This is a genomic window from Alcaligenes sp. NLF5-7 (assembly GCF_024266725.1).
Taxonomy (GTDB): domain Bacteria; phylum Pseudomonadota; class Gammaproteobacteria; order Burkholderiales; family Burkholderiaceae_B; genus Alcaligenes; species Alcaligenes phenolicus.
The window spans coordinates 3,152,187-3,207,993 of the sequence record NZ_CP100755.1; the positions used below are offsets into that span (position 1 = coordinate 3,152,187).

Here is a 55,807-nt window from a genome sequence, read left to right on the forward strand (position 1 = left end):
TTAGTAGCAGGCAGGGTTTGGGGGCGGGGATTCAGCTCCTCCTGAGTCTGGGGTGGGTACGGCTGGTTCTGGAGAGGAGGCGCTAGCACCAGGCCCTTGAATAGAGTCACTCCATGAGGGAAGACGAGCACTTCCGTCCGTTGATGGTATTTCCGCCGGCTCTATATCTGCTGACCAGCCTGTTTGGGAAACTGGCAAGGCAAGCTCGTTTTCAGTCTGCTGGGCATAGACGACCCGACCGTCAGCCAAGTCATCCCACTGCACGGCATCGGACTGCATAGGGTGTCTGATTTCCAGGCGTAGCCAGACCGCTGCCGAACCTGAAGGGCCAGGCATGCTGGCGGCAAGCTTGGGTAGCAGGCGAAGCAAGGAAAGAGGGCCCGGCTTATGGGCATAGAGCAGGTACAAGTGCAATGTGTTGGCCTGGTAGATGCTGGGGCCGCCGTGGCTGGCTTGATCCGCTTGTTGTGCCTGCCAGCCCTGGGTAATGCTTGTACGCCCCTCATGAGGCCGGGAAGGCCTGCCATGCAGCATAAAAGCCTGTGGTGAGGGCGACAGAATCTGGATCTGCCATTGATCGTGCAGTGGCACTTTGGCAGCAGCCAGGGTTTGGCTGAATGCCAGGGCAATGGTTTCAGGCCGGGCATGCTGCACACTGGCCTGGCGAGCCGCCTGCAACAGGCCGTGCTGCAGGCGTACGCGCAAGGAGTACAGCGTCAGCACGTCCAGCACCAGCCAGCTCAGCAGGATGATTGCAAGCAGGGCTCCCATGATGTGAGCGCCAGCCAAACCAGATTGAGGATGGGGTGAGGAAAAAGAATCAGCCATGATGTTGTCATCATGGCTGAGTGTCTTTTAGCTTGGTAGAAGGACTTGTGCGGGTGTAGTCCTTCGTAGCGGTTTCTGCTTAGTGCAGGGTATCGTCACCAGGCTGGGTATCGCCCTTGTCGACAAACAGGGACGCGCAGTCAATTGCATCGTACTGATAGGGCTTGCCGCAGAAGTTGCAGGACACATTGATGGTGTCTTGTTCTGCCAGCATTTGCTCGATTTCTGCCCGGCCCAGCATGCGCAGCATATTGCTGACGCGTTGACGGGAACAGGGGCAATGCCAGCGCACGGACTGAGGTTCAAAGACTTGCAGGTCTTCTTCCCAGAACAGGCGATGAATCAAGGTGTCGCTATCGAGTTGCAGCAATTCTTGTGTCTGGACGGTGGAGCCCAGCGCCAGGGCGCGTTCCCAGGTGTCCAGATTTTGCGCCAGGCTGTGGCCGCCTTGGGGCGGGATACGTTGCAGCAACAGCCCTGCACAACGGTTTTCGTCGGCGGCCAGCCACAGGTGGGTATCCAACTGCTCGGAGGTGCGCATATAGGTTTGCAGAACCTCGGCAACGGTCTCGCCTTCCAGAGGCACCACGCCTTGGTAGGGGCGGAAATCCTTGCTGCTTTGACGCGGGGCCAGTACTACGGTGAAGCGGCCTTGGCCTTGGGGGTTGAGCAGGGTTTGCAAGGTGCCGGTTTGGGGCACGGGATGGTTCTCACGCAGCGACACCGTTGCGCGTATGTCCATGTCGGACGTGCATTCCACCACCAGCAAGGCGATCGGGCCGTCGCCCTGGATTTGCAAAATCAGGGAGCCGTCAAACTTGAGGTTGCCCGCCAGCAGTACCGAAGCGGCTACCAGCTCGCCCAGCAAGTCGCGGATGCAGGCAGGATAGTGCTGGTGTTCCAGACCCATTTGCCAGGCTTGCTCAAGATGAACAATCTGGGCTCGTGTGCTTTGGTCGGCGAACAAGTATTTTTTTAAAATGTCAGTCATGACTTTGCTGTACTACTAAAAAATGAAGAGGCAGCCTGCCTGCTCAGGTGGCTGCCGAAGTAACACGGGTAGGGCGCGCATCGATCAGGCGAGTCTTGCTAAGACGGTCGTGCAGGAACTGCTGGTCTTTGTCGAACCAGGTCCAGATGAAGTTCAGAAAAGGCGTAAACACGATAAGCAGGTCCGTGGACGCATAGCCTGTGTAGCCAGACAGAAGCTGAACCAGCAAAGCTCCCAGCAAGGGCAGGGGCCATAGCAGAATATAACGCAGCAGCAGGGTACGCAGGGCAGGAATCTGACCTTGCTCGTCTACCAGTCGCATATGCCAGGTTTTCATGGGCAGGGTCTGGCCCACTTTGCGCCAGCACAGCACGAAATAAATCCCCAGCGCAATAAATAGAACGACCTGACGCACATGACGCAGATCCAGGCCGCTACGGCTTTGGGTCAAGGTGTCAAACAGATAGCCGGTGGTGAAAATAACGCCAAACAGCAGGATGGATTCATACATCATGCAGGCAAAGCGTCGCCAGCGGCCAGGAGTAGTGAAAGTGGGTGTCATGGTGCGTCTTGAGGCAGGGAAGACTGCCATTATCGCGTATATCGCTGCCTAACGGAATGCTGCCAGTTCAAGGCTGGAACAGAAGGCATGGAGTCGGGCGGGCCCCAGAAGGGTAGAAAAGTAATCAAGATATGGGGGGCTTGTCCCAATAAACAAGGGCCAAGCCATTTTCATGGACTTGGCCCTTGTCGCCTTGTGCAAGACGGCTTGACGCTTATTCGGCGCTGGCTGAGTCTTCGCTGGCGTCCGAGGCTGTCTCGTTATTGCGATAACTGGCCGGAACCATGTCAAAGCAGAACAGACGGCAATCCAGAGCACCGTTGTACAGCGGGTAACGACGCTTGGGCTTGAGGCGCATATGACGTGGCAGCTCCAGGTCGCTGCTGATCATGTTCACGCTCCAGTTGGCGAAGTTTTGCTTGAGGTTGCTGGCCCAGTTGGGCCAGAAATCCTCGTCCTGATGTTCCAGGCGCTCGCCGTAAGGAGGATTGGTGACAATCCAGCCGGCTTCCGTTTCGGGACGAATCTTCAGGGCATCGCCTTGCTCGAAGCGAATCGTCTCCAGCGTCAGGTGCGAGCGTTCCAGGTTGGAACGGGCTGCATCCAGAACGGTGGGGTTGATGTCGTAGCCAATCAATGGAGTATCCAGACGAGGAGCGATCATGGAGCGCGCTTCGTCTTTGATATCACGCCACAAGCGCTGGTCGTGGCAGCGCAGACGCTCGAAGTGGAAGGGGCGCCAGATGCCGGGAGGCGCTCCCAAAGCCATCCAGGCGGCTTCGATCAGAATCGTGCCACTACCGCAGAAGGGGTCGATCAAAGGCTTGCTGGGGTCCCAGCCAGACAGGGCCAGCAGGCCCGCTGCCAGGTTTTCACGCAAAGGCGCATCGCCCTTGTCGTGACGCCAGCCGCGCTTGAACAGAGACTCGCCACTGGTATCCAGGTAGAAGGTGGCACTGGTCTCGTCCAGGAACAAATGCACCTTGGCATCCGGGCGTACGGTATCGATGGAAGGACGTGCGCCTTCCAGATCACGCAGGCGGTCACAAATCCCGTCTTTGGCGCGCAGATTGCAGTACTGCAAGCTTTGCATGGGGCTGCGTACGGCCGAGGTGTCGACACGCAGTGTCTGCTCGGGGCCAAACCAGCGTTCCCAGGGAGTCACCCGAGCCAGGGCCAGAATGTCCTCTTCGTTGGTGACAGGAGCGTGCGAGACTTCCAGCAAAATGCGTGTCGCCAGTCGCGAGGACAGGTTGGCACGCATGACACCGATCCAGTCCGCATCAAAATGGCAGCCCGCACGGCCGGTTTGAACGTTCTCGTAGCCTAGTGCTTGCAGTTCCAGCGACAGCGCTTCTTCCAGCCCTTGTGGGCAGGGAGCAAACAGACGGTAGCGTTCCCCTTGCAGAGCCTTGACCTGGACGCGCTCGTTTTGCTCGATATTGCTATCGGGCAGGCGCTGACCGGGCTTGGGGGCCTGGGGGCTGTCTACACGCTGAATAGGCGAGACATATTGAGGAAAGGCATCGGAGTCACCGGCCGGGCTAAACAGCTTGCTGGGCATTTTGCCGGCAGGGGTACGCTCCGAAGATTCCTTGTCACCTTTGAAAGCAGGACGTTCACGGCGTTCACCCGAGAAATTGCGGCGCTCGCCCGTTTGAGGGCGGCTGTCGCGGTCACGATTGAATGCAGGGCGTTCACGACGCTCACCGGAGAACTCACGACGTTCGCCCGATTGCGGACGGCTGTCACGGTCACGGTTGAATGCGGGACGCTCACGGCGTTCGCCGGAGAATTCACGACGTTCGCCCGATTGCGGACGGCTGTCTCGGTCACGGTTGAATGCAGGACGTTCACGACGCTCACCGGAGAATTCACGACGCTCCCCCGATTGTGGGCGGCTGTCGCGATCACGGTTGAATGCAGGACGCTCACGGCGTTCGCCGGAGAATTCACGACGTTCGCCCGATTGCGGACGGCTGTCTCGGTCACGGTTGAATGCGGGGCGTTCACGACGCTCGCCGGAGAATTCACGACGTTCGCCCGATTGCGGACGGCCGTCGCGGTCACGGTTGAATGCGGGACGCTCACGGCGTTCACCGGAGAATTCACGACGTTCGCCCGATTGCGGACGGCCGTCGCGGTCACGGTTGAATGCGGGACGCTCACGGCGTTCACCGGAGAATTCACGACGTTCACCCGATTGCGGACGGCTGTCACGATCGCGGTTGAATGCAGGACGTTCACGACGTTCACCGGAGAATTCACGACGTTCGCCCGATTGGGGACGGCTGTCACGGTCACGGTTGAATGCGGGACGCTCACGGCGTTCACCGGAGAATTCACGACGCTCACCCGATTGTGGGCGGCTGTCGCGGTCACGGTTGAATGCAGGACGTTCACGGCGTTCGCCCGAGAATTCCCGGCGTTCACCTGAGAACTCACGACGCTCACCCGATTGTGGACGGCTGTCGCGGTCACGATTGAATGCGGGTCGTTCACGACGTTCGCCCGAGAATTCCCGACGTTCACCGGAGAACTCACGACGCTCGCCCGATTGTGGGCGGCTGTCGCGGTCACGGTTGAATGCGGGTCGTTCACGACGTTCGCCCGAGAATTCCCGGCGTTCACCGGAGAACTCACGACGCTCACCCGATTGTGGGCGGCTGTCGCGATCACGGTTGAATGCGGGACGCTCACGGCGTTCGCCTGAAAATTCGCGACGCTCGCCCGATTGAGGACGATCTGCGCGGTCGCGGTTGAAAGCAGGGCGCTCGCGGCGGTCCTGGTCACGTTTCTCTACGTAGGGGCGGGCCTCGCGCTTGGGGCCGCCCAGGCGGTCTTGCTGCAGGCTGGCTGCACGTGCGCGCGCACCCGAGCGCACGCGGGGTTCCGCATTGCTGGCTTTCTTTTTAGCGCCTGGGTTCAGGCTTAGTGTCTTGCGTTCAGATTGGTCTGACATGAATAAGGTATTAGAAGGGTTTTATAACCACCAGGATGAGGACCAGCAGCAGAACGATGACCGGAATTTCATTGAACCAGCGGAAGAATACGTGTGAGCGGCTTTGTTGCCCTTGCTGGAACTGCCGCAGATAGCGTCCGCACACACCGTGAAAGGCAAACAGGATCAAGACCAGGGTCAGTTTGGCGTGCATCCAGCCCTGTCCTTTGCCTATGCCGTAATACAAAAACAATCCCAGGCCTGTCAGCAAAGTCAAAATGGCCAGAGGAGCCATAAAGCGATACAGGCGCCGGGCCATGCCCAGAAGCGTTTCATAGGTCTTGGCATCTTGCTCCTGGGCCAGATTGACATAGATGCGGGGCAAGTAGAACAGCCCTGCAAACCAGGAGGTCACAAACAAGATGTGAAATGTTTTTAGCCAAAGCATGATTTAACCACGCATTTGGCCATTGCCGTGCAAGACCCATTTGTAGGTCGTCAGGCCTTCCAGGCCGACCGGGCCACGGGCATGAAGACGGTTGGTGGAAATGCCGATTTCGGCACCCAGGCCGTACTCGAAGCCGTCAGCAAAACAGGTAGGCAGGTTCACCATGACGGAACTGGAGTCCACTTCGCGCTGGAAGCGCTCGGCCAGGCTCAGGTTTTCCGTCACGATGGATTCGGTGTGCTCGGAGCTGTACTGGGCGATATGGTCCATGGCCTGGTCCATGGAGTCCACAATGCGGATTGCCAGAATGGCCGCGGCAAATTCGGTTTCCCAGTCTTCCTGGGTAGCAGGGGCCACATTGGCAACCAGGGCACGGGTCTGCTCACAGCCACGCAGTTCCACCCCTTTTTCCTGCAATTGGCGGGCCATTTCTGGCAGGAAAGCGGGTGCAATGCTGCGGTGAACCAGCAAGGTTTCCATGGTGCCGCAAATACCGTAGCGGTAGGTCTTGGCGTTGAATACGATGCGGTTCGCTTTTTCCAGATCGGCAAATTCGTCCACATAGACGTGGCAGTTGCCGTCCAGGTGCTTGATCAGAGGAACCGTGGCTTCGGCGCTCAGTCGTTGGATCAGGCTCTTGCCACCACGCGGGACAATGACGTCCACGTAGTCGTTCATGGTTACGAGCAGGCCAACAGCATCGCGGTCCGTGGTGGGAACCACTTGCACGGCTTCTTTGGGCAAACCAGCACGTTCCAGGCTGCTGGAGATGATCTGCGCCAGGGCCTGGTTGGAATGAAAGGCTTCGCTACCACCGCGCAGAATCGTGGCGTTGCCCGATTTCAGGCACAGGGCAGCGGCGTCAATAGTCACATTGGGGCGCGACTCGTAAATGATGCCGATGACACCCAAAGGGACACGCATCTGAGCCACGCGCATGCCATTCGGGCGGGTACGCGAGGCGCTGATCTGGCCAACCGGATCATCCATATCGGCAATTTGACGCAGGCCGGTGGTCATGATCTCCAGGGCGCGGTCGGACAGGACCAGGCGTTCGATCATGGCCGGGGCAATCTGACGTTCACGTGCCGCTTGCAAGTCCAGCTCGTTGGCTGCTTGCAACTGGGCTTTTTGCTCAATCAGGGCATCAGCCATATAGCGCAGGGCGTCGGCCTTGGCTTTGCCTGTGGCGGCGCGCATACGACGGGCAGCAAGCTGGGCGCGCTTGCCCAAATCTTGCATCATGGAAGACAGATCGCCGACCTGGGTGGCGGCAGAGGACTGGGTGATATCGTTCATAGCCGTGTAACTCTCCGGTTCAAGAGAGCATTATCGCAACAATTAAGAAGTTAAGGGGTATCGGACGCTTAGCGGCGGGGCGCTTGTGTCGCGACCGCGATACGCATGGTCAGGCGGCGCATTTCTTCCCACGGGTCTTGCTGACGTCCGTTGGGGTGCAGGCCTTTGATCAAACGGTCTATATCGTGTGCATGCAGAACCGAAGCGGGCCAGCTTTGAGGCGGGATACGGTCCAGGGCCTGACGAACGAGTTTTTCACGCGGGCCAAAAATGCGGTATTGGCGAAACAGGTTGGACAGATCCTGCCCTTGCTGACGCGCTTGTGACAAGCGGGCCAAGGTACGCACTTCTTCGCCTACAGCCCACAAGACCAGCGGTAGGGCTTCGCCTTCTGCCTGCAAGCCATCAAGCACCGTCAGGGCGCGTTGACTGTGGCCTGCCAGCATGGAGTCACGCAGATCAAACACGCTGTAGCGAGCTACGTTCAGAACCGCGTTTTCCAGTTCTTCCTGGCTAAGCTGGCCAGGTGGGTAAATCAGGGCCAGTTTCTGTATTTCCTGATGGGCGGCCAGCAGGTTGCCTTCAACCTTGTCAGCCATCCATTCCAGGCTGTTGCGCTCCAGGCTTTGGTCCTGGGCTTTCAGGCGTTGGGCAATCCAGCCTGCCAGAGAGTTGCGGTTGATGGGCTGAATGTCAACCCAACAGGCCACCTGCTCCAGAGCCTGACACCATTTACTGTTGCGCGTGGCCTTGTCCAGCCGGGGAAGTTGAATCAGAAAGCTGGTGCCATCCATTTGCCCCCCGCTGATCAGCTCGCACAGCTTTTGCAGGGCGTCGCCGCCTGGCTTGCCAGGTTTGCCGCTGGGAATATTGACATCCACCAGTTTTTGATCGCCAAACAGGGAAATGTTCTGGGCTACAGCAAACAGCTGCGACCAGTCGGCCCGTGCATCCAGGGTAAAGCTGCTGCGTTCGGTAAAGCCGTCCTGGCGGGCGCGGGCACGCACCGCATCCGCCGCTTCAACCAGCAACAGAGGCTCGTCACCGGACACCACATAAAGCGGTTGGAAAGCGGCGGTTGGCGTGGCCAGTTCGCGCAGCAAGGTGTCGTGGTCGGCCCTGCGTCCCATTCTTACAGCGGAGCCTGTTGTCGAGTGGGCAGCAGTTCCATCTCTTCCATGGAGCTGGCCTCTGGTTGACTGCTTATGTAATGGTAGGCGCTGGTCACGTCGGGCGAACTCAAGCGACGCACAATGCGATTGATCAAAGACTGTTCCATATCGCGGAAAATCATCTCGATTTCGCTGTCTTTGGCTTGCACGGCCTCGGCATCGTACGGCACTTCACGAATGACGTTCAGTGTTGTGGGCGGCAGGATCACGCGGCCTTTGGCGTCCAGCAACTCGAACACAAATGTCAGTTGCAGTTCGTACTCTTCCACCTGGCCTTTGGCGTTGATGGAGATTTCGCGTTGATTACGGCTGTGGGAGAGCTGTTGCAAGATGGCTTCAGCGTCTTGCGGGCGCTCCACAAAGCGGGTTTGCGGTGAACTGGCCGACAAGGTTCGACGCAGATTCGCGCCAAACGCACTGTTGTCCGTAATGTTGGTGTAAATCGTGTCGAACGGCAGCGGGGCCACCCCTTTCAGGTGAAAGCCACACGCTGTCAGAACAACACTGAGCAGGATTATCAAGCCCGCCAGTCCCCAGAACCTGGGTGCAGGAACAGACAAGGAGCTGGAAGGAAGCAGGCGGGCTAGGTGCATGATTAACCTACGACGTTAACGAGTTTGCCAGGCACCACAATGATGCGCTTGGCGGGGCGGCCTTCCAGATACTTGAGCACGGCAGCGTGTTCGGCTGCGGCTTGTTCAATGGCGGCTTTTTCCGCTCCCTGAGGCACGACTAATGAACCGCGCAGCTTGCCATTGACTTGCAGCATCAGCTCCACTTCGTCGGCAATCAGGGCTTGTTCATCCACAGCAGGCCATTGGGCGTCGAGCATATCGCCCAGGCTGTCTGCCCAACCCAGTTCACGCCACAACTGCCAGGTGATGTGAGGGACGACAGGGTACAGCACGCGCAACAGAATGGACGTGGTTTCAGCCAGTGCACGTTGTGCGGCGGGAGTGTCTTCCCATTGAGTCTGCTCCAGGGTGTTGAGCATCTTCATGCAAGCCGAAACCACGGTGTTGTATTGAATACGCTCGTAGTCGTAATTGGCTTGCTTGAGCAATGAGTGAATTTCCAGACGGGTACGCTTGGCGGCCGCATCCAGATCGCTCCAGTCGGTGGCTTGTTGGGCGTTGCCAGCGCGCAGAGCATCGGCGTGGTTATAGCAGAAGGCCCACAGGCGACGCAGGAAGCGGTTGGCGCCATCCACGCCCGAATCCGACCACTCCAGGGTTTGCTCTGGCGGGCTGGCAAACATGATGAACAGGCGGGCGGTATCCGCGCCCAGCGTGTCGATCAGGGATTGGGGGTCCACGCCGTTGTTCTTGGACTTGGACATGGTGCCGATGCCGTTGTACTGCACGGGCTGACCATCGCTCTTCAAACGGGCACCGATAATCGCGCCTTTTTCGTCGTAGACGTTTTCGACGGTTTCAGGCCAGAAGTACTCGATACCACCTTGAGGTGTGCGGCGGGTGTAGCTGTGGTTCAGCACCATGCCCTGGCACAGCAGGCGGGTGAAGGGCTCGTCAATCTTGACCAGGCCCATGTCGCGCATGACTTTGGTCCAGAAGCGGGCATACAGCAAGTGCAGCACAGCGTGTTCGATACCGCCGATGTACTGATCCATGGGCATCCAGTAATCGGTGCGTGGATCGGTCATGGAGTCGTTCAGATTGGGCGTGGTGTAGCGCAGGAAGTACCAGGACGAGTCCACAAAGGTGTCCATGGTGTCCGTTTCGCGACGTGCAGGCTTGCCGCAAGAAGGGCACGTGCACTTCAGGAAGGCTTCGTGCTTGTTCAACGGGTTGCCGCTGCCATCGGGAATCAGCTCTTCGGGCAGAACGACGGGCAGGTCTTTTTCCGGAACAGGAACCGGGCCGCAATCCTCGCAGTGGATGATCGGGATCGGGGTGCCCCAGTAACGCTGACGGGAAATACCCCAGTCGCGCAGACGGTAGGTGGTTTGTTTCTCGCCCAGCTCTTGAGCATTCAGGTCTGCCGCAATTGCGTCCACGGCGGCGGCATGCGCCAGGCCGTCGTACTTGCCGGAATTGATGGTTTGACCTTGCTGCTTGTCGCCGTACCAGTCTTGCCATTGAGTGGCGTCGTACTCTTTGCCTTCAACGCCAATCACTTGTTGAATAGGCAATTGGTATTTCAGGGCAAAGGCGAAGTCGCGCTCGTCGTGAGCAGGCACGCCCATGACGGCACCGTCGCCGTAGCTCATCAAGACGTAGTTACCGACCCAGACAGGAACGTCCGCACCGGTCAGTGGGTGCTTGACGCTCAAGCCGGTAGGCAGACCTTCTTTTTCACGGGTGGCCATGTCGGCTTCCGTGGTGCCGCCTTTCTTGCATTCTTCAATAAAGGCAGTCAGCTCGGGATTGTTGCGGGCAGCCAGGGCGGCCAGCGGGTGTTCAGGAGCAACAGCACAGAAGGTAACGCCCATGATGGTGTCCACGCGGGTGGTGAACACATACAGACGACCGTCCTGAATCAGTTGGCCTTGCTCGTCACGAATATCGTGAGGGAAGGCAAAGCGTACACCCTGGCTCTTGCCGATCCAGTTTTCCTGCATCAGGCGGACGCGCTCGGGCCAGCCGGGCAGGCCGGTTTTCACGGTGTCCAGCAGCTCTTCAGCGTAGTCGGTAATGCGCAGGTAATAGCCGGGGATTTCACGCTTTTCAACCAGCGCGCCCGAGCGCCAGCCACGGCCTTCAATAACCTGCTCGTTGGCCAGAACGGTTTGATCCACCGGGTCCCAGTTCACGGTCTGGGTCTTGCGGTAGGCAATGCCTTTTTCCAGCATCTTCAGGAACAGCCACTGGTTCCATTTGTAGTATTCGGGATCGCAGGCACACATTTCACGCGACCAGTCGATGGCCAGACCCATCGCCTGCATCTGCTTTTTCATGTAGGCGATGTTGTCGTAAGTCCACTTGGCGGGCGGAACCTGCGATTTGATGGCGGCGTTTTCAGCGGGCATGCCAAAGGCATCCCAGCCCATGGGCATGAGAACGTTAAAACCGCGCATGCGTAGCTGGCGCGCCATCATGTCGTTGATGGTGTAGTTGCGCACGTGGCCCATATGTAGCTTGCCACTGGGGTAGGGCAGCATGGAGCATGCGTAAAACTTGGGTTTGAGCGAGCCATCGGGAGCGGTGGCGTTTTCGACGGCGCGATAGGCGTCCCGATCGGTCCAGTTTTGCTGAGCGAGTTGTTCAACCTCGCTGGGGTTGTAACGTTCCTGCATGAGTGGCAATACCGTTTTAGACAAAAGTAAAGGAGTATCCGCCATTATACGGGGCAAATCTCGCTGTGGACGGCTGCAAGGTGGGCAGTGTGCATGAGCGTAATGGCAGACAGGAGGCAGGCCTGTCACAGCAGCCTGTGAAGGGCAAAAAAAACCCCTGCAGGGCAGGGGCTTTTTTTGAAAACCAATCCGCTGCAGGAGCGGGGCGCGAATTAACGCAACTTGGTTTCTTTGTACTCGACGTGCTTGCGAACGACGGGGTCAAATTTCTTGATCACCATCTTTTCAGGCATATTGCGCTTGTTTTTGGTGGTGGTGTAGAAGTGACCGGTGCCGGCGGACGATTCGAGTTTGATTTTTTCGCGTATACCTTTAGCCATGATGAGCTCCTGGTTAAATGTTTAAGAAGCGCAGCTTAGTATTTTTCGCCGCGGGAGCGCATTTCGGCCAGAACGGAGTCGATACCGTTCTTGTCGATGGTGCGGATAGCGTTAGCGGAAACGCGCAGGCGAACCCAGCGGTTTTCACTTTCAACCCAGAAACGACGGGACTGCAGGTTTGGCAGGAAGCGACGCTTGGTTTTATTGTTGGCGTGCGAAACATTGTTGCCCGACATTGGGCCTTTTCCGGTCACTTGGCATACGCGTGCCATGGTCATACCCCTTGAGATCTAAATCAGCCTCCGCTAAACGAAAAAAGCCGCGGGCGATTGTAAAATTAGGATCGTGTTAACCCCAGTGCTGGGGTACAAAGAAGATTATTCTAATATGGAAAAATCACTTAGATCAAGTTTTACCGTGCTTTCCTTGCTGCGTTGCGGCCAAACAGCCACGATAAGACGGCACAACTGGCCAATACGGCGGTCAATGGCAAAGCATTGGAAGAGGACCAGCTGCTGACCGCAAAACCGGCCAGCGCACCACAAAGCATTTGCAAAGCGCCCATCAGGGCCGAGGCCGTTCCCAGGCGATGGCCTTGTTCAGACAGGGCAAGGGCCGCGGAATTGGGGTTCACAAAGCCTTGGCACGCCATAAAGCCCATCAGCGTCACCATCAGCCAGGTCAGGTCCAGTACGCCCAGCAGGGTCAGAACGGCACCCAGCAGGGTAAAGATCACTTGCAGTCCCTGTGCCACGCGCAGCAAAGTGGGCGGGCTGTACGTATTGAGCAAACGGGCGCTGACTTGAGAGAAAACAATCAGACAGGCGGCATTCGCGCCAAAATAAAAACCGAAATGGCGCGGCTCGACTGCAAATAAATCAATAAAGACGCGTGGCGATCCGGCGATATAGGCAAACATGCCTGCAGAACTGAAACCGGCGGCCAGCGAATAAAACATGAAAGGCCGGTCGCGTAACAAGGCACTGTAATTATGGGCAATCAGTTTGGGTTGCAGTGGCAGGACTCGTTCGGGGGTCAGGGACTCTTTCATGGTGAAAAAAGTCAGCAGCCACAAGAGCACGCCACAGCCGGCCATGAAGTAGAAAATACCGCGCCAGTCGCTAAACAGCAGGATCTGACCACCGATCAGCGGGGCCAGAATAGGCATGACGCCCATAATCAGCATCAGCATGGACAGGGCGCGGGCGGCTTCACGGGTCTCGAAACGATCCCGGATCACGGCACGGGGAATAGCCATGCCAGCGGCACCACCAAAGGCCTGCACAATGCGCCACACGGTCAATTCATCAATATCGCTGGCGCGTGCACAGAAAAAGGAAGCGGTGGTGAAAATCAGCACGCCCAGCAGCAAGGGCAGCTTGCGCCCGAAGCGGTCGGCCATGGGGCCGTACACTAATTGAGCCACGCCCACACCCAGCAAGAAACCCGCCAGCGTGCGCTCTACCATGCCCGCCGAGGTGTTCAGGCTCTGGGCCATTGCCGGGAAGGCGGGCAGGTACATATCAATGGCCAGTGGCCCCAGGGCAGTGAGCAGCCCCATCAAGATGAGCCAAGGGGGAAATGCAGGGGAGTGGTTGCGTGTCATCGGGCCAAGTATTAAGGTGGGGCAGATCCTGGCCGAGAGCCTGAACCCACTACCCTGTGCCGAGCATCAATGCAAACCGATGCAATGGGCCAAAGGCAGGCAGTTTAGCATGGGGCAAGCTCAACTCCGGTCTAAGTGCTTTAGGTGTAAAGCATATGATTCGTGACTTTGACGCAACGGATTCAGGGGCTGATTGTATTAGGCTACAGGATTGACAGCTTACGGGCGGTGTGTCGAAAGAGGCGACACATTGTCATCTTTGTTTGTTTACATACAAGGAGGCGAAGTTGAGTTCAATTTCATCAATGGTCCAGGCCAAATTAGATCAACTCAGCATTCCGGTTCGGCTGACCTTGCCCAACGGCGAGCAAGTTGGCCCGGCTGATGCAGCGGTTCATCTGATCATTAAAGATAATGCCACCTTGGCGCAGCTGGCCGCCGGGCAATCCGGGCAGTTGGGAGAGGCCTACGTGGAAGGGCGTATGGACTTTGAGGGCTCCATGCGGGATCTGATGCAGCTGGCAGCGGATATTTTGCCGGGCTCCCCGGTTGACGCTGCCCAGGCAGGCTGGCTGACTTCCATCGTCAAGCATCTGACTTCCGTCTGGCGCCATTCCCAGGAAAGGGACGCCAAACAGATCCAGTTTCACTACGATTTATCGGATGATTTCTACGCCTTGTGGCTGGACCCGCGTCGGGTCTACTCCTGCGCCTATTACCGCGAACCGGACATGACGCTGGCGCAGGCTCAGGAAGCCAAGCTGGACCACATTTGCCGCAAGCTGCGTCTGCAATCGGGCGAGCGCTTTCTGGATGTGGGAGCCGGGTGGGGCGGGCTGCTGATATGGGCGGCTGAAAACTACGATGTGGACGTGACGGGCATCACCTTGTCCCGTAACCAGCATGCCTATGTGAACGGGCTGATCGAGCAGAAAGGTTTGTCGGGCCGGGCCCGCATGATGTTGCTGGATTATCGCGAGCTGGATGAACTCAAGCCTTATGACAAGCTGGCCTCGGTCGGGATGTTCGAGCACGTGGGCCGCGCCCAGCTTAGTGCCTATTTCGACAAGTTGCGCCGTTTGGTCAAGCCCGGTGGTTTGATTCTGAATCACGGCATTACAGCCGGTGGCGTGGACAATAGCCAGCTGGGTGCCGGGATGGGCGACTTTATCGAGAAATACATTTTCCCCGGTGGAGAGCTGACCCATATCAGCCATGTGTTGCGTCATCTGGCTGAAGGTGGTCTGGAAGGCCTGGACATTGAGAATCTGCGTCCGCACTATGCACGCACGTTGTGGGCCTGGAGCGATGCCTTGGAAAGTCAGTTGGACAAGGCCAAGGCCACGCTGGATTCCGAGCAGGGTCAAAAATCCTTGCGTGCTTACCGGGTTTATCTGGCTGGTTGCGCCATGGGCTTTGAGCATGGCTGGATTGCCTTGCACCAGGTTCTGGCTCAGGCGCAAAGTGCTGGGCGGGCACAGGAGCTGGATTACGCGCCAGACCTGGTGTATCCATGGCGTCGGGACTATATGTACCAGCGTTAGAGGGCGCGGTCTGGAGGGGCAAATGACAAGGCTTTATGCCTTGTCATTTGTCTTTTTTGGGGCTGCTTTTACGCCACTCCATCAATTCTGAATTAATAGGTAACAAAAAAAAATTTAGAAAAACGCTAAAACCACGCCAAACAAGGGTTTTGTTGCGTTTTTGCCATTGACATATTCCAGGATTTTGATGGTTTTTCGAGGTAAGAATTTGTTTTTGATTGCAAAGGCCCGTAGAATGGCCTCCTTACCAGATTCATCAATTCGATCTAGAACCGCCTGAAACTGCGTGTTCTATTCGCACCAAATCATCGCGCCGCGCGGTGTAACCCTGGCCCAGCCGTTTTGTTTCGGTCAAGGCAGCGAACAGTACAAAAAGGGCTCAGCCCTGAATATTGTTCCGGGTTTTTCGTGAGTGCCTGGCACTCGCTCTATACGTAGGTATGTATTGGCGATAAGAGCATCGTCTTCCGCACACCCCTTTAGCCTTGGCGCCGACTGATCATGCAGGACGCGTCCACAGTAACTCAAGGAGGAGCATCATGTCTTCATACTTCCCTCACGCCGGTGCCAAGTCGCGCTTGCACCGCTTTCCCCTGATTCAAGCCTCTGTGCTGACCAGCGTGTTGCTGGGTTTGTCGTCCGCCGCACAAGCCGCTACCCCGGTTGCCTGCGAACTGGACCGCACGGTTCGCTTTGGCGGCATGAATTGGGAATCCAATCTGGTCCTGACTGAAGTCGAGCGTTTTATCGCTGACAAGGGTTATGGCTGCAAGACTGAGGTCATCTCGGTCGAGACGCTTCCGGCCTTGGCCGCATTGGAGCGAGGCGACCTGGATGTCAACACTGAAATCTGGCTCAACAGTGTGGCTGATCCCTGGAAACAGGCTGAAGCCAAGGGAAACGTAAAACGTATTGGTGATATTTATATGGGTGGCGAAGCCTGGTTTATTCCACGCTACACCGCCGAGCGCCTGCCTGAACTGAAGTCCGCAGCGGACCTGCCCAAGTTCAAGGATGAATTCAAGGACCCTGAAGAACCCGGTAAAGGCCGCTTCTATGGCTGCCCGGCAGGTTGGGGTTGTGAAGTGGTCAGCGGCAATCTGTTCAATGCCTTGAAGCTGGGTGATACCTTCACCTTGTTCTCGCCCGGTACTGGTGCCACGCAGAAAGCGGCTCTGACCTCTGCTTATCAGCGCAAGGAAAACGTGGTGTTCTACTACTGGTACCCTACGCCGCTGGTGGGTTCCATGGATCTGGTCAAGCTGGAACTGCCCGCTTATGACGAGAAAAAGCACGGGTGTCTGACGGACCCGGATTGTGCCAATCCAGAGCCTAGCGATTACCCCGAAAATCCGGTGTTCACGGCTGTGAATACGGAGTTCTCCAAGCAGGCTCCCGAACTGACGGCCTTCCTGGCCAATGTCAGCATGCCCCTGGAGCTGATGAACGACACCATGGCCCACATGGAAAAAACCGAAGGCGAGCCTGAGGATGTGGCGCACTGGTTCCTGAAAGAGCACGAGGACACCTGGTCCAAGTGGGTGCCCATGGAAGTGGCTCAGCGCGTAAAAGCCGCTCTTTAGTATTCGTGTCGTTGTAGGGCGAGGCCGGCCTCGGTGACTGCACCCCATGCGGGTGCGGGTACTGAGTCGTACCTCGCTTTTCTGCCTGGTCCCATTGTGGCCGGCAGGCTCATGGCCGGGCGATATGCCCGCGCCGCATGCACGAGTTTTACGGAGTGTTTTTTATGTTTCCTGAGTTGATTGATCCGCGCGCCTTACGTTTGCCCATCGATCAGTTCGTGGGTGATCTGGTTGCCAATTATTCCAGTACCTTGCGCGCCATGACCCAGCCTTTGCTGGACATGCTGGTCTTTATGGAGTCCATCTTGCGCAGCAGTCCCTGGTGGGCCGTTGTGCTGGTGGTGGTCGTTCTGGGCTGGGCTGCCAGCCGTCGCGTCCTGTTTTCCGTGGCCATGGGTGCCATGCTGTTCGTCATTGGTTTGATCGGCCTGTGGGATGCTGCCATGCAGACCCTGGCGCTGATGATCGTGGCCGTTTTCCTGTCTGTCCTGATAGGCATACCGCTAGGTCTGTTGATGGCCAGCTTCAACTGGCTGCGCCGCATCATGATGCCGGTGCTGGACGTGATGCAAACCATGCCCAGCTTTGTGTATCTGATTCCGGTAGTGATGCTGTTCAACCTGGGCAAGATCGCTGCCCTGATTGCCACCATTATTTACGCCATTGCGCCGGTAATTCGTCTGACCGATCTGGGTATACGCCTGGTCGACAGCGAAGTGCTGGAAGCCTCGCGCTCGTTTGGTTCCAACCGCTGGCAGCAGCTCTATGGGGTGCAATTGCCCCTGGCCATGCCCAACATCATGGCCGGTATCAACCAGACAACCATGATGGCGCTGGCCATGGTAGTGATCGCCTCCATGATTGGTGTGCGAGGTTTGGGCTACGAAGTGCTGCAAGGTATCAACCGACTGCAAGTAGGCCGTGGCCTGATGGCCGGTTTGGGTATTGTGCTGCTGGCTATTCTGTTTGACCGTATCACACAAGAATTTGGCCGCCGCTTTCAGACACGGGAGGCCTCATGAGCAAGATTGAAGTTCGCAATATCTACAAGATCTTTGGCTCCCAACCCGAGCGCTGGCTGGAAGAGGCCCGTAACGGTGTCCGCAAGGACGAGCTACTGGCCAAAAGCGGCCACACCTTGGGGCTACGTGACATCAGCCTGTCCATTGAGCATGGCAGCATTTACGTCATCATGGGTTTGTCCGGTTCGGGCAAGTCCACCCTGATCCGCCATTTCAACCGCCTGATCGAACCGACAGCCGGGCAGATTCTGGTCGATGACGTGGATGTGATGAGCCTGGATGGCAAGGCGCTGATGCAGTTCCGCCAGCAAAAGATCAGCATGGTCTTTCAGCGTTTTGGCCTGTTCCCGCATCGCACGGTGCTGGAGAACGCGGCTTACGGTCTGCAAGTGCAGGGCATAGGACGTGCCGCCCGAGAAGAGAAAGCCACTTACTGGCTGGAGCAGGTAGGGCTTCAAGGCTTCGAGAATCAGTATCCGCATCAGTTGTCTGGCGGTATGCAGCAACGTGTGGGTCTGGCGCGTGCCTTGGCCACCGATGCCGACATTCTTCTGATGGACGAAGCCTTCTCTGCGCTGGATCCGCTGATTCGACGTGAAATGCAGGACCAGTTGCTGGAACTGCAGGCCCGTCTGAACAAGACCATTGTGTTTATTACGCATGATCTGGACGAAGCGCTGCGTCTGGGCAACCGGATTGCCATTCTTAAAGATGGTGAACTGATCCAGGAAGGCTCGCCCGAGGATATTCTGCTCTCGCCCGCCAGCGATTATGTGCAGGCCTTCTTGCAGGATGTGAACCGCAGCAAAGTGCTGAACGCTGCTCATGCGGTGCGCGATTCCAGCAAGACGCTGACCTTCACCATGCGTACCCGCGCTGTTCATGCGCTGGAGCGCTTGAGCGAACGGGGCGTGCGTTATGCCCCTGTGCTCGATGGCAAGCGTCTGGCCGGTGTCTTGATGCGTTCCAGTGCTCAAGAGGCGGTGCAGCAAGGTGCACGGGATATTTCCGGCTTTGTGGACGAGATGAGTTCCGTGCCCGCCACCATGGGTCTGGATGAAATCCTGGGGCAATTGCTGCGTAGCAGCGAACCTTTGGCCGTCACGGGCGAGAACGACGAGTTCCTGGGCCTGCTCTCGCGCAGCAAGGTTGTGGACCTGGTCAGCCCGCTGATTGATGCGGTGGAGGAATCGCCAGATGCGGCTGCAGAGTCGACTCCGGATGATACGGCCAAGATCGTGGAAGCCATTGAAGGCAGTAAACCTGCTGCCTGAGTTGGCCTTGTCTTGCTAAAGCGATAAAGAAAACGGGTCCTGTTGAATAACTGGCCCCGTTTTTTTTTGTTTGTGCTTTGACGGTTTGGCTTATTTTGGCCTTAGGCTTTTAGTGCTGAGCAACTAGCAACTAGCAACTAGCAACTAGCAACGAGCAAAGGGCAAAGGGCAAAGAGTAAAGCGCCGCTGGATGTCTGAGTCTGCCATGGAGCTGAATGCCGGCAGCTCATGCTTTGCTTGTTAGGACGCCCGCGCCTTGCGTCTTGCCGGATTGTAGATACGCAGAATATGGCTGTACCAGAACAGCAGCAGCAAGGCCGAGGCCCCCAGGCCCAGGCTGGACATGGTCCACAAGCTGGCCGCACCCACAGGCGCACCCGGCGCCAGCCACTGAATGACCCCTTCCAGCGATCCGGCCGCCGGTCCAAACCCTAACCACCAGCCACCGCCCAGACCCAACACGCTTAAGGCAAAGAACTGCAGCAACATGGGAACAAAAGCCACTTTATAGGCGCGCAGCAAATAGGAAATCAGGCACTGGAACGCGTCGAAAAAGTGGAAGAAGGGCAGCAGTTGCAGCAAGAGCAGGGCGCGCAGGGCTACGTCGGCATCGTCGGTATAGGCATGGGCCAAGGTAGGGCGCAGCAGAACCAGCAGGCTGATCGTCAGCGTGACCCCGGCCAACACAATCCCCAGACTTAACATTCCCACATGGCGGGCACGATGATATTGCCCGGCTCCAATGGCTTGAGCGCTGACCGAGGCCGCAGCAACACCCACGGCCATGGGCACCATAAAGCAGACAGCGGCCAGATTGGCCATGATCTGGTGAGCACCCGAAGCAAAGACCCCTTCGCGGGCTACCAGCAAAGCCATGAAGCTGAAGGCACAGATCTCGATCAGGTAAGAGCCGCCCATGGGCAGGCCCAGGCGCAGCAGTTCTTTCTGCGCCGTCCAGCTAGGCAGGCCCAGTCGCAAGCTAAAGGGCTTGTAGAAGCGGTCGGCGCGCAGCAGCCACAGGCCAGCAGCCAGCATTAGCCAGGAAACCACGGTAGTCGCCAGGCCTGAACCGACGGCTCCCATGGTTGGCAAACCAAACTTCCCGAAAATCAGCATCCAGTTGAACAGGGCTTTGAAGGCCACGCTGAACAGATTGATCAGCATGACGGCTTTGGGGCGAGAGGTTGCCGTGCCCAGGCAGTAAATCGTTCGGAAAACCAGGGAGGCGGGCAGGGCCAGAATCAGGCTGCGCAAATACCAGGTCACCCGGTCGTGAACCTCAGGGCTCAAATCGCCGGACCAGCTTAGCCAGATATTGGGAAAGGCCAGCGCCAGGGTGCCGATCAAGGTCAGCAACAGGGCCAGCCACACGCCTTGCCCCCACCAGCGGCCTACTTCAGTCAGGCAGCGCGCGCCAAATTGCTGCGCAATGATAGGAATCAGGGCGTGGATGACACCCATCAAGCCAATAAAGACGGTGATGTAAATGGATACACCCAGGCCCATGGCCTGCAAGTCGACCGGACTGCTGTGGCCGACCATAACGGTATCCAGCACCCCAAAGGCGATACCCGCCCAGGAGCCGACCAGCACAGGCCAGGCCTGACGCAGGATTTGGCCTGCCTGGCCTTTCCAGTTGTGATGAAACACGGAGGACATGATTGAAACTTACTGAGCTTGTACTCGCAGCAGACGGAAAGCCTCGTGACGATCTGGCCCGCGTTTACCTTGCCAGAGCTGGACCGCATTGTCAGGAATGGGGGCCTTGCCATCTTGCAGGTCGCGCAGGGAGAACTGTTCCAGCACCAAAGAGCAGCGGTTGTCGAAATTGATCTTGATGTTGTTAAACACCAGGAAGGAGGCTCGTTGTCCCGAACCCAGGCCCCAGGAGCGCAGGCATTCGCCGGGCTGTCTGTGTTCGCGCAGGGCGGCGGACAGTTCACCGGAGACGTCTCGGTAACTACGTACGTAGTCCAGCGAGGGCATCCACAGGGTAACCAGCAGGAGCCAGGTCGTAATCAGGCCACCTGCAGACAAGACCGTGCCGCGCAGCAGCCCTGGCGGGTTGGTGGACAGGCGCCAGCGTACCAGGGCGATCCAGGCGAGCGTACCTAGCGCGGCAATAATCATGACCGGCCAGGAGATAAAGGTGTCATAACCTTGAGTCTGGCGGGCGATATTGTGCGAAATCTGACGTGGCCAGCCGGTTTGTTGCGCAATCCAGCCCAGCCAGACCGTGGTTGCCGTCAGTGAGAAGCACATGATGGCAAACCAATCCAGCGTATTGACCACGCCACGCCGCAAGGTGGGCAGCGAGAACGCGGCCAGGACGGCGCAAGGTACGACCAGCAGGGCGTATTCAGGCTCGAAGGCATCGCGGATAAACAGCAGGCTCAGCAGCGGGACCAGCAGGCTGATGGCAGGCACATAAATATGCGGGGCCTTGAACCAGCTGCGCCACTGCCACATTGCCAGCAGTGCCAAAGGCCAGGTCGGCCAGAGGAACCACAGCAAGTCACGCAGATTATTCAGTTGTTCCTTGAAACCCGCCCAGCCCCAGGCGGCCAGATGCCACAGACGCCACTGTTCAGTCCAGTACACACTGACGCGTTTGGCGGGAATCCACCAGGCCATGATGATGGCCAGGGTCAGGACGGCACTGAGGGCCAGCCATTGGCTGTGCTGACGCAAGGGGCCGCGTGGAATGAAGCACAGAGCGGTAGCCAGCATGATGGGGCCAGCGCCCAGCCAGCCACGGGTCAGGAAGCAGGCGCCCAAAGACAGGCCCAGCATGATCGCACCGGAAGCGGGACGGTCAAACATGCGCACCAGGCTGTACAAAGCCAGAGCCTGGAAGGCAATGATGGCTGGCACTTCCGAGGTTTCGTGCATACGCCAGAGGATGCCGACCGTGGCTACCGTCAGCAGCAAGGTGGCGTCGGCAATCATGCGCCCATAGGCCGTGGGCGAGGGCTCGCCCCCAAAGGGCAGGCGCAGCGGTTGGGCCTCAGGGCGTCGAGCCAGCCAGTAGGCGCTGTGCCAGACCGAAGCCGCCAACATGCCGAACCACAGCAGGTTAGGCAGTCGGGACGCCACAATATTGGCGTTCAGCTCGGAGGTAAAGAGCTTGAGCAGTGGCGCAAACAGCGTAATGAACAGGGCACCCAGCCAGGTGGTCAGCGGCCCGTCCTGGGCATGTGCCAGATCGCCCACCTGCGGCAACAACAGGGCCTGACCGCTGGGATCTGACAAAGCGGTAAGCATGGTTGCCAGCCCGATGACATCGTCTGCCTTCCAGGGATCGCGGAAAAACAGACCCGCAAGAATGTAAATAGTCCCAACGACCAGCAGGACCAATCGGGGAAGTTTGACGGCAGCGGTAGCAGTCAGGCGAGCAGGGGTGGAGGTGGGTATGAGGCTGGATGACACGTCTAGGGTAAAACAGTCTGTTGATTCGCCCTATCTTAATGCAAAGGGGGCGCCTTGGCCGGGAAATGTGCGGTAAAAAAAAGGCAGCCGAAGCTGCCTTTTTTGCGCTGAACGCGGTATGCCGAGAAAGAGAGCTTATTCGCCTTTCTTGACGGTACCAGCCGTACGGGCAAAACGGGCGCGGAATTTTTCAACGCGGCCAGTTTCCACGATACGGGTTTGAGCGCCCGTGTAGAAGGGGTGCGACTCGGACGTCACGTCACACTTGAACAGCGGGTAAGTCTGACCGTCTTTTTCGGTGGTTTCGCGAGTCTGGACAGTGGAACGGGTGATAAAGGAGTTGCCCGTTTGCAGGTCCAGAAACACCACGTCACGGTATTCTGGGTGAATGCCTTCTTTCATGATGATTCCTGTTTTAACAAATAAGGACCGCCAGCAAGGCACGTATTTACAAAAATAAAGCTGCGCAGGGCAGATTTCCAATCTTTTGTAAGTACCGGCACTAAAAAGCTAGAGGGCTGTTTTTTTAACCGGGTTTGGGTTTTGACATCCTGCCCGATTGAATAATGCCTAAAGACTTTTTGCCACGTATCCGATGAAGCCTGAAATTTTAGCATTGAGCCGCCGCTTTTCAAAGAAAACTCCATCAAAGCGCGGCACAAGTGCAACAAGAAGCCGCCTAATGATAGGCGTCAGGTCCCGAAACCCGGAGATTGTCAGGGTTCGGGGCGTCTTGCTTGATGGTCGATAAGGTCGTCAGTCGATCTGTTTGCGCTTGCGGAAAGACAGAATCCAGATGCCGACCGCCAGCTCAAGTGCCGCAATAATCCACAAACCGCTTTGAAAATTACCGCTGGCGTCTTTCAGGGCACCCAACATGAAGGGCGCGCCAAAGCCGGCCAGGTTGGCGACCGAGTTGATGAAGGCCACGCCAATAGCTGCTGCCGAGCCTGCCAGAACGGCGTTAGGCAGTTGCCAGTACACCGGAATGCAACCCATGGTGCCGGACACGGCAATAATCAGGCTGATGAAGGCCATGCGCAAGGGTGCTGCTTGTCATGGGGTGTCTCCTTGTGTGGTACAGCGTGTTATGGCTGATCTGGGGGCAGGCGCTCGGCCATAAGCTCGCAGGCAGCAATGATGGGATTGATCACCGGCACAGCCAGCCTGCTTTGCAGGGCCTGGGCGCTTTGGGCCAGTGGGCCGCCGCCGATGATGGCGGCGCGTGCACCGTCCTGTTCGATACACGCCGCGACGCTATCGGCCAGTTCCTGATCCTGACGATCAGGGGCCTGGGCCAGATCCAGCGGGGCGGTAGGGGTCAGGCGCAGGCCGGAGAATTGTTCGCTCCAGCCATAGCGCTGTACCTGATCCAGAATGGATTGCTTCAGACCGGGGGTGGTGGTGGCAATGCCAAAAGGCGTGCCTGCTCGGGCAGCCAGCATCATGGAGGCCTGACCGATGCCGATAACCGGAACCGTGAGGCGTTCAGTCAGGGCTTGCAGGCCGGGATCTCCAAAAGCGCCGACGATGATGCCGTCAACGTCTTGCGCCTGGGCTAGCACCTGCGGGTGCCTGGATATGGCGGCGGCCTGCTCCAGCTCTTCCATTTCGGTCAACATGCCCGGTCCCTCAGGGGCGGTCAGTCCCCGGACCTGGATGTCGCGGCGCTGCAGGCTCTGGAAACAAGCCTGGGCAAGCGCCACCATCATGTCCGTGGTGGGACGGGAAGTATTGGGGTTGATGAGCAGTACGGTATGAGACATAAATACAAGGGCCGCAGCAAGGCGGCTTTTTAAGTGAATCAGGTATCCAGGGGGCGACCAAAGGTTTCGGGCGCCAACTGCAGGACAGCGGCAAAGGTGATGTACATGCCCGCCATCAAGGTGAACATGCCGGCTACACCATAGCCTTCCAGCACCCAGCCGCTAAGCGTAGGGATAAATGCGCCCGCCAGGGTGCCCAGCGCCAGAATGAAGGCGGTGCCAAAGGCGCGGACGCGGGTGGGATACAGTTCGGGGGAGAAAATCCAGATCGTGGTGTTGAGCAGCAGCACGCAGAACTGGAAAGCAGCACCGAACAGCAGCACCAGGTAGATATTGAAACTCAGGAAGCCAAAGGCCAGACCGCTGGCGCAAGCCAGTAACGCTCCGTAGGTGAAGACGCGCTTGCGAGGCACGCGGGAGCCCAGGTAAGAGGCGGTCAAGGCACCCAGCAGGCTGCCCGACTGCATCAGGATTGTGAAGGTATAGCTTTTCACCAAAGAATAGCCTTGCTCCACCAGCAGGGTAGGCATCAGGGTCAGAACCGTCAGCTGTGCGCCATAAGTCATGCACACGGCAATGCCGGTCACCAGGGTGCGCATGGCCAGCGGGCCTTGAAAAATCTCGTTCAAACGCACCCGCTCTGCTTTTTGTGCCTGCGGGCCGCTGTGCAAATAAGGATAGGGATTGGCAACGTGACGGCCCAGCTTGCCCGAGGCCAGAATATTCAAAACCTGATTGGCCTCCTCGATACGCCCTTGCGACACCAGGAAACGGGGCGTTTCAGGAATGTAGCGACGATAGAACAGCACCATGAAGGCAGGCATGACCAGCAGGCCAAACACCCAGCGCCAGCTTTCTGGGCCGGGAAAGAGGGTGAAGACCAGCAAGCCGAAGGCCGGGGCCAGCATATTGCCCAGACCGCCACCTGCGACGTTGATCGTGCCGACAGCCGTGCCGCGAAAGCGTGAGGAGCAGAACTCGGCCAGCATGGTGACGGCAATCGAGATTTCGCCACCCAGCCCAAAACCCACAATCATGCGACCCAGGCCCAGTACCCAGTAGCTGGGAGCCAGGGCGCAGATCAGGGCGCCCAGCGTGAACAGGGCCAGATTGATGGTCAGCATGACACGGCGACCGTAGTGGTCGGCGATATAGCCGGACAGCAAACGCCCCAGGGCGGCGGCAGCGAAGGTCAAGGTGTTCAGAAACCCGACATCACGAGGCGTCAGCCCCCAGTGTTCCTGCAGCAGCGGACCGACCAGGCCCACGGCATTTTGCTCGAGCACGTCAAACAGGACGCCCAGCAAAATCAGGGCCAGCACTTTGCGGTGCGAGTTGGTGACGCCTATGGTTTCCAGCGAGTTTTCCAGTTGCTGCTGAACCGTGTGATTGTTGGCCGTAGAACTGGCCTGTGCCTGCCCGGTATCGGCTGGCAAGGGTTGCTGCTTGCTAGACATGGTTTCTCCTCGTTTCAGGGCGTGTATGAGCCCAGCATTATTTTTTCAATCATTATTGTCGTGAAAAAATATTTTCAAAACCAGGGTAAACGAGAAAGATTTTGCAGTGTCTACTGATTGACTGAGCAGGGCGTTGATATACAAGGATTTTTAATAAAAAAAAAGGATCATCGCCGTTTGCGTAGGATCCTTATCTGATTCCAGCCATGAAACTTCTGGGCTGGCTTGACTACGGAGTGCCTGATATGGGCCTGCAATACGAGAGTAGCGGTCTACAGCTCCAGAAAGCTGTCGTGGAAAGCCTCCACCAAGCCTAGATGACGACGCCCGGCAGGACCGGCCTGATCCATCACCTGGCTCAGGATCAGATGGCACAGCCCGATCACCGCCACGTGGTTATCCAGCACACCGGGTGACTGGACATCACAGCGCAGAGTCCAGCGACAAGTACTTTTCTCCGGGCTGAGCTGGTCAGTGATGTGCAACACATTCGGGTTCAGCTGCGCCATCTGCCCGATCAACTGATCCATATTGCGCACCCGGCGACGCAGGGCAAAAATCACTACGACATCGTCAGCGTGTATGCCTGCCAGATGTTCCCCCATGGTCTCGCCAGGGCCGGGAATCAGTTGAGCCTCAGGGACGATTTGCAGCAACTGCCAGCGAAAGTAATTGGCCAGGGCATGGCTGGATCGAAACCCGAGAACCCATACTTTGCGCGCACCCAGAATGGCCTGGGCGATTTCTTTCAGCAACGAGTCGGGGATGCGTCTATAGGTAGCGGCCAGGTTGTTCTGACTTTGCTGCAAGTGTGTGGCCAGCGAGCGCTCGGCTTCCGTTTCAGTGGCTGCCAGCAACAGGGGTGAACCTGCCTTCTTTTCGGAGCGCACTTGTTTGCGGGCGGCCTCGTAATTGCTGTAACCCAGGCGTCGAATAAAGCGGGTGACCGTCGCATTGGACACATTGGCCAGGGAGGCCAGCTCCGAGGCGGTGTAGCCGGCCAGGTCGCCCGGAAAGTCCAGGGCAAATTCCGCCAGACGTCGCTCTGATGGGGATAGATCGTGAAGAATGTCACGTACGCGTCCAACAAAGGACTTGACGGCGGGATCAGACATGGCGCTCCGTACTCTTGTAGTGTGTTCTGGATTTTACGGGGAAGCTCATGGAACTGTATCAAAAATAAGGTGGCATTCATCGCCCTGAATCGTCTATAGATCTCCGCGCTCGGCCATGGAGACAGTCTGGCTGGGCGTGACAATAATGTGGTCCAGCAAGCGTATATCAACCAAAGCCAGTGCCTGGCGAATGTGCCGGGTCAGCCGGATATCGGAGGCGCTGGGATAGGCGGCACCGGAAGGGTGATTGTGCGCCAGAATAATGGCGCAGCTGTGGTGACGCAGGGCGGCGCGCAAAATCTCCCGTGGGTAGACTGAAGCCTGGTTGACTGTGCCCCGGCTGATCTCCTCGGCGCAGATCAGTCGCAGCTGATTGTCCAGAAACAGGGCCAGGCAATGCTCCACGGGTAAATGTCCAATATGGGCCAGACAATATTCGCGCACCTTGTCCGCCTGGTTCAGCACCGGCAAGTCCGTGAGTGATTCCAGGGCGCAGCGGCGTTGCAGTTCCCGGATAACCAACAGTTCCGCACATTTGGCCGGCCCGATGCCGTCCAGTTGGCGCAGGGCAGATGCATCAGCCGATAATAATCCTTTGAGTCCGTTAAAATGGTCTAGCAACATCTGGCCCAGCTCGACAGCATTGCGCCCGCGTGTACCGGTGCGCAGGACAATGCCCAGCAGTTCCGGGGTGCTCAGACAGGCAGGGCCGTGCGCCAACATGCGCTCACGGGGCCCTTGGCGGCGTAAAGTGGATGTGGCCATAAGAAACGCTAAAATGCGGTAATTGAATGATTTTCTATAGTGAGCGATCGTGAGTAACTCTGCTAGTTCCGAGCTTGGAATTGTCCGTCAGGATTCCTACCTGACTTTGCACTATCGTATAGAGCTGGCCAGTGGCCCGGCGGCAGGCTCTGTATTTGCGGATACCTTTACCGGCCGCCCGGCGACCTTGCAACTGGGCAATGGTCAGTGGGCCCCCGGTATGGAAGAGAAACTGCTGGGTCACCGTGAAGACGAGCGCTTTCAGCTCGACATTACTCCCGAGGATGCATACGGCGCCCGTAATCCGGACCTCTTGCAGCGCATCACTCGCGAAATGCTGGCCAGCAACGCCGCCGAGGGCGCGGAATTCGTGCCCGGTGATATGGTGGAGTTTGCCGCCCCTAATGGCAGTCGCTATTCGGGCGTGCTCAAGGAAATCGACGACAAGACTGCCTTGTTCGATTTCAATCATCCTTTGGCCGGTGTGGCTTTGCGCCTGGATGTTCATATTTTGGGGATTCTGTAATGAGTCAAGCTACTCCCGTTCAGAACGCTGAGGTTGTTCTGGCCCAGCCCCGTGGATTCTGTGCAGGGGTCGATCGCGCGATTGATATTGTCGAACGCGCTTTGGAATTGCACGGCGCACCCATTTACGTGCGCCATGAAATCGTCCATAACCGTTACGTGGTGGAAGACCTGCGCAATAAAGGGGCGATCTTTATTAAAGAGCTGGACGAGGCTCCCTCGGGTGCAATCGTTATTTTTTCGGCTCACGGCGTATCGCGTCAGGTGCGTGACGATGCCGAAAAGCGTGGTCTGAAAGTCTTTGACGCCACGTGCCCGCTGGTGACCAAAGTGCATATCGAGGTCTCTCGCATGCGCGCCGAAGGCCGGGAAATCATCATGATTGGTCACGTCGGACACCCTGAAGTCGAGGGTACGCTGGGGCAGGCTGACGGCGGCATGTACCTGGTGGAAACGCCCGAGGACGTCGCTAACCTGAAAGTGGCCGATCCCGACAAGCTGGCCTTTGTGACGCAAACCACCTTGTCCGTGGACGATGCGGCAGTTGTGGCCCAGGCCTTGCGTGAACGCTTCCCCAATATTGTGGAACCCAAGAAAAGCGATATCTGTTATGCCACACAGAACCGTCAGGATGCGGTCAAGATCATGGCTCCACAGTGTGATCTGGTCCTGGTGGTGGGCAGTACCAATAGCTCCAACTCCAATCGTTTGCGCGAAGTCGCCGAACGCAAGGGGGCTGAAGCCTATCTGCTGGATAAACCGGAAATGATTGATCCGGCCTGGCTGGTCGGTAAAAAGCGCGTGGGTGTGACGGCCGGCGCTTCTGCTCCGGAAGTTCTGGTAAATCAGGTGATTCAGCGCTTGCAGGAACTGGGCGTAGGCAAAGTGCGGGCCTTGGATGGTGTGGAAGAAAACATTGCCTTCCCGCTGCCCCGAGAACTGTCGCGCAAGATTGAAAGCCTGAACAAATAAAAAACGATTTTTGCAGGGTGGACAGGAGACAAGATGATTCTGTATAGCTACTTTCGCAGTTCCGCCGCTTACCGGGTGCGGATTGGTCTGAACCTCAAGGGGCTGGACTACCAGATCAAGCCTGTACACCTGCTCAAGGATGGTGGTCAGCAACATCAGCCTGATTATGTGCAGGTCAATCCCGTGCAACTGCTGCCTGCTTTGGATGATGATGGTCTGATCATCACGCAATCCCTGGCCATCCTGGAATATCTGGATGAACGCTATCCTGAACTGCCTTTGTTGCCCAAAGCGTCGGCAGAGCGGGCTTGGGCACGTTCCATGGCCCAAACCGTAGCTTGTGATATTCATCCGCTGAATAATCTGCGCGTGTTGCAGTATTTGAAAAACGAACTGCACGCCCAGGAGGATGCTCGCAATCAATGGTATCGCCATTGGGTCAGCGTAGGGTTGGAAGGCCTGGAAGCCTTGGTGCAGCGCCATGGCAAAAAGGATCATGACTTTATTTTTGGTGATACTCCTGGTCTTGCCGAAATCTGCCTGATTCCTCAAATGTTCAATGCCCGTCGTTTTGACATTGATCTCAGCACATTTCCACGCCTCTTGGCTGTGGAGGAAAAATGTCTGGAGCTGTCCGCCTTTCAGGAAGCGGCCCCCGACCGCCAGCCCGACGCGGCTTGAGTATCAGCATAAGGGCGGTCCCTTGTTGGGCCGACCAGACTTCACCCGCCTGACAGGCGGGTTTTTCTTGCCCCGCTTCAATTGGCTGGATGATGTTGGGGGCGTAAAGGACGAGACATGAATATTGGTTTTTGTGGTTTGGGCCGTATGGGTCAGCCTATGGTGCACCGCTTGTTGAAGGCCGGTCATCAGGTTCGTATCTGGAATCGTTCCAAAGACAAGGGGCAAGCCCTGATCGAAGCCGGTGCCCACTGGTGCGATACCCCGGCGCAAATGGCCGAGCAGTGCGAAGCCGTTTTCCTGTGTGTCTTCGATGCACAGGCGGTGCACGACACGGTCCTGGGCGAGCAGGGCCTGGCGTCGATACAGGGAGCCTTGCGGATTGTGGTGGACCATTCCTCGATTCCTCCACAGGCCACACGCGAGATGGCTGCCCAATTGCAGCAACGTTGCGGGGCTCATTGGCTGGATGCTCCGGTATCCGGTGGTGTGGGCGGAGCAGAACAAGGCACGCTGGCCATCATGGTGGGCGGGCAGGCGGCGCAGCTGGATCGTGTTCGTCCGGTGCTGGCCGCGTATTCGCAGCGCGTCACCTTGATGGGGGCGGTAGGGGCCGGCCAAGTAACAAAGTTATGCAATCAGACCATTGTGGCCACCACCTTGACCGCTATCGCCGAGGCCTTGAGCCTGGCCAATGACAATGGCGTGGACGCCTCCAAAATCAGTGAGGCCCTGGGGGGCGGTTGGGCAGATTCGGTTTTGCTGCAATTGTTCGTGCCGCGCATGACTACGCCCGACAATCAAGTAAAAGCGTCGGTCGATACCATGTTGAAGGATTTGAATACCGTGGCGGAGCTGGCCAGTGTCAGTCACACCAGCATGCCGGTGGCTCATGCGGCCCAGCAAACCTATCGTGCGGCCCATCGTTTGGGTTTGGGCGCAGACGATGTCGCTCGCATTACGCATGTGAATAGTTACAATTACGGGGAATAAACTACCATCAGTCAAACTTAGTTTCGGTATTATGTCGGCTATTTGAAGTTGGGACTGTAGGTCTACAAAAGGGAAGTCATGAAGAAAAGTACAGGGCTGGTCACACTGGTTGTCGTGTTAGCGGCCGCATACGGCGGTTCGACCTGGTACACCGGTAAGAAAACTGAAGCGCTGGTGGGTGAGAAAGTGGCCCAGTTCAACACCCTGGCTGCCGAGCAGATGCAGCAAATGGGCATGAGCGAGTCGGTCGTCATGAACGTGGTGGACTACCAACGTGGCGTATTTTCCTCTACTGCTCGTTACACCATCACCATCAAGCCTTCCGACGCTGAAGAGAAGCCTCTGGAGCTGACTTTTGATGACAAGATCAGCCATGGCCCGCTGCCTATGTCGGCAATGGCTCTGGGTAACTTCACCCCTGTTGCCGCCTTGTCGCACAGCACTCTGGTCAAGACCAAAGACACCGAAGGCTGGTACAAGCTGACGGGCGACAAGACCCCTTTGTGGGCGGACAGCCTGGTCGGTTTTGACGGTGCCGTGGACTCCAATGTGCATTTTGAAGCCATCAAGCACCAAGGCGACGAAGTCAAAGTGGACTTCAGCGGCGGTCAATTGCGCACCAAAGCCGGTGGCAAGAGCAAAGATATTGTTGTGACCGGCAGCTTCCCCAAGCTGTTTGTTGACGACATCAGCGCAGATCCCTTGAAGCTTGAGGCCTCCAACTTCGTGGTGGACTTCAAGCAAGACGGTGACATCAATGTCAGCGGCACCCAGGTCGGCAAGCTGAGCGTTGATGACGTCAAGATGCAATCTGCCGAGACCGATGGCATTACCTTCAAGCAGATCGCCATCAATTCCGATGCGGTCACCAAAGACTCCGTCAGTGATACCAAGGTTGTTTACGCGCTGACTGATCTGGTGTTTGAAGACAAGGTCAAGCTGGGTTCGGTTGAGCTGTCGATGAACTTTGACCGCGTTTACGCACCTGCAATCTCCGCTCTGTCCAAGCTGATTTCCGATTCCAATCTGCAAAACGATATGGATTCGGTAGATGGCCCAACGGCTCAGAAGATGATGGAACTGGTGCTGCAGGCGCTGGAGCACAAGCCTGTGCTGCGTGTTGAGCCTCTGCGTTGGTACACCGCCGCTGGCGAGTCCAAAGCCACGCTGCGCATGGACTTCCAAAAACCCAATGCGACCTTGCAAGAGCTGCAAACCAGCCCTGAAATGTGGATCGAAGCCATTCCTGCTGCTCAGCTGGATGTTTTGATTTCCAAGCCCATGCTGCGTGGCCTGGCTGCCGAGATGGACAAGGCTGAAGGCCTGTCGCCTGAAGAAGGCAATGCTGCCATGCTGGACATGATTCTGGATGCGGCTGTCGCTCCCTACGCCGAATCCAATATGGTCAAGAATGACGAGAACGGCATTTCCACGACCATCAAGTACGAGGGCAAGGATCGCGTGTTCGACATCAACGGTCAGCGTTTCACTTCCGAGCAATTGCTTGGTCTGGTCCTGATGGGCATGATGTAATTCGTCTGGGCCTGGTCCAGCGTAAAGCCCACCGAAGTTCGGTGGGCTTTTTTTTACTGCCGGGCCGTCCCAGGGTGGAGCGCAAGCCGAAGGCGCAGCGTGGGGGCCTTTTTTATTTAATCAGCGAAGGGAGCCAGATTTTATGGCCAGCTTATCGGATCAGCTGTCTCGGCTGGTGTACAGCACAGAACAAGGACGTATGTGTCCTGATTGCGGGCAGCCACAAAAGCAATGTCGTTGCGAGGAAAATCGGCGCGAGCAAAGCCTGTCTCAGGCTCAGGGGCCGGTGCGCTTGAGTCTGGAAACCAAGGGGCGAAAAGGGAAGGGAGTGACCGTGGTCACGGGCCTGGTGATGCCCGAGGAGCAGCTCAAGGCGCTGGTCAAGGAACTGAAGAACGCCTGTGGAGCGGGCGGGACGCTGAAAGAGGGAACGCTGGAGATTCAGGGCGATCATCGAGCCGTTGTGCAGGCACGCCTGGAGCACAACGGCTTGACGGTCAAGCGGGTCGGCAGACCCTGACAGGAATTTAGAAGCTGTAGCCCAAGCCTACGCCACCAAAGACGCTGCTTTTCTTCTCGACCAGCGGGCTGTCTTTGGCCTCTTCACCCAAGGTGTTCACGCCTAGCAGACCTTGCAGGGACCAGCTTTCGCTGATCTTGTGGGTGTACTGGCCGTACAAGGCATAAGAGCGCAAACCCGCGTCAGGGCGGTAGGTGCGCAGTTGTCCATTGCTGCCAGCGGCTTCATGCGACTTCACGCCAAAGTAGGTGCGCATGGCTTTTTCGTTGGACCATTTCAATTCGGCACCCAGCGAGAAGCTGCTGTCCTGATCGTTCCAGAGGCGGTAGCTCAAATCCAGAACGGCCGTGGCGCCATAACCGCTTTTCAGTGCCTGGTAGTAGCTGCCTTCAATCTTGGCATTGCCCAGTTGGTAAGCAGTAAATACACCCAGATTGCCGTGACGATCAATATCATCAGTTCCGTACAGGCGGTCGGCATCACCGGATTTACGGGCACGGGCCAGAGCGGCGTAAGTACCGATAGTCCAGTTGTCTGTCAGATTGGTTTGCAGACCGATGGCAGGCATGCCTGCTTTGGGGGCCAGGAAAAAATGGCCGTTACGGTGCGAGAGCAGAGGGTAGAAACGGCCGTCGTAGCTGTCAGCCCCTTCGTACTTGGGGGCAAAACCAACACCGACACCCACGGTAGTTTGCTGTGCAAGTGCCTGGCTGGTTCCTAAAGCACATAAAGCCAGTAAAAGGCAGGGACGCAGCGCAGAACGGACGAGGGTGGGCATGACAGATTCCTTGTGATACGGGTAAAAACAGGCCCGCTTGTCGCGAGCTTAGCTATCGTATCAAGGTTTGGGTGGGGGCAGGCAGAATCATGACCGGCCAGTATGGTCTGTTGTTCTGGCCCTACACCCCATCAGGCTCGAATGTAAATCCAGTTTTCCGCCTGCAGTTTCACCAGGGCAGTGATGGCACCTTGCTCCAAGGTTTGGAAGCGTTCTGGCGCACTGAGGGACTGATTGCGCAGCGTGTTGGGGCACAGGTAGGTGTAGGCGTCGCAATCGTGTTCCGCGCCTTCTACGCAAGCTTTAACGGCCTGCGCATTGGCGATGATGCGAATCTGGGCATCCGGTATGTCCTTGAGCAAGTTGCGCGCATTGCTGCGGGCGCGCTCCAGGGCATGAACGGTGGGGGCATGCAAGAGAACACGAGTGCTCATGAATAAACGTCCTGCTTGAAATTAGCGTGGGCCAAAAACGCGTTCGGTAATGTCGGGTGAAGCGCCGGTCTGCATTTGAATGCGACCTTGCTCATCCTGCCAGACCATGGCGGGGGTGGCACGCAAATCCCAGCCCATCATCAGATCTTCATTGCGGGTCAGATCGGCCTCAATATCACTGGGTACACTGTCCAGGCCTTTCACTCCGGCGCTGCGATCTTTCAGCATGGCCAAAGAGTGCTCGTTCAAGGCCTTTGTGGGATCCTTGGCAGCCAGGATGGCAGCCGATTTCAGGCTGCTGCTGGGGGCCAGAATGCCCACCATGACGTGGCGCAGCTGTACTTTGCCGGACTCAACCCAGGGGCGAGCCATTTTCCAGAACTGCATGCAGTAAGGGCAATTCGGGTCGGTAAACACGTAGACCACGCGTGGGGCCTTGTCGTCGCCATCCTTGATCCAGCGGGATTTTTCCAGTTTGCCCAGCATGTCCTTGGCAATGGCGGGTTGCACCAGTTCGTCCAGACCGGCCGGGCGTACCTCTTCACCCTTGGCATCGATCATGGTGCCCACCATCATGTGCTGCCCGTCGGGCAGGTTATAGATGGCCAATGCGCGATTCCCGCTATACGCACCCCAGGCTTTCAGGCCACCGGGAGCATCAAATTCGCCCACAATGGATAGCCCTTGCTCTTCCAGGGCCTTCAGGGCAGCGGGGCGGTCGGCGGCTTGGACGACGGTGCTGGCGCACAGTAAACCGGCCAAGGCAAGACGGATCGAAAAAGAGGAAAGCGGCATGGTGGTTAATCCTGCAAAACAGTCGGTGAATGTATATATCCAGAAAATATATACTAAGATCAAAATTGAATAAAAGAATGGGACTAGGCCTTGCCTGGATAGTTCCCCATTCCTGTTCTGATCAGGTTGTTTCTCTGCATTAGCCGGTCTTTAAGCGCGGATCTTCAGATTGGCCAGTTCCAGCAAGCGGTAGGTTTCGTGAACAGGCAAGCCCATTACGCCGGTATAGCTGCCACTCAAGTGGCTGATAAAGGCACCGCCCAGGCCTTGAATGCCATAGGCTCCCGCTTTACCCATAGGCTCGCCGCTGGCGCAGTATTCCGCAATTTCTTGTTCGTTCAGAGTTTTGAAGCTGACTTCGCTGATGCTGATACTTTCAAACTCCACACCACCTACGCCCAGGGATAAGGCGGTCATCACTTTGTGACGGCGGCCCGAGAGCTCGCGCAAGATACGTGCGGCATCGGCCAGATCAGCAGGTTTGCCAAATATGGTCTCGTCCATGCAGACCGTGGTGTCGGCACTCAAAATAGCGCGCTCCTGATCCAGACTGCTGTCCTGTGCCCGCCATTCCAGGGCGCGCAGCAGCTTGTCGCGAGCCGTGCGACGGACATAATCCAGCACCGCTTCCTGTTCCAGACGCGGTTCATCCTCGCCCGGAGGGCTGGGCACATGCAGGACTTCATGAGTGATCTGGATGCTGTTGAGCAGATCGTGGCGACGTGGACTGGCTGAGGCCAGATAGATGGGCTGAAAAGGCATAAGAAACCAGGACTAAAAGAAGGTTCAGGCGCGGTGGTAAGGGTGCCCGGTCATGACGGACCAGGCGCGATACAGTTGCTCGGCCAGAAAGATACGTACCAAGGGGTGAGGCAGGGTCAGGGAGGACAGACGCAACATGCCGTGGCAGCTTTGCTTGAGTGCCGCATCCAGTCCGTCCGGGCCACCGACCAGAATGGCAATATCCTGACCGCTGCTGCGCCAGCGCTCCAGCTCCTGAGCCAGCTTGACGGTGGTCAGGTCCTTGCCGCGTTCGTCCAGGGCGATGCGCATCGCCTGGGCGGGAATGGCCGCTTCAATGCGTTTGGCCTCGGCCTGCATCATCTGGGCAGGCGTCTTGCCGCTGGTACGGGGTTCGGCCTTGATTTCGCGCAGTTCTATGGCGCAGTCCTGGGGCATGCGGCGAGCATATTCCTGCCAGCCTTGTTCCACCCAGTCGGGCATGCGCTGACCTACCGCGATGACAATGAGTTTCATGGAATGTCGTAAAAGAAAAAAGGCCGCATCGTAAGCTGCGGCCCGGGTATTGCCGACAGGACAGTGGAAGGGCTTAGTCTTCGTCTTCGTCGGCGCTGGCGAAAAAGCCAGCCGGTGGAACCTGGCGCGATTGCGGCAGCAGTTCCACTTCGACAGGGCGTTCGCCCCAAAGTTCTTCCAGGTTGTAGTACTGGCGGATGGCCGGCTGCATGCAATGCACCACGATGTCACCCAAATCCAGCAACACCCATTCGCCGGTGTCCTCGCCTTCATGGGCCAGGACTTCGACCTTGTTTTGGCGTGCCTTGTCAAACACGCTCTGGGCCAGAGCGCGGGTTTGCCGGTTGGAAGTACCACTGGCAATGACCACACGATCGAACAGGCCGGTCATGTGGGTAGTGCTAAAGACCTTGATGTCTTGAGCTTTGACGTCCTCGAGGGCATCGATGACGAGTCGTTGAAGTGTTTCTATATTCATAAAAAGAACTATACAGGGCGCGCCTGTGGGTGGGAAAGATAGAGCCGTTTTTTGTCAATGTATTGAGCGACTTCTTCCGGTACCAGGGCGGTGATGTTGTCACCGCGCTGCACTCGCTCCCGAATCTGGGTGGCCGAGATGTCCATGGGCAGAAAGTCAATCTGATGCAAACGGCGCTGAAGTCGACTCAGTTCCTGCTGCAAGGCGACGGGCGTCTCCAAAGGACTGCCGGGGCGCTGGGCAACAGCCAGTTCGACGTATTCAAGAATTTCTTGCCAGTCGTTCCAGCTGCAAAAATTATGCAGCTGGTCGCTGCCTAAAATCCAGTAGTAGCGCGACCCGGCGGGCAAGCTGCGCACCGTGTCGATGGTGTAGGTTGGGCCACCGCGCTCGATCTCTACGGGGTTGACCTGCAAGCCCGGATGGCTTTGGGCGGCCAGCTCGGCCATGACCAAACGATCCTGGGTGCTGGCACCCAAGGCGTCGCGTTGCCAGGGCTGGGCAGCGGGCAGCAACTGAACCTGGTCCAGCTGCAGCTGGTCGAACGCGGCAAGCGCCAGCGCCACATGAGCTTTATGGATGGGGTCGAAACTGCCACCCAGGAGCCCGACACGCTTTAAATCCATTCGCGAGGCACCAGGTATTGCGCCAGGGCCGCTTCTGGCGTGCCGGGTTCAGGCGACCAGTTGTAGCGCCAGTTCGCCTGGGGTGGCATGGACAGCAGGATGGATTCCGTACGGCCACCCGATTGCAGGCCAAACAGGGTGCCACGGTCAAAGACCAGATTGAATTCGACATAGCGGCCGCGACGAATGGCCTGGAAGTCTCGATGCGCCTGGGTGTATTCCTGATCCATGCGGGCACGAACGATAGGCGCGTAGGCATCGGTAAAGGAATTGCCCACGGAGCGGGTCAGGGCAAAGCTGGCTTCAAAGCCGGGCTCGTTCAGGTCGTCGTAGAAAATGCCGCCAATGCCACGGGTCTCGTTGCGGTGCTTCAGATAAAAATATTCGTCGCACCAGCGCTTGTAGCGCGGGTAGTAATCCGCACCGTGCGGCGCCAGAGCATCGTGGCACACCTGGTGGAAATGGCGGGCATCGTCTTCGTGCAGGTAGTAGGGCGTCAAGTCCAGACCGCCACCAAACCAGAACACATCCTCTTGATCCGCTGTCTGGGCCTGGGCCACAAACATGCGCACATTCATGTGCGTGGTGGGTACAAAGGGATTGCGCGGGTGAATCACCAGTGAAACACCCATGGCCTCCCAAGGGCGTCCGGCCAGTTCAGGGCGGTGGGCGCTGGCCGATGGAGGCAGGGTGTGGCCTTTGACATGGCTGAACAGAACGGCAGCCCGTTCAAAAACAGGGCCGTTCTCCAGCAGGCGGGACAGACCGCCACCGCCTTCTGGACGATCCCACTGGTCCGACTCGAAAGGCGTGCCATCCAGCTGCTCCAGAGTGTCCACGATGTGGCTTTGCAACTGACGGAAATAAGCCTGGACGGTATCAATGGGTAAAGACATGAAAAGACCTTGCTGCGACAATCAGGATTCACTGCTGGGCAGAGCGCGCCAGCCGATATCGGTGCGAAATTGCTTGCCGTCGAAATGCGTTTGGGAAATGGCCTCGTAGGCGGCTTCCTGAGCGCGACGGATGGAGTCGGCCATGGCGGTGACACACAATACACGACCACCCGTGGTGACCACGGTGCCGTCTTTCATCTGCGTGCCTGCATGGAAGGTGATGCACTCGTCGGTGTCTTTCGCAAATTGCGTGATGGCATCACCAGTACGAGGCTCTTCGGGGTAATTGGCCGCGGCCAGTACCACGCCAATCGCGGTACGACGATCCCATTCGATGGTGGCCTCGTCCAGCTTGCCAGCCAGAGCCAGTTCGAAGGTTTCGGTCAGATCGCTCTTGATGCGCATCATGATGGGCTGGGTTTCAGGGTCGCCCATGCGGCAGTTGAATTCCAGCACCTTGATGGGGCGGGTGGCATCCGGGCCATCGTCAATCATCACGCCCGCGTACAGAAAGCCGGAGTAGGGCAAGCCTTCCTTGGCCATGCCTTGCATGGTGGGGTGAATGACTTCGCGCATGATTCGGTTATGCAGCGTGGGGCTGACGATAGGGGCGGGGGAGTAAGCACCCATGCCGCCTGTGTTCGGGCCCTGGTCGCCGTCTTTCAGGCGTTTGTGGTCCTGGCTGGTAGCCATGGGCAGCACATTCTTGCCGTCGCACATCACGATGAAACTGGCTTCTTCGCCGGTCAGGCATTCTTCCACGACCACGCGGGCACCGGCGGCACCAAAGCGACCATCACCCAGAATGTCGTCAATGGCGCCCAATGCTTCTTCCAGCGTGGTGGCCACAATCACGCCCTTGCCAGCGGCCAGGCCATCGGCCTTGACCACAATGGGAGCGCCTTGCTGACGGATGTAATCCTTGGCGGCGTCCGGATCGGTAAAGGTCGCGTAGGCCGCCGTCGGGATGTTGTGGCGCACCATGAAGGCTTTGGCATAGTCCTTGGAGCTTTCCAGCTGCGCGGCAGCCTGGGTGGGACCAAAGATTTTCAGACCGGCCGCACGGAAGGCGTCCACAATGCCTGCGGCCAGCGGTGCTTCCGGGCCGACGACAGTGAAGGCAATTTTTTCTTGCTTCACAAAGGCAATCAGTTCCTGGATATCGGTGATGGCCAGGTTTTCAATACGTTCGGCACGCGCGGTACCGCCATTGCCCGGGGCAACGTAGACAGTCTGCACGCGTGCAGATTGGGCCAGGCGCCATGCCAAGGCGTGTTCACGGCCGCCGCTGCCGACAACAAGTAGCTTCATAGTGATGAGTCGGGCAGGGCCCGCAAAGAGGAGTTTTCAGAAATAGCTTATTCGGCTTCGTCCATGACGGCGGTGGTGTAGACCTCTTGGACATCGTCCAGGCCTTCCAGTGCGTCCAGAAGTTTTTGCATCTTGACGGCATCGTCGCCGCTCAGTTCCGTTTCGTTCAGGGCTTTCATGACCACGCCTTCCACTTCAGGCGTCAGGCCAGCGGCCTGGAACGCGGCTTGCACAGCCGGGTAGTCCGTAGGAGCGCACAGCACTTCGATCAGGCCTTCTTCGTCGGTCACGATATCGTCGGCACCAGCTTCCAGGCCGATTTCCATAATCGTGTCTTCCGAAGTGCCCGGAGCGAACAGAAACTGACCGCAGTGGCGGAATTGAAACACGACCGAGCCGTCCAGACCCAGATTGCCGCCATTTTTTGTAAAGGCGTGACGCACATCCGAGACCGTACGCTGACGGTTGTCGGTCATGCAGTCCACAATCACGGCCGCGCCGTTAATACCGTAGCCCTCGTAGCGAATTTCTTCGTAGTTGGCATCATCCGCGCCGCCTGCGCCGCGCTGGATGGCGCGCAGAATGTTGTCTTTGGGCATATTGGCAGCGGTTGCCTTGTCCCAGGCCATGCGCAAACGTGGGTTGGACTCGGGGTCAGGGCCGCCGGCACGTGCGGCCACGGTGACCTCACGAATGATCTTGGTCCAAAGTTTGCCCCGTTTTGCGTCTTGACGACCTTTACGGTGCTGAATATTCGCCCATTTACTATGTCCGGCCATAAAGTATTACCAATTCAGTAGACTACGTTCAAAGAAAAACAGATCTATTTTAACCTGTCTGCGCGACAAGGCCCGAGCTTGGGCGAAAGTCGCTAGAATCTAGGCACTTGGCATTCTATCCGGAAGAGAACAAACAATCATGGCTGATCCAATTTTGCTTGCTCAGAATAGCGATACTCCCATTTACCTGTTGCCTGCGCTGGCCAATCGGCATGGTTGTATTACGGGGGCTACCGGGACGGGGAAGACCGTCACCTTGCAGGTTTTGGCCGAAGCCTTTTCCCGCCTGGGAACGCCGGTTTTTCTGGCCGACGCCAAAGGCGATTTGAGTGGAATTTCTCAAGCCGCCCAGCCTAATCCGAAATTGCAGGAGCGCCTGCAAAAGCTGAGCCTGCCCGAGCCAGCCTGGGGGGCGAACCCGGTCACCTTCTGGGATATTTTTGGCGAGCAGGGCCATCCGGTCCGGGCCACGATTTCCGACATGGGGCCTTTGCTGCTGTCCCAGATTCTGGAGTTGAACGATACCCAGGAAGGGATTCTCAATATCGTCTTTCGTCTGGCAGACGACGAGGGCCAGTTGATTCTGGACCTGAAAGATTTGCGCGCCGTGCTGCAAGACGTATCGGATCGTGCTGCCGAGCTGCGCAATCAGTATGGCAATATTGCGGCAGCCAGTGTGGGGGCAATCCAACGCGCCTTGCTGCGCCTGGAAACGCAGGGGGCGGATCGCTTCTTTGGTGAGCCAGCGCTGGATGTGATGGACTGGATTCGTACCGACTCGGCCGGGCGCGGCATGATCAATGTGCTGGCAGCCGACAAGCTGATGCAGTCCCCCCGCTTGTATGCGGTCTTCCTGCTGTGGATGCTGGCCGATCTGTACGAGCGCCTGCCGGAAGTGGGCGATCTGGACAAACCGCGTCTGGTTTTCTTCTTTGACGAAGCCCACTTATTGTTTACAGGTGCACCAAAGGCCTTGCTGGAAAAAGTCGAGCAGGTTGTGCGTCTGATCCGCTCCAAAGGTGTGGGTATTTATTTCGTGACACAAAACCCGCTGGATATTCCCGATACCGTTCTGGGTCAGCTGGGTAATCGAGTACAGCACGCCTTGCGCGCCTTTACACCGCGTGATCAGAAAGCCGTCAAGACAGCAGCGCAAACCATGCGCCCCAATCCTGGTCTGGATATTGAAGCGGCCATTACCGAGTTGGGCGTTGGCGAGGCCCTGGTGTCCATGCTGGATGCCAAGGGGATTCCCACGCCTACCGAGCGTGCCTGGCTGGTGGCTCCGGGTAGCCGAATTGGCCCCGCTACCGATGCGGAGCGGCAAACGGTACGACAAGCGTCCTTGTTTGGCTTGAAGTACGACCAGGCAATTGACCGCGAATCCGCCTACGAGGTGCTGGCCAAAAAAGCGGCTGATGCGGCTGCCAATGGTGCCGCGGGTGCCACGCAGCCGGGAGCGGCGGCAGGCAAGGACGAAGGCCTGATGGGTGTCGTCAATGACTTTCTGTTTGGATCAACCGGGCCGCGTGGTGGCAAGAAGGACGGCCTGGTGCAAAGCATGATCAAAACCGAGACCAAACGGGCTGCCACCAAAGTGCTGCGTGGGGTATTGGGTTCTTTATTTGGAGGGAAACGTTAATGCCCACGCAACTGCCTCATTTAATTGTTGCCACCACAAGGCCATCAGAAACAGCACGTTGGGCGGATGAATTCCGCAAAGTCTATCCTGATTGGAAAGTTGATGAGTTTGTAGCAGGTCAGCCCAGCACCGGGGCGACTTACGCCATCGTCTGGCAGCCGGATGCGGCCTTGTTCAAGCAGGAACCCCATTTGCGCGCCACCTTCAATCTGGGGGCGGGCGTGGATGCCGTTGCAGGGACCATCCCGGCCGAGATGCCTTTGTACCGCTTGGAAGATGCGGGCATGGCCGAGCAAATGGCCGAATATGCCTTGTATGGCGTGCTGCGTGCGGTAGGCCGTTTTCAGCCCTACGAGGAACAGGCGCGTGAGGGAAAGTGGAAAGCCTACCGCCCGATCGACCGCCGCCAGTGGCCAGTCGCTGTGCTGGGGCTGGGCGCGATTGGCAGCAAGATTGCCAAGGTCATCGCCAGTCTGGGCTATCCCGTACATGGCTGGTCGCGTCGTCTGCACGAAGCGGACTTCCCTTGCTATGCCGGTGAAAAGGGCCTGAAAGAGTGCGTCTCTGCCAGCCGTATCCTGGTCAACGCCTTGCCACTGACTCCGCAAACAGAAGGTTTGATCAACCGCGACGTATTGTCGAATTTGCAGCCTGGTGGCTATTTGATTAACGTCGCTCGCGGTGGCCACTTGGTCGATGCCGATGTGCTGGATGCTCTGAAGAGCGGTCATCTGTCAGGCGCTTTGCTGGATGCCTTTACCCAGGAGCCGTTGCCAGCCGATCATCCGTATTGGGGTATTCCTTCTGTGATGGTTACGCCTCATATTTCGGGTATCACCGTTCGTGAATTGGCATTGGAGCAAATTGGCTCGCGCATCGAGCTTTTGCAGCAAGGCAAGCCTGCGACTGGTCGGGTGAATCACAGTCAGGGCTATTAATCCTTAACCGATTTGGACTGGCCTGCCGGCACCGTGGAAGCTGGCAGGCTAATTGCTGTTTTGTGAACAGAGCAGCGTCTTTTCAGAATAAGGCCGTGGAGGCCATGTAAAACCACAAGGAAAGAGGAATGAGTAAAGTTCATCGTATTGCCGTGATCGCAGGAGATGGGATCGGCAAGGAAGTCATGCCTGAAGGGCTGCGTATTCTGGAAGTGGCCGCTCGCCGTCACGCCATCAATTTTGATTGGAAAGTTCTGGACTGGAGCTCGGACTACTACCAGAAGCACGGCACCATGATGCCTTCGGACTGGAAAGCCCAATTAATGGATACCGAGGCCATTTTCTTTGGCGCCATGGGCTGGCCTGATCTGGTTCCCGACCACGTTTCGCTGTGGGAATCTCTGTTCAAGTTCCGTCGTGAATTTGATCAATACATCAACTTGCGTCCTGTGCGTTTGATGCCTGGTGTGCGTTCGCCACTGGCAGGTCGTGAGCCCGGTGATATCGATTTCTTTATCGTGCGCGAGAACACCGAAGGTGAATACTCCAATAGCGGCGGCATCATGTTTGAGGGCACGCAGCGCGAAGTGGTGATTCAGGAAAGTGTCTTTACCCGCACGGGTACGGACCGAGTCTTGAAGTTCGCTTTTGAACTGGCTAAAAAACGCGGTAAACACGTGACTGCTGCGACCAAGTCCAACGGTATTTCGATTTCCATGCCCTGGTGGGATTCCCGCGTGGCCGCCATGGGCGAGCAATACCCGGATGTGAAATGGGACAAGTATCACATCGATATTCTGTGTGCACACTTTGTGCAGCACCCGGACTGGTTTGATGTTGTTGTAGCTTCCAACCTGTTTGGCGATATCTTGTCCGATCTGGGCCCGGCATGTACCGGCACCATCGGCATTGCACCGTCGGCCAACCTGAACCCCGAACGCGTATTCCCCTCCTTGTTTGAGCCCGTGCACGGCTCGGCACCGGATATTTATGGCAAGGGCATTGCCAACCCGGTCGGTCAGATCTGGAGTGGGGCCTTGATGCTGGACTTCCTGGGCTACCCCCAGGCAGCCGCCGAAGTAGTGCAAGCCATTGAGCAGGTTCTGGCCAATGGTCCACGTACCCCTGATTTGGGTGGTCAGGCCAGCACAACACAGGTAGGCGAAGCGATCGCCCAAGTGTTGGAAGCGATGGCCTAAGCCATTAGCTTGATTTGGGCGGGCGCAGACCCGCCCACGTGATGGCACCAATCATGATGGCTCCCCCCAGCAGTGCTCGGCTACTGGGGTATTGAGCAAACAGCAGAGCCGCAAAGGCAATCGCGTAGACAGGCTCCAGGGCGATCACAATCCCGGCACTGCGAGCATTCAGAACGCTTAGCGCAGAGACCAGCAGGTAGTGCGACAAGGCCGTACAAAACACCCCCAGCAGTGCAATCCATACCCAGTCCACTAGCGTGCTGTCGCCCAGCAGCGGTATGGCAAAAGGCCAGCACATCAGGGCGACAAACAGGTTTTCCCACCAGGCCACTTGCTGTGCCGACAAGTGCTTGGCTGCGCGTCGGTTGATGAGGGTGAACATGGCGAAAGTAAAGCCGGAGGCAATGGCCCAGGCCAGGCCAATGGTGGATTGATCCTGGAAATCAAAAGAGGGGGTCACCAGCAACAAGCCCACGGTGACCAAGGCCAGAATGATCCACTCCGATACGGTAACGCGCTCGCGCAGTACGGCCCATTCACACAAGGTAATAAAGGCCGGGAAGCTGGCAAAGCCCAAGGTGGCAATGGCCACGCCGCCCACTTTGACGGCCACAAAAAAAGTGGCCCAGTGAATGGCCAGCATGATGGAGGCCATTAGCAGGGTGCGAAAGTCCGCTGCTTTCATGCCCTGACCCAAACCGCGCCCTTGAGAGCGAATGCTGATAAACAAGGCCAGGACTGCAAAGCTGGCTCGGCCCGCGGTGATCAGCATGGCGCCGACCTGAATGAGTTCACCAAAAATGCCGGTCAGTCCGAACAGTACGGCGGCCACATGAATGGCAGCCAGAGCACGTCCATGCGTCATGGAAAGCGATCCGAGAAAAAAGGAGTCAATTTAGGCTATTCTGGTGTTTTATATCAGCCAGTGATAGGGCTAGTGGGTCGGGCAGGCAATAAGAGCAAGGCATTATTCTAAGACATTGCTACGGGCCCCTCATCAAAGGAGTAAAACAATGACGCAGACGGTTAAGGCGATACGGATTGAGCGTAATGGTGGTCCGGAGGTATTGCAGTGGGCTTCGGTAGAGCTGCCCACTCCGCAGGAGAAAGAAGTCACCATACGCCAAAAAGCAGTGGGCTTGAACTTTATCGACATCTATTTCCGTAATGGCCTCTACAGCAATCCCTTGCCGCATGGTTTGGGTTTTGAAGCGTCCGGCATTGTGGAAGCAGTCGGTTCGGGTGTCACGCATCTGAAAGTGGGTGACCGTGTTGCCTACGGTCAAAGCCCGCTGGGTGCGTATGCCGAGGCCCGTAATGTGCCTGCTGATCGTGTGGTACGCATTCCTGATGGCGTCACTTTTGAGCAGGCGGCGGCCATGATGCTCAAAGGTTTGACGTGTTGGTATTTGCTGCGCCAGACCTATCGCGTGCATGAAGGCCAGACGATTCTGTTTCATGCCGCTGCGGGTGGCGTGGGCTTGTACGCCTGCCAATGGGCTCGTGCTTTGGGCGTGAAGTTGATCGGTACGGTGTCCAGTCCCGAGAAAGCCGCTTTGGCGAAAGAGAACGGTGCGTGGGAAGTGATTGATTACTCCCACGAAGACGTGGTGCAGCGCGTGCTGGAACTGACCAATGGCCAGAAAGTACCTGTCGTATATGACGGCGTGGGCAAGGATACCTGGGAGCGCTCGCTGGATTGTTTGCAGCCGCGTGGCCTGATGGTCAGCTTTGGCAATGCCTCCGGCCCGGTAACCGGTGTGAATCTGGCGACGCTGGCATCGAAGGGCTCCTTGTATGTGACCCGTCCTGTGCTGGGGGCTTATGTGCCTACACAGGAAACCATGCAGGATGCCGCTGACGAGATGTTCGAGCTGGTGCTGCAAGGCAAGATCAAGCCGCTGATCGGTCAGCGTTTCCCGCTGGATCAGGTTGCCAAGGCCCATGAGGAATTGGCAGGGCGTCGTACCACGGGCTCGACGGTGTTGACGCTGGATTAAGGCGGATTATCGGGTAAGAAGGGGGATGAACAGCTAGCCCTTGCTCAGCGCTGCGCTTGATATAACAGGTGTAAGTCAGGCATCCACTCTTCTGGTGTTGCTTGTTTTTCCTGATGTCCCGATTTGTATGTCAGGTATTTTGAAAGCCCGATAAGCACGCAGCCCCAATAGTTCTACTTATAAAAAATGGCCTCCTTAGCGGAGGCCATTTTTATTTAGCAGTGCGGCAGCCGCTGAGATTCAGCGGACAGGAGTCAGCCTTGCTCGTGGTACTGACGCACGCGCTCGACTTCATTGCGCGAACCCAGAATCACGCCAATGCGCTGGTGCAGCTCGGTAGGTTGCACGTCCAGAATACGCTGTGTACCGTCAATCGACATGCCACCGGCCTGCTCGACCAGGAAGCTCATGGGGTTGGCTTCGTACATCAAACGCAGCTTGCCCTTGCGACCGGAGGCACGGGCATCGCGCGGGTACATGAAGATACCGCCACGGGTCAGGATGCGGTGTACATCGGCCACCATGGAGGCGATCCAGCGCATATTGTAGTTTTTGCCCAGTGGGCCGTCCGGGCCAGCCAGGCAGTCGTCGATATAGCGTTTTACCGGGGCTTCCCAGTGACGCATATTGGACATATTGATGGCGAACTCGGAGGTGTCCTCGGGGATGGTGATGCGCTCGGTGGTCAGCACCCAGGAGCCCATTTCCTTGTCCAGAGTGAAGGCGGCGACGCCGTCACCGACAGTCAGGACCAGCATGGTTTGCGGGCCGTAAATGGCATAGCCGGCGGCAACCTGACGCACGCCGGGTTGCAGGAAGTCTTGCTCTTCGATGACGCGCTCGCGTGCTTCAGGTGGGACGCTCAGGACCGAGAAGATCGTGCCGATGGACACGTTCACGTCAATATTGGACGAGCCATCCAGCGGATCGAACAAGAGCAGGTTTTCGCCCTTGGGGTAGTAGTCGGGAATGCGGTGCAGGGTGTCCATTTCCTCGGAGGCCATGGCCGCCAGGTTACCGCCCCATTCATTGGCTTCCAGCAGGATTTCGTTGGACAGCACATCCAGCTTTTTCTGAACTTCGCCCTGGACATTCTCGGAGTCCAGAGAACCCAGAACGCCGCCCAGCGCTCCTTTGCTGACGGCATGGCCAATGGCCTTGCATGCGCGAGCCACTGTTTCCAGCAGCAGGCGTACGTCGGCGGTGACCGTTTTTTTCTGGCGCTGTTGCTCCACCAGATACTGAGTAAGGTTTTTCTTCAAGACAGACTCCGAGGTCAAAGAGTTAATGCTTTATGTACGATTTCGGCCACATTACCCGACAGGCCAGGTTCGGCCTGAATACGCTCCAGCGCTGCCTTGAGCAGGTCGCGGGTTTCGGGTTCAAAGCGGGCCCAGTTATCAAACACACGGGCCAGACGGGCAGAGATTTCCGGGTTGAGCTTGTCCAGGGCAATGACTTGCTCAGCCCAGAAGGCATAGCCTTCCGGCGTGTGTACAGCCTGCATATTATTCATGCAGAACTGGAAAATCAGAGAGCGGGCGCGGTTGGGATTGCGCATCGAGAAAGCGGGATGCAGCATCAGGGCGCGCACCTGGGCAACTTGCGTGCTGGGGGCGGTGGCCTGCAAGCTGAACCAGCGGTCCAGCACCAGAGGATTGTCCTGCCAGCGCTGGAAAAAGTCATCCAGGCCGTCTTGACGATCCTCTGGGTCACCGTAATTCACCAGAGCGCTCAAGGCACCCATGCGATCAGTCATATTGGTGGCCTGATCGTATTGATTGCGTGCCAACTGCGGGCCGGTATTCACACCGGCAACCAGCAGGTAATTCAGGGCCAGATTGCGCAAGGAGCGCTGGCCAGCCTGCAAGGCGTCGGGGCTGTACGGGGCTTGTTCCAGGCTCAGGTACTGATACAGTTCCTGCCAGTAGGGAGTCAGGGCCAGGCCCAGCTCACGTTGCAGCTGACGACGGGCCTGAACCACGGCGCGCGGGGTCATGGGCTTGGTTTGTTCCAGCAATTCGCGCTCGCTGGGCAGGGACAGGATGCGCGCCTTGTAAGCAGGGCTCAAGGCCGGGTCCTGTACCAGCGCATGCCAGGTTTGAACCACGGTCGCCAATTGTGCGGCCGACGGTGTGCGTCCCGATGCCGAGGACAAGATCAGACGGGTCGCTAGCAGTTGAGCCGCTTCCCAACGTGCAAATGGATCCGTGTCGTGACGGGCCAGCAAAGCCAGCTCGGAATCCGGACGGTAGTAGTCCACCCGCACAGGCGCAGAGAAATTGCGCAACAAGGATAGGACGGGCGCCTCAGGAATCTGCGTGAAGGTCCAGCTTTGTTCGGCTTGCGTGAAATCCAGTACCAGCGTATCGCCTTGCTGACCATCCAGGTGCAGGGTCAGTGGTGCGCCTTGCTGATCCAGCATGCCCAAGGCAAAGGGGATGTGCAAAGGTGGCTTGGGTGTGGATTTGTTTTCGATCCCGGCGGGCGCATTGCTTTGACGCAGGGTCAGCGTGGCGGTTTGGGTGGCAGGGTCGTGCTGCAGGCTGACCTGAACGCGTGGTGTTCCCGCTTGCTGATACCAGCGGCGGAACTGTTCCAGGCTCTGGCCGGGTTTGACCTGGCGATACACGCTGTCCATGCTGTCCACGAAATCGTCGCAAGTGACTGCCTGGCCGTCATGGCGCTTGAAGTACTCACGAATACCAGCCTGGAAGTTTTCTTCACCCAGCAAGGTGTGCTGCATGCGAATGACTTCCGCACCTTTCTCGTAAATTGTGGCGGTGTAAAAGTTGCTGATTTCCTGATAGCTCTCGGGGCGGATGGGGTGAGCCATTGGGCCGGCATCTTCAGGGAACTGGGCCGCGCGCAGGACGCTGACATCATCAATGCGTTTGACGGCGCGGGCGCTGGCGGCTTGAGCGCCGTCCAGCCCTTGAGCCAGCATGTCAGCCGAAAACTCCTGATCGCGAAAAACCGTCAGACCTTCTTTCAGGGATAGCTGGAACCAGTCGCGGCAAGTGACGCGGTTGCCGGTCCAGTTATGGAAGTACTCATGGCCAATAACTGCTTCCACGGCGTGAAAGGACGCATCGGTAGTGCTTTGTGCATCGGCCAGCACGTAGGCGGCATTAAAGATGTTCAGGCCCTTGTTTTCCATCGCGCCCATATTGAAGTCGCGAGCGGCCACAATCATGAAGCGGTCCAGATCCAGTTCCAGCCCAAAACGTTGTTCATCCCAGCGTACTGAATGTTCCAGGCATTCCATGGCCCATTCTGTTTTATCGCCGTCACCACGATCGCAATAAACCTGCAATAGGGCAGGCTGGCCATTGGCTTTTTTGATTTCGCGTTCGCGCACATCAAAGTCGCCAGCAACCAGTGCAAATAAATAAGAAGGCTTTGGAAATGGGTCTTCCCAAATGGCTTGGCTGCGTCCATCGTCCAGTGTGGTGCTTTCCAGCAAATTGCCGTTGGACAGCAGATAAGGGTAGAGCTTGGCATCGCCGCGCAGGACCACTTCATAACGGGACATCACATCAGGACGGTCCGGGAAGAAGGTAATACGACGAAAGCCCTGGGCTTCACATTGGGTAAACAGGTTCTGGCCCGAGACATACAAGCCCATCAGCATGGTGTTGTCTTGGGGGCGGCAACGGCTTACCAGCACCAGATCACATTCTGCGGTCTGGGGCGAGAGCGTCAGGCCCTGTTCATCAAGCTGGTAATCCAGGGCGGTCAGGGCGACCCCGTTTAGGCTGACTTCAAGCAGTTCAATGTCTTCGCCATCCAGTACCAGGGGGCGGATCTGGCCGTCCCGGCTGCTGGCTCGAAAAGCCAGACGAACCAAGGTTTGCTCGGCCGCCAAATCAAATTCCAGCCGTACCTTATCTATTTGATAAGGGTAGGGCTGGTAATCGTGGCGGGAGATCGTAGGTAAGGTGTCTGTGCGCATGTGATCCTGGTCCGACAATCGAAAAAGATGGTCTATTGTAATGTTGTTTGAACGCCCACACTGGACGCCGGAAACAGGCAGTAAACTAATTGTTCGTCGGCGCTACGGCGCTGTCATTAATCGGGCTTGAACGTGCAAGCGAAAAACAAGCAAGGGTGAAACTATGACGTTATTTTCTGAAGGGTTTTCCTGGCGCGCCCTACGCCTGATGAGCCTGGTATTGGCGGTTTTGACCACGGCTTGCGCTGCGCCTAGCTGGTCCGCCAAATTGACGCGTTATCAGCAATGGCCCACGGCGACCAGTGGCGATACCTATTACATCAAGTCCTCGCCGGACAAAAGCAGTAGTCTGCAATACCAGTCTTTTGCAGATTCTGTACGGGCTTCTATTGGTGTGACCGGACTGGTGCAAGCAGCGGATCTGAAGTCTGCGCGTTTTGTGGTGCAAATGGATTATGGCAATCCGCAAGAACAAAGCTGGGTGCCTCAATTTGCAGATAGTTTTTATGGTCCATCGGCGTGGGGAATCGGGCGCGGCTATTATGCGCCAAATGATGGTTGGGGCGGAGGTTTCTTTTATTCTCCGAATGTAGTGAATGTTCCTGTCACTGTGTATAAAAATTATCTAAATGTAATCATTACAGATAATCAAAACTCGGGCGCAGAAGTGTATCGCGCCACCGCCGTGTCTTATAGCCATTCTGACAACCTGGACCAGCAGATGCCGTTTTTGTCCCAGGCCATATTTGATGGTTTCCCGGGTAATAATGGACAAGTGATTGATATCCGATATCCATTAGCTCGGGATTGAGTCGCCAGAATCCCGGCATTATGTAGGGGATTTATATCAATAAGAAAGGGACCGCTTTTTCAAGCGGTCCCTTTCTTTTGTTTGGTGCCCAAAACTTATTTGATAAGGAACTCTTCACGGCTGCGACCATTGGCTTCAGCATCGATAATCCAACGTGGTGGGCGGCCACGGCCCGTCCAGGTGTCCTGGGTGCCGGGGTGGCGGTATTTGGGAGGCAGGCTGGTTTTAGGGCCGTTGGAACCAGCACCAGCACCGCGGCGGGCGGAATTTTCCAGCGCTTCAGCGACTTCTTCAATCGTGATCTCGTTATCTTGCATGGACTTGACGATAGACGCGATGACAGGACGACGCTGTTTGACTCGAAGGGATTTCATCTGCTTTTGCAGACGCAGAATCTCTTTTTCTATCTTTTGCTTCGCGGAGCTGTAAGTTTCGACTGACATATGGGATTCCTGTTTCATGATTGTAGTTATCTGATAAACCCTGCCTGTACAAGCTCGTGTTTATCATACGAAAACAGTGTACTTTGATTTTCTTAAAAAGATAAGTGGTTTGGATAAAAAATAAACGCTTAATCAAAAAGGTGTTTGGTTTTTGTAATTATTTAAGGTCATTAGACAATTCAATGGCTCTTGATTATTTAATCTAATCAGGGGTTATCATGAATTTGAATGGGTTTATATCAAAACCATATAGGTGGGTTTCTAATTAGGAAGATTTTAAAATAGTTTTAATTCCGTATCAGAAAATGTCGTAATTGGAATTTTTGAACCTATTAGTTCAGCAGGCTGATTCATGGTTCTGAAAGCCAGGAAACTGCCCGATCAGTACGTCGGCATCGCATACGGGGGCACATTCTGTTTTAATGCTCAGATGGACGGAAGCCAAGTTGATGTCAGCACGTCTTTTGGTACCCATTTTCGTCCCTTGCAGCCATGGGTTTGCCGGGGATCTGTCAGTAGGAATAAACGATGAAGTTAGTTGATCCGGCTATCAATGCCCTGGAATGCGCCCGTGGACTGTTGCTTGAGCCCTGGGGCTTGAATGAAAGCCATTTGTCCGGCGCGCTCGGTGAGATCTTCACCCATCAGGCTGACTATGCCGACTTGTATTTTCAGTACACCCGCAGCGAAGGCTGGGCGCTGGACGAAGGAATCGTCAAAAGCGGCAGCTTTTCCATTGAGCAGGGCGTGGGTGTGCGTGCATTAAGTGGCGAGAAAACCGCCTTTGCCTATTCGGATTCCCTCAGCCCCGAGGCTTTACTGTCTTCGGCCCGTGTGGTGCGCTCGATTGCCCGCCAGGGCGGTTCAGGCAAAAGCGGCATTTTGGTGCCAGCCGACACGCAGCGCCCCACCTTGTATACGGGCACAGACCCTATTGCCAGCCTGCCTGCTCCTGAAAAAGTAGCCCTGTTGGGGCGACTGGATGCCTTGGCTCGCGCAGCGGATCCGCGCGTGGTACAGGTCATGGCCAGTCTGGGTGCGGAATACGATGTCGTGCTGGTGGCCGGTAGCGATGGTCGTCTGGCCGCCGATGTACGCCCCTTGGTGCATTTGTCCTTGTCGGTCATTGTTGAACAAAATGGCCGCCGTGAACGCGGCTCGGCGGCAGGCGGCGGACGGGTTGATCTGTCCTACTTCTCCGACGATATGCTGCGCAGCTACGTGGATAAGGCCGTGCGTTCGGCCATGACGAATCTGGAAGCCAAACCCGCACCTGCCGGTCAGATGACGGTGGTTCTGGGCCCAGGTTGGCCAGGGGTCATGCTGCACGAAGCCGTGGGTCACGGTTTGGAAGGGGACTTTAACCGTCGTGGCAGCAGCCTGTTCTCGGGTCGTATTGGCCAGCGCGTGGCGTCCAAGGGCGTGACCGTCATTGACGATGGCACTCTGGAGAACCGCCGTGGCTCCTTGAATATGGATGACGAGGGTAATGCCACACAACGTACCGTCTTGATTGAAGACGGTATTTTGAAAGGCTATTTGCAAGACACCCATAATGCGCGTCTGATGGGGGCTGCCATTACGGGCAACGGTCGACGCGAGTCCTACGCCAGCCTTCCTTTGCCACGCATGACCAACACCTTTATGTTGGGGGGCGATAAAGACCCTCAGGAAATTATTGCCTCGGTTAAAAAGGGTTTATATGCCGTAGACTTCGGTGGCGGTCAGGTCGATATTACTAGCGGTAAGTTTGTTTTCTCGGCCTCGGAAGCCTGGGTGATTGAAAACGGCAAACTGATGTATCCCGTCAAAGGTGCCACTTTGATTGGTAGCGGCCCCGATGCCATGAACCAAATCAGCATGATCGGTAATGACATGCAGTTGGATTCAGGAGTGGGGACTTGCGGTAAAGAAGGTCAAAGCGTTCCGGTTGGAGTCGGTATTCCTACCGTGCGGATGGAAAATCTGACCGTAGGTGGAACCGCCTGATTTAATTTGCTGGCTAATCAAAATAGATAAAAAGAACCGCCCCCTTAATTCAAGGTTGGGCGGTTTTTTTTATGCTGCTTTTATTGCGGTGCAGCAAATAGAATTTAATTTTGATTTTTGCTCATCAGGCACAGCCGTGCCCGGATTAATGAATAGGGTTTTTCAGGTAGCACTTTTCGTTCGCCTGGGTTTGCGGACCCGGATGGCCAGCCAGCACAACAAGGCACCCGAACACACCATGGCCGAGCCTTGCCAGAAGCTTGGCGTCAAGGGAGCCTGCAGCAAAAAAGTAGACAGGGCGGCTGACAATACTGGAATGAAGTAGGAGGCGCCGGCCAGTATGGTGACATTGCCGTGCAAAATACCCACGTTCCAGGCCGCATAGCCAAAGCCCATCGCCATGGCCGCCAGCAGCAAGTAGATCAGTGCTGGAAGGGTAAAGGTCATTGCAGGTGCTCCTTGGCCTAGATATTTCATCCATAAGACGGTGGCTGTCAGCATGAAAAACAAGGTAATGCCATTTTTGCCCTGGCCGATGCGTGCAGTCATGGTGCTGTAGCCCGCCCAGATCAGTGCGCCACTAAAGGCCAGGCCGTAGCTCAAGGGGTTGTCCTGCACATTCAGCCAGATGCTGTGCAGACTCAAACCTTGCTCACCGCCCAGAATCCAGCTGATACCCATCATGGACAAGAGCAGGCCTGGCGCGATCAGCCAGTTGGCTCTTTGCTTGTTGAACAAAATAGCGGCCACGATGGTAAAGGTGGGCCACAGATAATTAACCATTCCCACTTCAATCGCTTGCTGGCTGTTGTGAGCGTAGCCAATAGACAGAGCCAGGCACAGCTCATAGCAGACGAACAGAACGCTGCCCCAGATCAGGTAGCGGCGCGGAAAGTCGCGCAAGCGTACCCAGCTAAGCGATAAAAGAAGAAAGACAGAGGCCAGGGTGTAGATCAGTGCGGCGCCGCCAGTCGCACCCAGGTAGTCGCTGACGCTGCGTATCAGGCCGACAATCATGCTCCAAAGAACAATGGCGATCAGACCAATCAGGGTTGCCTTATCAGATTGCTTCATGCGGGTTTCAGTGTCTGCAAGGCACGGCGAGAACAGGAGCAGGCTTTACTTGGCCAAGAGACTTATGGGTTAATGGACCGGGTTTGTATCAGACTGTGCCGGTTTGCAAGCAGGGCTGTGACGCGGCACACCCGGTCTTGAGTGAAAACCGACAGGCCCCCACGGCAAGGGCTCGTGGCAGTTTACTGTAAGCGGCGTGTCGGCTCGAGCCACTCATGGCGAAAAGGGGAGCAGGCAGGGTATTTTCTGCGCCTTGCTGGTCCGCCCCCGTAAGCCAGGGTACTTACATTTTTTTGGACTTTGAGTCAGAACCTCTTGTTTATGCTCTCTATGATTTTGAGTGTAAATCGGTTTGACTTGAATCTTTTCTAGGCATATCATTTCAACACGAATTAATCGTGCTGAATTATTTTGTTTGGCTAATTAAATGACCACAGATCAACACTACGATTTACGAATTTTGCGGGCTTTGCGCCAGATCACGCGCTCGATTGCCCTGCATTCCAGGCAGCTGTCGGCGTACAGCAATATCACCGCGCCCCAGTTGATCTGCCTGCGCACCATTATCGAAAAAGGCCCGTTGACGGCCACGGCCATCAGCCGCGAAATGCACGTCAGCCCCAGCACCGTGGTTGGTATTCTGGACCGCCTGGAAGACAAGAAGCTGGTGCTGCGCGAGCGTGGTCGTGAAGATCGACGCATTGTATTTGTCAGTGCGACGCCAGAAGGGGAGACCCTGGCACGCGATACGCCGTCCCCCTTGCAAAAGAAGTTGTCGGACGCCTTGAAAGAGTTGCCCGAGCTGGAACAGGCCACCATGACCTTGTCCCTGGAGCGCATTGTGCGCTTGCTCGATGCTGACCCGGATGTTGTGCTGGAGGCCGACGATACGGCCTCGCCTATTCTTGAGGTCCCGGAAGGGGATGTCCCCCCCGAATCCGGGTTGGTGGTTTGACGGACCGACCTAGTCCGGGCAGCTCGGCAGGCAGCATCACTGCCGCCGATCCTGCCCCCAGTGACCCGGCGCTGACACTGCGTGCGCCCCTGTTGCGTGATGCGGCCGCAATCCATCAGCTGATTGCCGATAGCCCGCCACTGGATCTGAATTCTGAATATCTCTATTTGCTGCTCAGCGAGCACTTTTCCCGGACCTGCGTTGTCGCGCAGCGTGGGGAACAAATAGACGGTTTCATCTCTGCCTACTTTCTCCCCGACCGTCCTGATGTGCTCTTTGTGTGGCAAGTGGCCGTGCATGAGCGCGCCCGTGGGCGTCGTCTGGGGCAGGCCATGCTGGAGCATCTGCGACAGCGTCTGCGTGGCCGCTCCCTGCGCTATCTGGAAACGACGGTCAGCCCCGGTAACCGGGCTTCGCGTGGCCTGTTTGCGGCCATGGCCCGGCGTTGGGGCGCCCCCATGCAGGAACAGGAATTCTTTGATACCGCCTTGTTTGCCGCACAGGCTCACGAGGCAGAACCTCTATTACGAATCGGCCCCTTGGACTCTGGATAAGAGGGGACTTTACGCAAATGAACGGTAGAGCCGGTCTGGTTCGCTGATTGTTGTTTGTCGGCTCAAGACACGCCGTTCTATAACCAGGAGAGGAAATATGACTGATTTAAAAATATTCGACCGGATGGAGTCTGAAGTAAGGGGCTACGTCCGGTCCTTCCCGGTCATTTTCAACAAAGCCCGAGGCTCGGTTTTGGAGGACGAGTCAGGCAGGCAATACATCGATTTTTT

55 protein-coding genes (1 of these 55 running past the window's edge) are annotated in these 55,807 nt (G+C 57.0%); 19 read left to right on the plus strand and 36 right to left on the minus strand.

What is annotated here, in order from left to right; all coding sequences use genetic code 11:
• The 12 genes from MID00_RS14505 to MID00_RS14560 form a co-directional block, all read right to left on the minus strand.
• A complete protein-coding gene (locus tag MID00_RS14505; RefSeq protein ID WP_254498982.1) occupies positions 1-828 on the minus strand; it encodes a hypothetical protein in 828 nt (275 codons plus the stop codon).
• 79 nt (positions 829-907) lie between these two features.
• Positions 908-1,819 (minus strand): Hsp33 family molecular chaperone HslO, encoded by a 912-nt coding sequence (gene hslO / locus MID00_RS14510; protein ID WP_009456504.1) that lies wholly within the window; start codon positions 1,817-1,819, stop codon positions 908-910.
• A 43-nt stretch (positions 1,820-1,862) separates the two neighbouring features.
• The gene (locus MID00_RS14515; RefSeq protein WP_026483072.1) at positions 1,863-2,381 is read right to left on the minus strand and encodes an RDD family protein; all 519 of its coding nucleotides are present in this window, start codon (positions 2,379-2,381) and stop codon (positions 1,863-1,865) included.
• A gap of 214 nt (positions 2,382-2,595) precedes the next feature.
• Positions 2,596-3,945 (minus strand): class I SAM-dependent RNA methyltransferase, encoded by a 1,350-nt coding sequence (locus MID00_RS14520; protein ID WP_235332513.1) that lies wholly within the window; start codon positions 3,943-3,945, stop codon positions 2,596-2,598.
• A 1,408-nt stretch (positions 3,946-5,353) separates the two neighbouring features.
• Entirely contained in the window at positions 5,354-5,770 is a 417-nt protein-coding gene (locus MID00_RS14525) for a CopD family protein (protein WP_035272539.1), read from the minus strand.
• Between the two features lie 3 nt (positions 5,771-5,773).
• Positions 5,774-7,015: a glutamate-5-semialdehyde dehydrogenase gene (locus tag MID00_RS14530; RefSeq protein WP_254500302.1), complete on the minus strand. Its 1,242-nt coding sequence runs from the start codon at positions 7,013-7,015 to the stop codon at positions 5,774-5,776.
• Between the two features lie 122 nt (positions 7,016-7,137).
• On the minus strand, positions 7,138-8,199 hold the full coding sequence (gene holA, locus MID00_RS14535; RefSeq protein WP_035272542.1) for a DNA polymerase III subunit delta: 1,062 nt from the start codon (positions 8,197-8,199) through the stop codon (positions 7,138-7,140).
• A 2-nt stretch (positions 8,200-8,201) separates the two neighbouring features.
• The gene (lptE, locus tag MID00_RS14540) at positions 8,202-8,834 is read right to left on the minus strand and encodes an LPS assembly lipoprotein LptE (protein WP_254498983.1); all 633 of its coding nucleotides are present in this window, start codon (positions 8,832-8,834) and stop codon (positions 8,202-8,204) included.
• 2 nt (positions 8,835-8,836) lie between these two features.
• Positions 8,837-11,497, minus strand: coding sequence for a leucine--tRNA ligase (gene leuS, locus MID00_RS14545; RefSeq protein WP_009456487.1), 2,661 nt, complete (start codon positions 11,495-11,497; stop codon positions 8,837-8,839).
• Between the two features lie 212 nt (positions 11,498-11,709).
• Complete coding sequence (gene rpmG / locus MID00_RS14550; RefSeq protein WP_003802781.1) at positions 11,710-11,877, minus strand: 50S ribosomal protein L33; 168 nt, start codon at positions 11,875-11,877, stop codon at positions 11,710-11,712.
• A 35-nt stretch (positions 11,878-11,912) separates the two neighbouring features.
• A complete protein-coding gene (rpmB, locus tag MID00_RS14555) occupies positions 11,913-12,149 on the minus strand; it encodes a 50S ribosomal protein L28 (RefSeq protein WP_003802782.1) in 237 nt (78 codons plus the stop codon).
• Positions 12,150-12,289: 140 nt separating this feature from the next.
• Entirely contained in the window at positions 12,290-13,438 is a 1,149-nt protein-coding gene (locus tag MID00_RS14560; RefSeq protein ID WP_035272768.1) for a Bcr/CflA family multidrug efflux MFS transporter, read from the minus strand.
• 332 nt (positions 13,439-13,770) lie between these two features.
• Here MID00_RS14560 and MID00_RS14565 point away from each other — a divergent pair, with 332 nt between their 5' ends.
• The 4 genes from MID00_RS14565 to MID00_RS14580 all read left to right on the plus strand — a co-directional run bounded on the left by MID00_RS14565 (position 13,771) and on the right by MID00_RS14580 (position 18,906).
• On the plus strand, positions 13,771-15,027 hold the full coding sequence (locus MID00_RS14565; protein WP_031232512.1) for a class I SAM-dependent methyltransferase: 1,257 nt from the start codon (positions 13,771-13,773) through the stop codon (positions 15,025-15,027).
• A gap of 539 nt (positions 15,028-15,566) precedes the next feature.
• Positions 15,567-16,610: an ABC transporter substrate-binding protein gene (locus MID00_RS14570; protein ID WP_009456480.1), complete on the plus strand. Its 1,044-nt coding sequence runs from the start codon at positions 15,567-15,569 to the stop codon at positions 16,608-16,610.
• Positions 16,611-16,774: 164 nt separating this feature from the next.
• Positions 16,775-17,632 carry a proline/glycine betaine ABC transporter permease gene (locus tag MID00_RS14575; RefSeq protein WP_009456478.1) on the plus strand — a complete coding sequence of 286 codons (858 nt, stop codon included), beginning with the start codon at positions 16,775-16,777 and terminating at the stop codon, positions 17,630-17,632.
• On the plus strand, positions 17,629-18,906 hold the full coding sequence (locus MID00_RS14580) for a glycine betaine/L-proline ABC transporter ATP-binding protein (RefSeq protein ID WP_035272547.1): 1,278 nt from the start codon (positions 17,629-17,631) through the stop codon (positions 18,904-18,906). The genes MID00_RS14575 and MID00_RS14580 overlap by 4 nt, the downstream gene beginning before the upstream one ends.
• Positions 18,907-19,146: 240 nt before the next feature.
• Here MID00_RS14580 and MID00_RS14585 read toward each other — a convergent pair whose 3' ends face one another.
• The 9 genes from MID00_RS14585 to radC form a co-directional block, all read right to left on the minus strand.
• The gene (locus tag MID00_RS14585) at positions 19,147-20,565 is read right to left on the minus strand and encodes an MATE family efflux transporter (protein ID WP_254498984.1); all 1,419 of its coding nucleotides are present in this window, start codon (positions 20,563-20,565) and stop codon (positions 19,147-19,149) included.
• A 9-nt stretch (positions 20,566-20,574) separates the two neighbouring features.
• Entirely contained in the window at positions 20,575-22,335 is a 1,761-nt protein-coding gene (locus tag MID00_RS14590) for a glycosyltransferase family 39 protein (protein WP_254498985.1), read from the minus strand.
• A 135-nt stretch (positions 22,336-22,470) separates the two neighbouring features.
• A complete protein-coding gene (locus MID00_RS14595) occupies positions 22,471-22,737 on the minus strand; it encodes a type B 50S ribosomal protein L31 (protein WP_009456467.1) in 267 nt (88 codons plus the stop codon).
• Positions 22,734-22,982 (minus strand): hypothetical protein, encoded by a 249-nt coding sequence (locus tag MID00_RS14600; RefSeq protein WP_254498986.1) that lies wholly within the window; start codon positions 22,980-22,982, stop codon positions 22,734-22,736. The genes MID00_RS14595 and MID00_RS14600 overlap by 4 nt, the downstream gene beginning before the upstream one ends.
• A 109-nt stretch (positions 22,983-23,091) precedes the next feature.
• The gene (locus MID00_RS14605) at positions 23,092-23,373 is read right to left on the minus strand and encodes a hypothetical protein (protein WP_009456465.1); all 282 of its coding nucleotides are present in this window, start codon (positions 23,371-23,373) and stop codon (positions 23,092-23,094) included.
• 50 nt (positions 23,374-23,423) lie between these two features.
• On the minus strand, positions 23,424-24,101 hold the full coding sequence (locus MID00_RS14610; RefSeq protein ID WP_254498987.1) for an aspartate/glutamate racemase family protein: 678 nt from the start codon (positions 24,099-24,101) through the stop codon (positions 23,424-23,426).
• Between the two features lie 38 nt (positions 24,102-24,139).
• Positions 24,140-25,558 carry an MFS transporter gene (locus MID00_RS14615; RefSeq protein WP_022983306.1) on the minus strand — a complete coding sequence of 473 codons (1,419 nt, stop codon included), beginning with the start codon at positions 25,556-25,558 and terminating at the stop codon, positions 24,140-24,142.
• 272 nt (positions 25,559-25,830) lie between these two features.
• Entirely contained in the window at positions 25,831-26,673 is an 843-nt protein-coding gene (locus tag MID00_RS14620) for a MurR/RpiR family transcriptional regulator (RefSeq protein ID WP_254498988.1), read from the minus strand.
• A 93-nt stretch (positions 26,674-26,766) separates the two neighbouring features.
• Positions 26,767-27,438 carry a DNA repair protein RadC gene (gene radC, locus MID00_RS14625; protein WP_022983307.1) on the minus strand — a complete coding sequence of 224 codons (672 nt, stop codon included), beginning with the start codon at positions 27,436-27,438 and terminating at the stop codon, positions 26,767-26,769.
• A gap of 49 nt (positions 27,439-27,487) precedes the next feature.
• Between radC and MID00_RS14630 the strand changes: the two genes are divergently transcribed.
• The 6 genes from MID00_RS14630 (at position 27,488) to MID00_RS14655 (ending at position 32,662) form a co-directional block, all read left to right on the plus strand.
• Positions 27,488-27,964, plus strand: coding sequence for a peptidylprolyl isomerase (locus tag MID00_RS14630; protein WP_230940668.1), 477 nt, complete (start codon positions 27,488-27,490; stop codon positions 27,962-27,964).
• Positions 27,964-28,935 (plus strand): 4-hydroxy-3-methylbut-2-enyl diphosphate reductase, encoded by a 972-nt coding sequence (gene ispH, locus MID00_RS14635; RefSeq protein WP_009456459.1) that lies wholly within the window; start codon positions 27,964-27,966, stop codon positions 28,933-28,935. The genes MID00_RS14630 and ispH overlap by 1 nt, the downstream gene beginning before the upstream one ends.
• A gap of 33 nt (positions 28,936-28,968) precedes the next feature.
• Complete coding sequence (maiA, locus tag MID00_RS14640) at positions 28,969-29,616, plus strand: maleylacetoacetate isomerase (RefSeq protein WP_009456458.1); 648 nt, start codon at positions 28,969-28,971, stop codon at positions 29,614-29,616.
• Positions 29,617-29,733: 117 nt separating this feature from the next.
• Complete coding sequence (locus tag MID00_RS14645; RefSeq protein WP_009456457.1) at positions 29,734-30,609, plus strand: NAD(P)-dependent oxidoreductase; 876 nt, start codon at positions 29,734-29,736, stop codon at positions 30,607-30,609.
• A gap of 78 nt (positions 30,610-30,687) precedes the next feature.
• Positions 30,688-32,142, plus strand: coding sequence for a YdgA family protein (locus MID00_RS14650; RefSeq protein WP_009456455.1), 1,455 nt, complete (start codon positions 30,688-30,690; stop codon positions 32,140-32,142).
• Between the two features lie 142 nt (positions 32,143-32,284).
• Positions 32,285-32,662, plus strand: a complete 378-nt coding sequence (locus tag MID00_RS14655) for a hypothetical protein (RefSeq protein WP_009456454.1) — start codon at positions 32,285-32,287, stop codon at positions 32,660-32,662.
• Between the two features lie 7 nt (positions 32,663-32,669).
• Here the strand turns inward: MID00_RS14655 and MID00_RS14660 are convergent, their stop codons facing one another.
• The 10 genes from MID00_RS14660 to MID00_RS14705 form a co-directional block, all read right to left on the minus strand.
• The gene (locus tag MID00_RS14660) at positions 32,670-33,440 is read right to left on the minus strand and encodes a MipA/OmpV family protein (RefSeq protein WP_009456452.1); all 771 of its coding nucleotides are present in this window, start codon (positions 33,438-33,440) and stop codon (positions 32,670-32,672) included.
• A gap of 131 nt (positions 33,441-33,571) precedes the next feature.
• Positions 33,572-33,874: a hypothetical protein gene (locus MID00_RS14665; RefSeq protein WP_009456361.1), complete on the minus strand. Its 303-nt coding sequence runs from the start codon at positions 33,872-33,874 to the stop codon at positions 33,572-33,574.
• A 21-nt stretch (positions 33,875-33,895) separates the two neighbouring features.
• Positions 33,896-34,669, minus strand: a complete 774-nt coding sequence (gene dsbG / locus MID00_RS14670) for a thiol:disulfide interchange protein DsbG (RefSeq protein WP_250755899.1) — start codon at positions 34,667-34,669, stop codon at positions 33,896-33,898.
• Between the two features lie 150 nt (positions 34,670-34,819).
• Complete coding sequence (locus tag MID00_RS14675) at positions 34,820-35,431, minus strand: nucleoside triphosphate pyrophosphatase (RefSeq protein ID WP_026483047.1); 612 nt, start codon at positions 35,429-35,431, stop codon at positions 34,820-34,822.
• A gap of 24 nt (positions 35,432-35,455) precedes the next feature.
• Entirely contained in the window at positions 35,456-35,926 is a 471-nt protein-coding gene (gene rlmH / locus MID00_RS14680) for a 23S rRNA (pseudouridine(1915)-N(3))-methyltransferase RlmH (protein WP_009456141.1), read from the minus strand.
• A gap of 73 nt (positions 35,927-35,999) precedes the next feature.
• The gene (gene rsfS / locus MID00_RS14685) at positions 36,000-36,404 is read right to left on the minus strand and encodes a ribosome silencing factor (RefSeq protein WP_009456142.1); all 405 of its coding nucleotides are present in this window, start codon (positions 36,402-36,404) and stop codon (positions 36,000-36,002) included.
• Positions 36,405-36,412: 8 nt separating this feature from the next.
• Positions 36,413-37,030, minus strand: coding sequence for a nicotinate (nicotinamide) nucleotide adenylyltransferase (gene nadD, locus MID00_RS14690; protein ID WP_009456143.1), 618 nt, complete (start codon positions 37,028-37,030; stop codon positions 36,413-36,415).
• The gene (gene hemF / locus MID00_RS14695; RefSeq protein WP_060186928.1) at positions 37,021-37,926 is read right to left on the minus strand and encodes an oxygen-dependent coproporphyrinogen oxidase; all 906 of its coding nucleotides are present in this window, start codon (positions 37,924-37,926) and stop codon (positions 37,021-37,023) included. Before hemF ends, nadD begins: the two co-directional genes overlap by 10 nt.
• A gap of 21 nt (positions 37,927-37,947) precedes the next feature.
• Positions 37,948-39,237 (minus strand): phosphoribosylamine--glycine ligase, encoded by a 1,290-nt coding sequence (purD, locus tag MID00_RS14700; protein WP_022983309.1) that lies wholly within the window; start codon positions 39,235-39,237, stop codon positions 37,948-37,950.
• 47 nt (positions 39,238-39,284) lie between these two features.
• The gene (locus MID00_RS14705; protein ID WP_026483044.1) at positions 39,285-40,016 is read right to left on the minus strand and encodes a YebC/PmpR family DNA-binding transcriptional regulator; all 732 of its coding nucleotides are present in this window, start codon (positions 40,014-40,016) and stop codon (positions 39,285-39,287) included.
• Positions 40,017-40,155: 139 nt separating this feature from the next.
• On the opposite strand from MID00_RS14705, the gene MID00_RS14710 reads away from it, so the two are divergent.
• The 3 genes from MID00_RS14710 to MID00_RS14720 all read left to right on the plus strand — a co-directional run bounded on the left by MID00_RS14710 (position 40,156) and on the right by MID00_RS14720 (position 43,795).
• Positions 40,156-41,658: a helicase HerA-like domain-containing protein gene (locus tag MID00_RS14710; RefSeq protein ID WP_250755898.1), complete on the plus strand. Its 1,503-nt coding sequence runs from the start codon at positions 40,156-40,158 to the stop codon at positions 41,656-41,658.
• Positions 41,658-42,596 (plus strand): glyoxylate/hydroxypyruvate reductase A, encoded by a 939-nt coding sequence (locus MID00_RS14715; protein WP_250755897.1) that lies wholly within the window; start codon positions 41,658-41,660, stop codon positions 42,594-42,596. The genes MID00_RS14710 and MID00_RS14715 overlap by 1 nt, the downstream gene beginning before the upstream one ends.
• 128 nt (positions 42,597-42,724) lie before the next feature.
• Positions 42,725-43,795, plus strand: coding sequence for a tartrate dehydrogenase (locus tag MID00_RS14720; RefSeq protein ID WP_009456162.1), 1,071 nt, complete (start codon positions 42,725-42,727; stop codon positions 43,793-43,795).
• Between the two features lie 4 nt (positions 43,796-43,799).
• Here the strand turns inward: MID00_RS14720 and MID00_RS14725 are convergent, their stop codons facing one another.
• Positions 43,800-44,660 carry a DMT family transporter gene (locus tag MID00_RS14725; protein WP_247966628.1) on the minus strand — a complete coding sequence of 287 codons (861 nt, stop codon included), beginning with the start codon at positions 44,658-44,660 and terminating at the stop codon, positions 43,800-43,802.
• A gap of 148 nt (positions 44,661-44,808) precedes the next feature.
• On the opposite strand from MID00_RS14725, the gene MID00_RS14730 reads away from it, so the two are divergent.
• A complete protein-coding gene (locus MID00_RS14730; RefSeq protein ID WP_254498989.1) occupies positions 44,809-45,795 on the plus strand; it encodes a quinone oxidoreductase in 987 nt (328 codons plus the stop codon).
• 254 nt (positions 45,796-46,049) lie between these two features.
• Here the strand turns inward: MID00_RS14730 and MID00_RS14735 are convergent, their stop codons facing one another.
• Positions 46,050-47,075, minus strand: coding sequence for a class 1 fructose-bisphosphatase (locus MID00_RS14735; RefSeq protein WP_203145634.1), 1,026 nt, complete (start codon positions 47,073-47,075; stop codon positions 46,050-46,052).
• Positions 47,072-49,750: an aminopeptidase N gene (gene pepN, locus MID00_RS14740; RefSeq protein ID WP_254498990.1), complete on the minus strand. Its 2,679-nt coding sequence runs from the start codon at positions 49,748-49,750 to the stop codon at positions 47,072-47,074. The genes MID00_RS14735 and pepN overlap by 4 nt, the downstream gene beginning before the upstream one ends.
• 163 nt (positions 49,751-49,913) lie before the next feature.
• On the opposite strand from pepN, the gene MID00_RS14745 reads away from it, so the two are divergent.
• Positions 49,914-50,561, plus strand: coding sequence for a DUF4136 domain-containing protein (locus MID00_RS14745; protein WP_026483038.1), 648 nt, complete (start codon positions 49,914-49,916; stop codon positions 50,559-50,561).
• A gap of 95 nt (positions 50,562-50,656) precedes the next feature.
• Here the strand turns inward: MID00_RS14745 and MID00_RS14750 are convergent, their stop codons facing one another.
• Positions 50,657-51,004, minus strand: coding sequence for an H-NS family nucleoid-associated regulatory protein (locus MID00_RS14750; RefSeq protein ID WP_009456182.1), 348 nt, complete (start codon positions 51,002-51,004; stop codon positions 50,657-50,659).
• A gap of 528 nt (positions 51,005-51,532) precedes the next feature.
• Between MID00_RS14750 and tldD the strand changes: the two genes are divergently transcribed.
• Positions 51,533-52,993 carry a metalloprotease TldD gene (tldD, locus tag MID00_RS14755; protein WP_009456184.1) on the plus strand — a complete coding sequence of 487 codons (1,461 nt, stop codon included), beginning with the start codon at positions 51,533-51,535 and terminating at the stop codon, positions 52,991-52,993.
• A gap of 162 nt (positions 52,994-53,155) precedes the next feature.
• On the opposite strand, the gene yddG is transcribed toward tldD, so the two are convergent.
• On the minus strand, positions 53,156-54,067 hold the full coding sequence (gene yddG, locus MID00_RS14760; protein WP_254498991.1) for an aromatic amino acid DMT transporter YddG: 912 nt from the start codon (positions 54,065-54,067) through the stop codon (positions 53,156-53,158).
• Positions 54,068-54,494: 427 nt separating this feature from the next.
• Between yddG and MID00_RS14765 the strand changes: the two genes are divergently transcribed.
• The 3 genes from MID00_RS14765 to ectB form a co-directional block, all read left to right on the plus strand.
• Positions 54,495-55,022 carry a MarR family winged helix-turn-helix transcriptional regulator gene (locus MID00_RS14765; RefSeq protein WP_009456186.1) on the plus strand — a complete coding sequence of 176 codons (528 nt, stop codon included), beginning with the start codon at positions 54,495-54,497 and terminating at the stop codon, positions 55,020-55,022.
• The gene (gene ectA / locus MID00_RS14770) at positions 55,019-55,576 is read left to right on the plus strand and encodes a diaminobutyrate acetyltransferase (RefSeq protein ID WP_009456188.1); all 558 of its coding nucleotides are present in this window, start codon (positions 55,019-55,021) and stop codon (positions 55,574-55,576) included. The genes MID00_RS14765 and ectA overlap by 4 nt, the downstream gene beginning before the upstream one ends.
• Positions 55,577-55,673: 97 nt before the next feature.
• On the plus strand, positions 55,674-55,807 hold the start of the coding sequence (gene ectB / locus MID00_RS14775) for a diaminobutyrate--2-oxoglutarate transaminase (protein WP_009456189.1). It continues 1,174 nt past the right edge of the window; 134 of the gene's 1,308 nt are visible here — the first part of the coding sequence; it begins with the start codon at positions 55,674-55,676; its stop codon lies off the right edge, out of view.

What these genes read in the sequence shown, in the direction of transcription:
- MID00_RS14505 (WP_254498982.1), bottom strand. Translation starts at nt 828, where the DNA reads ATGGCTGATTCTTTTTCCTCACCCCATCCTCAATCTGGTTTGGCTGGC.
- hslO (WP_009456504.1), bottom strand. Translation starts at nt 1,819, where the DNA reads ATGACTGACATTTTAAAAAAATACTTGTTCGCCGACCAAAGCACACGA.
- MID00_RS14515 (WP_026483072.1), bottom strand. Translation starts at nt 2,381, where the DNA reads ATGACACCCACTTTCACTACTCCTGGCCGCTGGCGACGCTTTGCCTGC.
- MID00_RS14520 (WP_235332513.1), bottom strand. Translation starts at nt 3,945, where the DNA reads ATGCCCAGCAAGCTGTTTAGCCCGGCCGGTGACTCCGATGCCTTTCCT.
- MID00_RS14525 (WP_035272539.1), bottom strand. Translation starts at nt 5,770, where the DNA reads ATGCTTTGGCTAAAAACATTTCACATCTTGTTTGTGACCTCCTGGTTT.
- MID00_RS14530 (WP_254500302.1), bottom strand. Translation starts at nt 7,015, where the DNA reads ATGATGCAAGATTTGGGCAAGCGCGCCCAGCTTGCTGCCCGTCGTATG.
- holA (WP_035272542.1), bottom strand. Translation starts at nt 8,199, where the DNA reads ATGGGACGCAGGGCCGACCACGACACCTTGCTGCGCGAACTGGCCACG.
- lptE (WP_254498983.1), bottom strand. Translation starts at nt 8,834, where the DNA reads ATGCACCTAGCCCGCCTGCTTCCTTCCAGCTCCTTGTCTGTTCCTGCA.
- leuS (WP_009456487.1), bottom strand. Translation starts at nt 11,497, where the DNA reads ATGCAGGAACGTTACAACCCCAGCGAGGTTGAACAACTCGCTCAGCAA.
- rpmG (WP_003802781.1), bottom strand. Translation starts at nt 11,877, where the DNA reads ATGGCTAAAGGTATACGCGAAAAAATCAAACTCGAATCGTCCGCCGGC.
- rpmB (WP_003802782.1), bottom strand. Translation starts at nt 12,149, where the DNA reads ATGGCACGCGTATGCCAAGTGACCGGAAAAGGCCCAATGTCGGGCAAC.
- MID00_RS14560 (WP_035272768.1), bottom strand. Translation starts at nt 13,438, where the DNA reads ATGGGGCTGCTCACTGCCCTGGGGCCACTGGCCATTGATATGTACCTG.
- MID00_RS14570 (WP_009456480.1), top strand. Translation starts at nt 15,567, where the DNA reads ATGTCTTCATACTTCCCTCACGCCGGTGCCAAGTCGCGCTTGCACCGC.
- MID00_RS14575 (WP_009456478.1), top strand. Translation starts at nt 16,775, where the DNA reads ATGTTTCCTGAGTTGATTGATCCGCGCGCCTTACGTTTGCCCATCGAT.
- MID00_RS14580 (WP_035272547.1), top strand. Translation starts at nt 17,629, where the DNA reads ATGAGCAAGATTGAAGTTCGCAATATCTACAAGATCTTTGGCTCCCAA.
- MID00_RS14585 (WP_254498984.1), bottom strand. Translation starts at nt 20,565, where the DNA reads ATGTCCTCCGTGTTTCATCACAACTGGAAAGGCCAGGCAGGCCAAATC.
- MID00_RS14595 (WP_009456467.1), bottom strand. Translation starts at nt 22,737, where the DNA reads ATGAAAGAAGGCATTCACCCAGAATACCGTGACGTGGTGTTTCTGGAC.
- MID00_RS14600 (WP_254498986.1), bottom strand. Translation starts at nt 22,982, where the DNA reads ATGGAGTTTTCTTTGAAAAGCGGCGGCTCAATGCTAAAATTTCAGGCT.
- MID00_RS14605 (WP_009456465.1), bottom strand. Translation starts at nt 23,373, where the DNA reads ATGGCCTTCATCAGCCTGATTATTGCCGTGTCCGGCACCATGGGTTGC.
- MID00_RS14610 (WP_254498987.1), bottom strand. Translation starts at nt 24,101, where the DNA reads ATGTCTCATACCGTACTGCTCATCAACCCCAATACTTCCCGTCCCACC.
- MID00_RS14615 (WP_022983306.1), bottom strand. Translation starts at nt 25,558, where the DNA reads ATGTCTAGCAAGCAGCAACCCTTGCCAGCCGATACCGGGCAGGCACAG.
- MID00_RS14620 (WP_254498988.1), bottom strand. Translation starts at nt 26,673, where the DNA reads ATGTCTGATCCCGCCGTCAAGTCCTTTGTTGGACGCGTACGTGACATT.
- radC (WP_022983307.1), bottom strand. Translation starts at nt 27,438, where the DNA reads ATGGCCACATCCACTTTACGCCGCCAAGGGCCCCGTGAGCGCATGTTG.
- ispH (WP_009456459.1), top strand. Translation starts at nt 27,964, where the DNA reads ATGAGTCAAGCTACTCCCGTTCAGAACGCTGAGGTTGTTCTGGCCCAG.
- maiA (WP_009456458.1), top strand. Translation starts at nt 28,969, where the DNA reads ATGATTCTGTATAGCTACTTTCGCAGTTCCGCCGCTTACCGGGTGCGG.
- MID00_RS14645 (WP_009456457.1), top strand. Translation starts at nt 29,734, where the DNA reads ATGAATATTGGTTTTTGTGGTTTGGGCCGTATGGGTCAGCCTATGGTG.
- MID00_RS14650 (WP_009456455.1), top strand. Translation starts at nt 30,688, where the DNA reads ATGAAGAAAAGTACAGGGCTGGTCACACTGGTTGTCGTGTTAGCGGCC.
- MID00_RS14655 (WP_009456454.1), top strand. Translation starts at nt 32,285, where the DNA reads ATGGCCAGCTTATCGGATCAGCTGTCTCGGCTGGTGTACAGCACAGAA.
- MID00_RS14660 (WP_009456452.1), bottom strand. Translation starts at nt 33,440, where the DNA reads ATGCCCACCCTCGTCCGTTCTGCGCTGCGTCCCTGCCTTTTACTGGCT.
- MID00_RS14665 (WP_009456361.1), bottom strand. Translation starts at nt 33,874, where the DNA reads ATGAGCACTCGTGTTCTCTTGCATGCCCCCACCGTTCATGCCCTGGAG.
- dsbG (WP_250755899.1), bottom strand. Translation starts at nt 34,669, where the DNA reads ATGCCGCTTTCCTCTTTTTCGATCCGTCTTGCCTTGGCCGGTTTACTG.
- MID00_RS14675 (WP_026483047.1), bottom strand. Translation starts at nt 35,431, where the DNA reads ATGCCTTTTCAGCCCATCTATCTGGCCTCAGCCAGTCCACGTCGCCAC.
- rlmH (WP_009456141.1), bottom strand. Translation starts at nt 35,926, where the DNA reads ATGAAACTCATTGTCATCGCGGTAGGTCAGCGCATGCCCGACTGGGTG.
- rsfS (WP_009456142.1), bottom strand. Translation starts at nt 36,404, where the DNA reads ATGAATATAGAAACACTTCAACGACTCGTCATCGATGCCCTCGAGGAC.
- nadD (WP_009456143.1), bottom strand. Translation starts at nt 37,030, where the DNA reads ATGGATTTAAAGCGTGTCGGGCTCCTGGGTGGCAGTTTCGACCCCATC.
- hemF (WP_060186928.1), bottom strand. Translation starts at nt 37,926, where the DNA reads ATGTCTTTACCCATTGATACCGTCCAGGCTTATTTCCGTCAGTTGCAA.
- purD (WP_022983309.1), bottom strand. Translation starts at nt 39,237, where the DNA reads ATGAAGCTACTTGTTGTCGGCAGCGGCGGCCGTGAACACGCCTTGGCA.
- MID00_RS14705 (WP_026483044.1), bottom strand. Translation starts at nt 40,016, where the DNA reads ATGGCCGGACATAGTAAATGGGCGAATATTCAGCACCGTAAAGGTCGT.
- MID00_RS14710 (WP_250755898.1), top strand. Translation starts at nt 40,156, where the DNA reads ATGGCTGATCCAATTTTGCTTGCTCAGAATAGCGATACTCCCATTTAC.
- MID00_RS14715 (WP_250755897.1), top strand. Translation starts at nt 41,658, where the DNA reads ATGCCCACGCAACTGCCTCATTTAATTGTTGCCACCACAAGGCCATCA.
- MID00_RS14720 (WP_009456162.1), top strand. Translation starts at nt 42,725, where the DNA reads ATGAGTAAAGTTCATCGTATTGCCGTGATCGCAGGAGATGGGATCGGC.
- MID00_RS14725 (WP_247966628.1), bottom strand. Translation starts at nt 44,660, where the DNA reads ATGACGCATGGACGTGCTCTGGCTGCCATTCATGTGGCCGCCGTACTG.
- MID00_RS14730 (WP_254498989.1), top strand. Translation starts at nt 44,809, where the DNA reads ATGACGCAGACGGTTAAGGCGATACGGATTGAGCGTAATGGTGGTCCG.
- pepN (WP_254498990.1), bottom strand. Translation starts at nt 49,750, where the DNA reads ATGCGCACAGACACCTTACCTACGATCTCCCGCCACGATTACCAGCCC.
- MID00_RS14745 (WP_026483038.1), top strand. Translation starts at nt 49,914, where the DNA reads ATGACGTTATTTTCTGAAGGGTTTTCCTGGCGCGCCCTACGCCTGATG.
- MID00_RS14750 (WP_009456182.1), bottom strand. Translation starts at nt 51,004, where the DNA reads ATGTCAGTCGAAACTTACAGCTCCGCGAAGCAAAAGATAGAAAAAGAG.
- tldD (WP_009456184.1), top strand. Translation starts at nt 51,533, where the DNA reads ATGAAGTTAGTTGATCCGGCTATCAATGCCCTGGAATGCGCCCGTGGA.
- yddG (WP_254498991.1), bottom strand. Translation starts at nt 54,067, where the DNA reads ATGAAGCAATCTGATAAGGCAACCCTGATTGGTCTGATCGCCATTGTT.
- MID00_RS14765 (WP_009456186.1), top strand. Translation starts at nt 54,495, where the DNA reads ATGACCACAGATCAACACTACGATTTACGAATTTTGCGGGCTTTGCGC.